61 protein-coding genes (2 of these 61 only partly in view) are annotated in these 54,322 nt (G+C 69.5%); 26 read left to right on the top strand and 35 right to left on the bottom strand.

The window, feature by feature from the left end; translation table 11 throughout:
• Positions 1–172, top strand: partial view of a photosystem reaction center subunit H gene (locus AAHG09_RS00565; protein WP_342104450.1) — the 3' end only. 185 nt of this gene lie to the left of the window's left edge; only the last 172 of its 357 coding nucleotides appear in the window; its start codon lies off the left edge, out of view; its stop codon occupies positions 170–172.
• Between the two features lie 216 nt (positions 173–388).
• Here the strand turns inward: AAHG09_RS00565 and AAHG09_RS00560 are convergent, their stop codons facing one another.
• The 18 genes from AAHG09_RS00560 to AAHG09_RS00475 all read right to left on the bottom strand — a co-directional run bounded on the left by AAHG09_RS00560 (position 389) and on the right by AAHG09_RS00475 (position 15,188).
• Entirely contained in the window at positions 389–1,018 is a 630-nt protein-coding gene (locus AAHG09_RS00560; RefSeq protein ID WP_342104448.1) for a DUF2939 domain-containing protein, read from the bottom strand.
• Between the two features lie 26 nt (positions 1,019–1,044).
• Entirely contained in the window at positions 1,045–1,596 is a 552-nt protein-coding gene (locus tag AAHG09_RS00555; protein WP_412759969.1) for an RNA pyrophosphohydrolase, read from the bottom strand.
• A 95-nt stretch (positions 1,597–1,691) separates the two neighbouring features.
• Positions 1,692–2,936, bottom strand: a complete 1,245-nt coding sequence (locus tag AAHG09_RS00550) for a divergent polysaccharide deacetylase family protein (protein ID WP_342104444.1) — start codon at positions 2,934–2,936, stop codon at positions 1,692–1,694.
• 170 nt (positions 2,937–3,106) lie between these two features.
• Complete coding sequence (locus AAHG09_RS00545) at positions 3,107–4,444, bottom strand: S41 family peptidase (RefSeq protein WP_342104442.1); 1,338 nt, start codon at positions 4,442–4,444, stop codon at positions 3,107–3,109.
• Entirely contained in the window at positions 4,444–5,715 is a 1,272-nt protein-coding gene (locus tag AAHG09_RS00540; protein WP_412759977.1) for a murein hydrolase activator EnvC family protein, read from the bottom strand. Before AAHG09_RS00540 ends, AAHG09_RS00545 begins: the two co-directional genes overlap by 1 nt.
• A 276-nt stretch (positions 5,716–5,991) precedes the next feature.
• Positions 5,992–6,486, bottom strand: coding sequence for a 23S rRNA (pseudouridine(1915)-N(3))-methyltransferase RlmH (rlmH, locus tag AAHG09_RS00535; RefSeq protein WP_342104438.1), 495 nt, complete (start codon positions 6,484–6,486; stop codon positions 5,992–5,994).
• Positions 6,487–6,494: 8 nt separating this feature from the next.
• A complete protein-coding gene (rsfS, locus tag AAHG09_RS00530) occupies positions 6,495–6,881 on the bottom strand; it encodes a ribosome silencing factor (RefSeq protein WP_342105437.1) in 387 nt (128 codons plus the stop codon).
• Positions 6,882–6,939: 58 nt separating this feature from the next.
• Positions 6,940–7,614: a nicotinate-nucleotide adenylyltransferase gene (locus tag AAHG09_RS00525; protein WP_342104436.1), complete on the bottom strand. Its 675-nt coding sequence runs from the start codon at positions 7,612–7,614 to the stop codon at positions 6,940–6,942.
• 19 nt (positions 7,615–7,633) lie between these two features.
• On the bottom strand, positions 7,634–8,932 hold the full coding sequence (locus tag AAHG09_RS00520; protein WP_342104434.1) for a glutamate-5-semialdehyde dehydrogenase: 1,299 nt from the start codon (positions 8,930–8,932) through the stop codon (positions 7,634–7,636).
• Between the two features lie 159 nt (positions 8,933–9,091).
• Positions 9,092–10,207, bottom strand: a complete 1,116-nt coding sequence (gene proB / locus AAHG09_RS00515; RefSeq protein ID WP_342104432.1) for a glutamate 5-kinase — start codon at positions 10,205–10,207, stop codon at positions 9,092–9,094.
• Positions 10,208–10,532: 325 nt separating this feature from the next.
• Entirely contained in the window at positions 10,533–10,937 is a 405-nt protein-coding gene (locus tag AAHG09_RS00510) for a type II toxin-antitoxin system VapC family toxin (protein ID WP_342104430.1), read from the bottom strand.
• Between the two features lie 9 nt (positions 10,938–10,946).
• Positions 10,947–11,240 carry a type II toxin-antitoxin system VapB family antitoxin gene (locus AAHG09_RS00505; protein ID WP_342104428.1) on the bottom strand — a complete coding sequence of 98 codons (294 nt, stop codon included), beginning with the start codon at positions 11,238–11,240 and terminating at the stop codon, positions 10,947–10,949.
• Between the two features lie 60 nt (positions 11,241–11,300).
• Positions 11,301–12,329, bottom strand: a complete 1,029-nt coding sequence (gene obgE / locus AAHG09_RS00500) for a GTPase ObgE (protein ID WP_342104426.1) — start codon at positions 12,327–12,329, stop codon at positions 11,301–11,303.
• Between the two features lie 135 nt (positions 12,330–12,464).
• Positions 12,465–13,022 carry a GNAT family N-acetyltransferase gene (locus tag AAHG09_RS00495; RefSeq protein ID WP_342104423.1) on the bottom strand — a complete coding sequence of 186 codons (558 nt, stop codon included), beginning with the start codon at positions 13,020–13,022 and terminating at the stop codon, positions 12,465–12,467.
• Positions 13,023–13,208: 186 nt separating this feature from the next.
• A complete protein-coding gene (rpmA, locus tag AAHG09_RS00490; protein ID WP_012317134.1) occupies positions 13,209–13,475 on the bottom strand; it encodes a 50S ribosomal protein L27 in 267 nt (88 codons plus the stop codon).
• An 86-nt stretch (positions 13,476–13,561) separates the two neighbouring features.
• On the bottom strand, positions 13,562–13,876 hold the full coding sequence (gene rplU / locus AAHG09_RS00485) for a 50S ribosomal protein L21 (protein WP_010683509.1): 315 nt from the start codon (positions 13,874–13,876) through the stop codon (positions 13,562–13,564).
• A gap of 179 nt (positions 13,877–14,055) precedes the next feature.
• A complete protein-coding gene (locus AAHG09_RS00480) occupies positions 14,056–14,451 on the bottom strand; it encodes a hypothetical protein (RefSeq protein ID WP_342104419.1) in 396 nt (131 codons plus the stop codon).
• A 107-nt stretch (positions 14,452–14,558) separates the two neighbouring features.
• A complete protein-coding gene (locus AAHG09_RS00475; protein ID WP_342104415.1) occupies positions 14,559–15,188 on the bottom strand; it encodes a YceI family protein in 630 nt (209 codons plus the stop codon).
• A 148-nt stretch (positions 15,189–15,336) separates the two neighbouring features.
• On the opposite strand from AAHG09_RS00475, the gene ruvA reads away from it, so the two are divergent.
• The 7 genes from ruvA to AAHG09_RS00440 all read left to right on the top strand — a co-directional run bounded on the left by ruvA (position 15,337) and on the right by AAHG09_RS00440 (position 20,445).
• A complete protein-coding gene (gene ruvA, locus AAHG09_RS00470; protein WP_342104413.1) occupies positions 15,337–15,954 on the top strand; it encodes a Holliday junction branch migration protein RuvA in 618 nt (205 codons plus the stop codon).
• A 208-nt stretch (positions 15,955–16,162) separates the two neighbouring features.
• Entirely contained in the window at positions 16,163–16,435 is a 273-nt protein-coding gene (locus AAHG09_RS00465) for a (2Fe-2S)-binding protein (protein ID WP_342104411.1), read from the top strand.
• Between the two features lie 44 nt (positions 16,436–16,479).
• Positions 16,480–16,977 carry a bacterioferritin gene (gene bfr, locus AAHG09_RS00460; RefSeq protein ID WP_342104409.1) on the top strand — a complete coding sequence of 166 codons (498 nt, stop codon included), beginning with the start codon at positions 16,480–16,482 and terminating at the stop codon, positions 16,975–16,977.
• Between the two features lie 295 nt (positions 16,978–17,272).
• Positions 17,273–18,070 (top strand): 4-hydroxy-tetrahydrodipicolinate reductase, encoded by a 798-nt coding sequence (dapB, locus tag AAHG09_RS00455; protein WP_342104407.1) that lies wholly within the window; start codon positions 17,273–17,275, stop codon positions 18,068–18,070.
• Positions 18,071–18,081: 11 nt separating this feature from the next.
• Positions 18,082–18,717: a 2,3-bisphosphoglycerate-dependent phosphoglycerate mutase gene (locus AAHG09_RS00450; RefSeq protein WP_342104405.1), complete on the top strand. Its 636-nt coding sequence runs from the start codon at positions 18,082–18,084 to the stop codon at positions 18,715–18,717.
• Entirely contained in the window at positions 18,718–19,353 is a 636-nt protein-coding gene (locus AAHG09_RS00445) for an alpha-ketoglutarate-dependent dioxygenase AlkB (RefSeq protein ID WP_342104402.1), read from the top strand.
• Between the two features lie 129 nt (positions 19,354–19,482).
• Positions 19,483–20,445 carry a hypothetical protein gene (locus AAHG09_RS00440; protein ID WP_342104400.1) on the top strand — a complete coding sequence of 321 codons (963 nt, stop codon included), beginning with the start codon at positions 19,483–19,485 and terminating at the stop codon, positions 20,443–20,445.
• Between the two features lie 4 nt (positions 20,446–20,449).
• Here AAHG09_RS00440 and AAHG09_RS00435 read toward each other — a convergent pair whose 3' ends face one another.
• From AAHG09_RS00435 to AAHG09_RS00425, 3 genes are all read right to left on the bottom strand, one after another.
• On the bottom strand, positions 20,450–22,069 hold the full coding sequence (locus AAHG09_RS00435; RefSeq protein WP_342104398.1) for a gamma-glutamyltransferase family protein: 1,620 nt from the start codon (positions 22,067–22,069) through the stop codon (positions 20,450–20,452).
• Between the two features lie 150 nt (positions 22,070–22,219).
• Positions 22,220–22,636, bottom strand: coding sequence for a hypothetical protein (locus tag AAHG09_RS00430; protein ID WP_342104395.1), 417 nt, complete (start codon positions 22,634–22,636; stop codon positions 22,220–22,222).
• A 136-nt stretch (positions 22,637–22,772) separates the two neighbouring features.
• Complete coding sequence (locus AAHG09_RS00425; RefSeq protein ID WP_342104393.1) at positions 22,773–23,624, bottom strand: hypothetical protein; 852 nt, start codon at positions 23,622–23,624, stop codon at positions 22,773–22,775.
• Between the two features lie 316 nt (positions 23,625–23,940).
• Between AAHG09_RS00425 and AAHG09_RS00420 the strand changes: the two genes are divergently transcribed.
• Together AAHG09_RS00420 and AAHG09_RS00415 are read left to right on the top strand one after the other, a co-directional pair.
• Positions 23,941–24,978, top strand: a complete 1,038-nt coding sequence (locus AAHG09_RS00420) for an aspartate-semialdehyde dehydrogenase (RefSeq protein ID WP_342104391.1) — start codon at positions 23,941–23,943, stop codon at positions 24,976–24,978.
• Between the two features lie 185 nt (positions 24,979–25,163).
• Positions 25,164–26,999 carry an alkaline phosphatase family protein gene (locus tag AAHG09_RS00415; RefSeq protein ID WP_342104389.1) on the top strand — a complete coding sequence of 612 codons (1,836 nt, stop codon included), beginning with the start codon at positions 25,164–25,166 and terminating at the stop codon, positions 26,997–26,999.
• Positions 27,000–27,057: 58 nt separating this feature from the next.
• Here AAHG09_RS00415 and AAHG09_RS00410 read toward each other — a convergent pair whose 3' ends face one another.
• The 3 genes from AAHG09_RS00410 to AAHG09_RS00400 form a co-directional block, all read right to left on the bottom strand.
• Complete coding sequence (locus tag AAHG09_RS00410) at positions 27,058–27,336, bottom strand: DUF2312 domain-containing protein (RefSeq protein WP_191991933.1); 279 nt, start codon at positions 27,334–27,336, stop codon at positions 27,058–27,060.
• A 104-nt stretch (positions 27,337–27,440) separates the two neighbouring features.
• Positions 27,441–27,749, bottom strand: coding sequence for a DUF1244 domain-containing protein (locus AAHG09_RS00405; RefSeq protein WP_342104387.1), 309 nt, complete (start codon positions 27,747–27,749; stop codon positions 27,441–27,443).
• A 59-nt stretch (positions 27,750–27,808) separates the two neighbouring features.
• Positions 27,809–28,570, bottom strand: a complete 762-nt coding sequence (locus AAHG09_RS00400) for an N-formylglutamate amidohydrolase (protein ID WP_342104385.1) — start codon at positions 28,568–28,570, stop codon at positions 27,809–27,811.
• Positions 28,571–28,748: 178 nt separating this feature from the next.
• Between AAHG09_RS00400 and AAHG09_RS00395 the strand changes: the two genes are divergently transcribed.
• The 3 genes from AAHG09_RS00395 (at position 28,749) to pyk (ending at position 32,018) form a co-directional block, all read left to right on the top strand.
• Positions 28,749–30,068 (top strand): glycerate kinase type-2 family protein, encoded by a 1,320-nt coding sequence (locus AAHG09_RS00395; RefSeq protein ID WP_342104383.1) that lies wholly within the window; start codon positions 28,749–28,751, stop codon positions 30,066–30,068.
• Complete coding sequence (locus tag AAHG09_RS00390; RefSeq protein ID WP_342104381.1) at positions 30,034–30,516, top strand: DUF1036 domain-containing protein; 483 nt, start codon at positions 30,034–30,036, stop codon at positions 30,514–30,516. The genes AAHG09_RS00395 and AAHG09_RS00390 overlap by 35 nt, the downstream gene beginning before the upstream one ends.
• Positions 30,517–30,581: 65 nt before the next feature.
• Positions 30,582–32,018, top strand: a complete 1,437-nt coding sequence (pyk, locus tag AAHG09_RS00385) for a pyruvate kinase (RefSeq protein WP_342104379.1) — start codon at positions 30,582–30,584, stop codon at positions 32,016–32,018.
• Positions 32,019–32,330: 312 nt separating this feature from the next.
• Here the strand turns inward: pyk and AAHG09_RS00380 are convergent, their stop codons facing one another.
• From AAHG09_RS00380 to ubiG, 6 genes are all read right to left on the bottom strand, one after another.
• Positions 32,331–33,347 (bottom strand): alpha/beta hydrolase, encoded by a 1,017-nt coding sequence (locus tag AAHG09_RS00380; protein ID WP_342104377.1) that lies wholly within the window; start codon positions 33,345–33,347, stop codon positions 32,331–32,333.
• Positions 33,344–33,955, bottom strand: coding sequence for a tetratricopeptide repeat protein (locus AAHG09_RS00375; RefSeq protein ID WP_342104375.1), 612 nt, complete (start codon positions 33,953–33,955; stop codon positions 33,344–33,346). The genes AAHG09_RS00380 and AAHG09_RS00375 overlap by 4 nt, the downstream gene beginning before the upstream one ends.
• 124 nt (positions 33,956–34,079) lie before the next feature.
• Positions 34,080–34,205, bottom strand: a complete 126-nt coding sequence (gene ykgO, locus AAHG09_RS00370) for a type B 50S ribosomal protein L36 (RefSeq protein ID WP_003601867.1) — start codon at positions 34,203–34,205, stop codon at positions 34,080–34,082.
• 163 nt (positions 34,206–34,368) lie between these two features.
• A complete protein-coding gene (locus tag AAHG09_RS00365) occupies positions 34,369–34,947 on the bottom strand; it encodes a PAS domain-containing protein (RefSeq protein ID WP_342104372.1) in 579 nt (192 codons plus the stop codon).
• Between the two features lie 176 nt (positions 34,948–35,123).
• Complete coding sequence (locus AAHG09_RS00360; RefSeq protein ID WP_342104370.1) at positions 35,124–35,687, bottom strand: YbhB/YbcL family Raf kinase inhibitor-like protein; 564 nt, start codon at positions 35,685–35,687, stop codon at positions 35,124–35,126.
• Positions 35,688–35,733: 46 nt separating this feature from the next.
• Positions 35,734–36,495, bottom strand: coding sequence for a bifunctional 2-polyprenyl-6-hydroxyphenol methylase/3-demethylubiquinol 3-O-methyltransferase UbiG (gene ubiG / locus AAHG09_RS00355; protein ID WP_342105435.1), 762 nt, complete (start codon positions 36,493–36,495; stop codon positions 35,734–35,736).
• 201 nt (positions 36,496–36,696) lie between these two features.
• Between ubiG and AAHG09_RS00350 the strand changes: the two genes are divergently transcribed.
• The 5 genes from AAHG09_RS00350 (at position 36,697) to AAHG09_RS00330 (ending at position 44,234) form a co-directional block, all read left to right on the top strand.
• Complete coding sequence (locus AAHG09_RS00350) at positions 36,697–37,932, top strand: aspartate kinase (protein ID WP_342104368.1); 1,236 nt, start codon at positions 36,697–36,699, stop codon at positions 37,930–37,932.
• A gap of 189 nt (positions 37,933–38,121) precedes the next feature.
• Complete coding sequence (gene ptsP / locus AAHG09_RS00345; RefSeq protein ID WP_342104366.1) at positions 38,122–40,383, top strand: phosphoenolpyruvate--protein phosphotransferase; 2,262 nt, start codon at positions 38,122–38,124, stop codon at positions 40,381–40,383.
• Positions 40,384–40,596: 213 nt separating this feature from the next.
• The gene (gene prfA / locus AAHG09_RS00340; protein ID WP_342104364.1) at positions 40,597–41,682 is read left to right on the top strand and encodes a peptide chain release factor 1; all 1,086 of its coding nucleotides are present in this window, start codon (positions 40,597–40,599) and stop codon (positions 41,680–41,682) included.
• 11 nt (positions 41,683–41,693) lie between these two features.
• Positions 41,694–42,617 (top strand): peptide chain release factor N(5)-glutamine methyltransferase, encoded by a 924-nt coding sequence (prmC, locus tag AAHG09_RS00335; protein ID WP_342104362.1) that lies wholly within the window; start codon positions 41,694–41,696, stop codon positions 42,615–42,617.
• Between the two features lie 507 nt (positions 42,618–43,124).
• On the top strand, positions 43,125–44,234 hold the full coding sequence (locus AAHG09_RS00330) for a DUF4167 domain-containing protein (RefSeq protein WP_342104360.1): 1,110 nt from the start codon (positions 43,125–43,127) through the stop codon (positions 44,232–44,234).
• 221 nt (positions 44,235–44,455) lie between these two features.
• Here the strand turns inward: AAHG09_RS00330 and AAHG09_RS00325 are convergent, their stop codons facing one another.
• The 3 genes from AAHG09_RS00325 to AAHG09_RS00315 form a co-directional block, all read right to left on the bottom strand.
• Positions 44,456–45,181: an RlmE family RNA methyltransferase gene (locus tag AAHG09_RS00325; RefSeq protein WP_342104358.1), complete on the bottom strand. Its 726-nt coding sequence runs from the start codon at positions 45,179–45,181 to the stop codon at positions 44,456–44,458.
• 25 nt (positions 45,182–45,206) lie between these two features.
• Positions 45,207–46,289: a Ppx/GppA phosphatase family protein gene (locus tag AAHG09_RS00320; protein WP_342104356.1), complete on the bottom strand. Its 1,083-nt coding sequence runs from the start codon at positions 46,287–46,289 to the stop codon at positions 45,207–45,209.
• Between the two features lie 110 nt (positions 46,290–46,399).
• Positions 46,400–46,873 (bottom strand): response regulator, encoded by a 474-nt coding sequence (locus tag AAHG09_RS00315; protein WP_160535872.1) that lies wholly within the window; start codon positions 46,871–46,873, stop codon positions 46,400–46,402.
• A gap of 313 nt (positions 46,874–47,186) precedes the next feature.
• On the opposite strand from AAHG09_RS00315, the gene AAHG09_RS00310 reads away from it, so the two are divergent.
• The 6 genes from AAHG09_RS00310 to adh all read left to right on the top strand — a co-directional run bounded on the left by AAHG09_RS00310 (position 47,187) and on the right by adh (position 52,776).
• Entirely contained in the window at positions 47,187–47,987 is an 801-nt protein-coding gene (locus tag AAHG09_RS00310) for a cold-shock protein (protein WP_342104352.1), read from the top strand.
• Positions 47,988–48,095: 108 nt separating this feature from the next.
• A complete protein-coding gene (locus tag AAHG09_RS00305) occupies positions 48,096–48,344 on the top strand; it encodes a hypothetical protein (RefSeq protein WP_342104350.1) in 249 nt (82 codons plus the stop codon).
• 383 nt (positions 48,345–48,727) lie between these two features.
• On the top strand, positions 48,728–49,054 hold the full coding sequence (locus AAHG09_RS00300) for an iron transporter (RefSeq protein ID WP_342104348.1): 327 nt from the start codon (positions 48,728–48,730) through the stop codon (positions 49,052–49,054).
• Positions 49,051–50,571: a PepSY-associated TM helix domain-containing protein gene (locus tag AAHG09_RS00295; RefSeq protein ID WP_342104346.1), complete on the top strand. Its 1,521-nt coding sequence runs from the start codon at positions 49,051–49,053 to the stop codon at positions 50,569–50,571. Before AAHG09_RS00300 ends, AAHG09_RS00295 begins: the two co-directional genes overlap by 4 nt.
• Complete coding sequence (locus tag AAHG09_RS00290; protein ID WP_342104344.1) at positions 50,568–50,915, top strand: DUF3325 domain-containing protein; 348 nt, start codon at positions 50,568–50,570, stop codon at positions 50,913–50,915. Before AAHG09_RS00295 ends, AAHG09_RS00290 begins: the two co-directional genes overlap by 4 nt.
• A 337-nt stretch (positions 50,916–51,252) precedes the next feature.
• On the top strand, positions 51,253–52,776 hold the full coding sequence (gene adh, locus AAHG09_RS00285) for an aldehyde dehydrogenase (protein WP_342104342.1): 1,524 nt from the start codon (positions 51,253–51,255) through the stop codon (positions 52,774–52,776).
• A 74-nt stretch (positions 52,777–52,850) separates the two neighbouring features.
• Here the strand turns inward: adh and AAHG09_RS00280 are convergent, their stop codons facing one another.
• Both AAHG09_RS00280 and AAHG09_RS00275 read right to left on the bottom strand, forming a co-directional pair.
• Complete coding sequence (locus tag AAHG09_RS00280; RefSeq protein WP_342104340.1) at positions 52,851–53,180, bottom strand: hypothetical protein; 330 nt, start codon at positions 53,178–53,180, stop codon at positions 52,851–52,853.
• Positions 53,177–53,473, bottom strand: a complete 297-nt coding sequence (locus tag AAHG09_RS00275) for a hypothetical protein (RefSeq protein WP_342104339.1) — start codon at positions 53,471–53,473, stop codon at positions 53,177–53,179. The genes AAHG09_RS00280 and AAHG09_RS00275 overlap by 4 nt, the downstream gene beginning before the upstream one ends.
• Positions 53,474–53,636: 163 nt before the next feature.
• Here AAHG09_RS00275 and AAHG09_RS00270 point away from each other — a divergent pair, with 163 nt between their 5' ends.
• The gene (locus tag AAHG09_RS00270) at positions 53,637–54,062 is read left to right on the top strand and encodes a DUF779 domain-containing protein (RefSeq protein WP_342104337.1); all 426 of its coding nucleotides are present in this window, start codon (positions 53,637–53,639) and stop codon (positions 54,060–54,062) included.
• Between the two features lie 13 nt (positions 54,063–54,075).
• Positions 54,076–54,322, top strand: partial view of a carboxymuconolactone decarboxylase family protein gene (locus AAHG09_RS00265; RefSeq protein ID WP_342104336.1) — the 5' portion only. Its footprint extends 167 nt past the window's final position; 247 of the gene's 414 nt are visible here — the first part of the coding sequence; the start codon lies at positions 54,076–54,078; its stop codon lies off the right edge, out of view.

Here is a 54,322-nt window from a genome sequence, read left to right as displayed (position 1 = left end):
GGAGACCTACAAGTTTCCCGGCGAGTGCGAGGTGCTGCTCGGGGTCGCCAAGTCGCTGATCGCAGACCCGGCGAAGACGATCGAGCAGGGTGGCGACACCGACGAGGACAAGGCCGAGAGCCTGAGCGAGGCGCGCGAGCCCAAGGAATCCGCCGCTCCGAAGGTGAAGTGATCGGCGCTCGGATTGCGCGGCGCTTCGGGGCGCGACGTCGCGAAGCGTCCGTCTAAATCGACCCGTGCCGCTGTCGCGGCGCTTGTCTTCTGAGTCCCGGATCAGGTTCCGCTGCCGCTCCACCCGTCCGGGAGAGGGCGCGCGTGATGGCATGGAGGCGCCGATTCCGCGTCGCGCGCCTATCCAGCCCCTTTGAAAGGCTGGTCTTCAGACCCCTCAGCGCTCCTCGCCGGCGCTCGCCCCGATCTTCGCCCGCGCGAGGGCCTTTCCGAGCTTGGCGGCGATCTGGTCGCGCAGCATGTCGGCCATCTCGATGTCGACCAGACGCCACGTGAGTCCGCGCAGCCGCAACCGGATGCGGGTCCGCGCACCGCGGGGGGCTTCGGGCGGGATCGGGATCACCACGGCGCGAAAGCCACGCATCTCCATCGCCATGTAGTAGGGCAGGAGCCGCCCGAAACCGCGGATCGCGAGCCCCTCCGGGCGCGTCCCGACCGGCCGCTCAAGATCGAGCTTGTCGGGCCAGCCGTTGGCGAGCAGGTCGATCACCGTGTCGGGGGTGATCATGGTCTCCGACAGGGCCAGCGCGAGCCCGTAAGCGGCGTCGCCGAGGCGCTGGCGGTCGCGCGGCTCGATATCCGGATCGCCCTCCGATGCGGTGCGCATCGCCGCCGTGATCTGTCGGACCAGGGACAGGCGGAGCGTCCGGAAGTTGACGTGGTTGTCGATGTAGGCGGTATCGTGCCGGCGCACCGCCTGCGCGAATTCGTAGAGCGACCAGAGCGGACTCATCGTGTAGGCGAGCCACGCGAGGGCGAGCGCGAGCGGGATCGCCAGCCAGCGCATGACTCAGGATTCCGGCCGACGACGCGTCAACGCGCGTCCGCCCAGCGTTCGAGGCCCGAGAACGCCGCCACCACCCGCTCGTAGACCGGGCGCTTGAACGGGATGATCAGCTCCGGCAGCTCGGCGAAGCGCGCCCAGCGCCACGCATCGAACTCCGCCTTATGGGCGCCCCCGCCCGGATGGAGCACGTCGATCTGATCCTCCCGGCCCTCGAAGCCGAAGGCGAACCATTTCTGGGTCTGGCCGCGATAGCGCCCCTTCCAGGCCTGCTTCATCACGTCGGGCGGCAGGTCATAGGGGAGCCAATCCGGGATCTCCGCGAGCTTGCGGATCGCCTCCGCCGGGACGTTGGTCTCCTCGTAGAGTTCCCGGAGGGCCGCGGCCTCGGGATCCTCGCCTGGATCGACCCCACCCTGCGGCATCTGCCACATGTGCGGTCCGGCGACGTGTTCGGGGCCCGCGTCCTTGGTCCGGCGGCCGACGAAGACGCCGCCCGATCGCGCGATCAGCGCGATACCCACGCAGGGGCGGTAGGGCAGGCTGCCCGGATCCGGATGTGTCGTCATTGGCCCGACCATAGGTCAGCCCCGCGGGCCGCGGCAACGCCGCCATGGTCCTGAAGACGCCATACCGGTGCGAAATCGAGTGCGGCCCGCGTGCGATACGTCCGCACTCAATCGGCCGTTGAAACGCGCTTGTCGCGCGCCCCGCGCAGCGCGACGCTCGCCGGGACGAGGCGCAAGCCGCGGGCATCGAGGTCCCGCGCCCAGCGCGCGATTCGATCGACCGTCAGCGCGGTGCCGCTGGCCGAGACGAGGGCGAAGCCGTTGGCGCGCGCCCGCGCCTCGGCCTGCGCCAGGGCCGCGTCGATCGCGTCGGCCCGGGGCGTCGCGTCGAGGACGATCTCGGCCCGGGCGATGGGCGTCCGGGTCTTGTTGGCGGGCGCGTTCGCCGGCTTCGGGCCCGTGCCGTCGTCGAGGAAGCCGAGGCCGCGGGCGCCGATCTCACGCAGGATCGGCTCGAAGGCTGCGTCCGCCATCAGCTTCGAGCCCATGAAGTTCACCACGCCGACATAGCCGGGAAAGCGGGCTAGCGCCCAGGCGAGGCGGTCGGCATTCTCGGGGCCCTTCAGGGCGGTGAGCAGGCTCTGCGGTCCGGGGTCGCTGTCCGGGTAGTCGAACGGCTCCATCGGCAATTGGAGGAAGACCTCGTGCCCGGCATCGCGGGCCCGGGCCGCGGCGCGCTCGGCCTCGCTGCCGTAGGGAAGGAAGGCGAGGCTGACGGAGGCCGGCAGGCGGACCGTGGCGCCGGCTGTGGCGGCTTGGCCGACCCCCAGGCCGGTCACCACGATGGCGATGCGCGGGCCCGTGCCGGGTTCCTCCGTGCGGGCGTAGACGTCCAGGGCGCGCACTCGGCCCTCACCGAGCTTCGGCATGATCCCGTGCCGGCTTGTCTCGCTGATGCGTGGATCCGGGGCGGCGGCCAGACGGGGTGCGCTCGGAGGCGGGACACGAATGACGACGGCGTCGGTCGGGCCGGAGCCCAGCGGACGCACCACCGTGACGCCCGATGCGGTTTCAAGCTCCTCGGCGCTGCGCTGGAGCTGTCCCTGCCCGGGTGCCGTATTGGAGACCGCCGGCTCCGCGGCGGCGACCGTCGGAACGGTCGCGGCGGGCCGCGCCGGGGCGTCGCGGATCACGATCATGGCTTCGGCGTGCGGCTCGCCGCCCTGGGGATCGCCCAGCGCGACGATGAGGCCGAGCGCCGCCACGAGGGCGGCCGCGATCGCGCTCGCCGCAACCTTGGGACGGCGCATAGCCGCGACGATCCGGCCGAACCGCCCGCCGGGCTGGTCCGGCGCTCCGGCCTCCGGCACCCCGAGGGGGCGCGTGAGGATATCGTCGGTGGGTTCGGTCAAGCGGCGCTCGATGCGGGTCGCGATACCTGCCGCGCCGGGACGACGCGGATCCTGGCCGCCATTGCGGACCGGTATGGTTAACGATCCGCTAAGGTTTGCGTCCGGACACGAAAAACCCGCCCGGATACGATCCAGGCGGGTCCGTAGAGGGCTGTTTCAGCCTCTCGTTCTCAGTTCGGCATCGGCTTCGGCTGCTGCGTGGTCGGCGTGCCGTTGTTGGCGCCCTTCTGGATGCCATGCAGGAAGTCGACGGCCGAGATCAGCTGCTTATCCTTGGCCGGATCCGGCGGGACGTAGGCGGAGGAACCGCCCCGCTCGTCGGTATCCTTCTGCTTCAGGTGGCCCTTGAGGCCGGCCTCGCCCTTCGTCTCGTCCTTGCCCTTCAGCTCGTCCGGCACGTCCTGCAGCACCTCGACGTCGGGCTCGATGCCCTTCGCCTGGATCGAGCGGCCCGACGGCGTGTAGTAGCGCGCCGTGGTCAGCCGCAGGGCGCCGGAGCCGCCGAGCGGGATGATCGACTGCACCGAGCCCTTGCCGAAGGAGCGCGTGCCCATGATGGTCGCGCGCTTGTGATCCTGCAGGGCGCCGGCCACGATCTCGGAGGCCGAGGCCGAGCCGCCGTTCACCAGCACCACGACGGGCTTGCCCTTGGTCAGGTCGCCGGCCTTGGCCGAGAAGCGCTGCGTCTCGTCCGGGTTGCGCCCGCGGGTCGAGACGATCTCGCCGCGATCGAGGAACGCGTCCGACACCATCACGGCCTGATCGAGCAGGCCGCCCGGGTTGTTGCGCAGGTCGATGACGTAGCCCTTGATCTTGTCGGCCCCGATCTCGCTCGTGAGCTTGTCGATCGCGGCGCGCATGCCGTCGAAGGTCTGCTCGTTGAACTGCGTCAGGCGGATATAGGCGACGTCGCCGCCCTCGACCTTGGAGCGCACCGGCTTGATCTTGATCACGTCGCGGGTGAGCGTGACGTCGATCGGGTCCTTCGACTCCTTGCGGCTGATCTTGAGCTTGACGCTCGAGTTCACCGGGCCGCGCATCTTGTCGACCGCCTGGTTCAGGGTAAGGCCCTGGACCTGATCGTCGTCGATCTGGGTGATGACGTCGTTGGCGAGCAGGCCGGCCTTGGCGGCCGGGGTATCGTCGATCGGCGTGACGACCTTGATCAGGCCGTCCTCCATGGTGACCTCGATGCCGAGCCCGCCGAACTCGCCGCGGGTCGTGGTCTGCATGTCGCGGAACGCCTTGGCGTCCATGTAGCTCGAATGCGGATCGAGCGAGGACAGCATGCCGTTAACGGCCGCCTCGATCATCTTCGACTCGTCGGGCTTCTCGACGTAGTCGGTGCGGACCTTCTCGAACACGTCGCCGAACAGGCTCAGCTGGCGATAGGTCTCGGCCGAGGCAGCGATGGCGCGCGGCCCCGACAGGAAGTCGGTCTGGGTCGCCACCATGGAGGTGCCGGCGCCCAGGAAGGCGCCCAGCATGATCAGGGAAGTCTTGCGCATCAGCCGCGAACCTTCTCGCCAAGTACCGTATTATTCGGGCTCTTCGCCCACCACGGCTCCGGGTCGATGGAGCCGCCGTCCTTCTTGAACTCGACGTACAGGGAGGGATCGCTCTCGGACCCGCTGGAGCCCGCGCCCTTCTCGCCCATGCTGCCGACCGGCTCGCCCGCGAGCACGAACTGGCCGACCTCGACGCTGATCTGTTCCATCCCCGCGAGCAGGAGATAGTAGCCGTCGCCCGCGTTGATGATCAAGAGTTGGCCGTAGGACCGGAACGGACCCGCAAACTGCACCCAACCGTCGGCTGGTGAGGAGACCGTCGCCTTCGGACGGGTCGCAAACGACACGCCGCGGGTGGTCCCGCCATTGCCATCGGGCTGGTTGAAGCCCCGCGCCAACTTTCCGCTCACCGGCCGCGGCACTTCGCCCCGCGCCTCCGCGAAATGCACCTTTGGTGCCAGCCGCGCGGGGTCGCGGAAGCCGGCCGCGGCAAATCGCTCCTGCGTCGCCTTCACCTCGCGCTCGGCCGCCGCCTTGGCTTCCTCGGCGGAGCGCTTGGCTGCGGCGTCGGCAGCTTCCGTCCGGTCCATCAAATCTTTGAGACTCTTGGCTTGGGCACCGAGTTCGGCTGCGCGGCGCCGCTCGGCGTTGAGGCCGCTCTCGACCTCGGCTTGGCGGGCGCGCCGTGCCGCTACCAGGGCTTCGAGTCGCTGCTTCTCCCGCGCCCAGCCGGCGAGGTCGTTGCTCAGGCCTTCCTTGTCCTGGGCGATCAGGCCGCGCAGACGGATCATTTCCGCGAGATCGGCCGCCAGCGTATCGACCTCGCCGCGCAGCTCTGGCACCACGGCGCCGAGCAGCATCGAGGTGCGGATCGCCGCCAGCATGTCCTCGGGGCTCACCAGAACGGCGGGCGGCGGCCGCCGGCCCATGCGCTGGAGCGCGGCCAGGATCTCGGCGACGACGCTGCGCCGGGCCTGGAGCGAGCGCCGGATCGCGGACTCGCTCTCGCTCATGGCCTTCAGGCGCTCTTCGAGGCGGCTCAGCCGCTCCTCGGTCGCTTGCGCCTGCCGGCCGGCATCGAGGAGGGCCGAATCCAGCTTGGACCGGTCGGAACCGATCGCGGCGATCTCGGCCTCGAACTGCGTGCGCTGATTGGTGCTGGCCGCCAGGGCATCCTGGACGCGCTTGAGATTCTCGGCGCGGCGGTCGCGTTCCGCGTCGGCCTTCTGAGTCGCCTCGGCATCCGCGGGGGAGGGGGGCTCGGCGTGCAGTGGCGTGGTGAGGCAGGCGCCAGCCAGCAGGACGAGCGCGGCCAGCGCACACGGACTCCCGCCCAACCCCTTTATCCTGAGGTGCCGGAGCGCAGCGAAGGCCTCGAAGGAGCCCTCCGGAACACGCAGCGATCCCTGGAACCCTCCTTCGAGGCCCGCTGACGTGGTCACCTCAGGATGAGGCGGTGGGGTGGGATTGCCTGTCCTCAGCCGCCGGACGGCCTTCGTCCGCCGTGCCACAGAGCTCCGGAAGAGATCGATCCGCGCCACGACCCGTCAGCCCGCCTCGCCCCGGTGATAGGGGTGGCCGGCCAGGATGGTCAGGCTGCGGTAGATCTGTTCGAGGGCGAGCACGCGCACGAGTCCATGGGGCAAGGTCGCCGCCCCGAACGACAGGATCAGCTCCGCCTTCGTCCGAATTGAGGCGTCGAGACCGTCCGGGCCGCCGATCGCCACCATGAGTGCCGGCCGCGACGCATCGCGCCAGCCGGCGATCCGTTCAGCCAGAGCCTCGCTCGGAAGATCGGCGCGTCCGCGCTCGTCATAGGCGATGAGAACGCCGCCGGGCGGGAGGAGGGTGCCCAGCGCGGCCGCCTCCTCAGCGCAGCGATCGACGGCGCGCCGGGCGCGCGATTCCGGAATCTCGAGGCTGTCGCAGGCGGGGAAGCCAAGCCCGCGGCCCACTTGCGCGGCGCGGTCGCGATATCGTGACGCCAACTCGCGCTCGGGTCCGGCCTTCAACCGCCCGACCGCCGCCAGCAGGAGGCGCAAAAGCCGGCCTAACCGACCGCGACGCCGACCGGCCGGTCCGCGCCCCACATCTTCTCAAGATTATAAAAGCCGCGCACCTCGGGCCGGAAGATATGCACCAGCACGTCGCCCGCGTCGATCAGCACCCAGTCGCAGGCTGGCATGCCCTCGACCCGGGCATTGCCGAAGCCCCGGTTCTTCATCTCCTGGATGAACTTGTCGGCGATCGAGCCAACGTGCCGCTGCGACCGGCCCGACGTGATGATCATCGTGTCGGCGAGCGACGTCTTGCCGGCCAGATCGATGGCGATCGTCTCCTCGGCCTTCATCTCGTCGAGGCATTCGAGGGCCAGAGCCTTGAGGTCGTCGGAGCGCGCCTGGCCGGGCTCAGCCGGGACCGGGGCGGGGGTGCGGATCGTCTCCGTGTGCGTGGTTTCGGGCAGCGTCCTGATTCCTCGTGGTGCCGCAAAGCCATTACGCCTCACGGGATCCTCTGAAATTGGCGGCTTCGGGCTGCGATTGCAACCGCGCCGGCGCCACGTCCTGTCCACGTCCCCGCATACCGTTACGGATCTCTGTCGACGACAGGCCTGAGCGGGGTCCGTGCAGGAAGGTCCAGGCGGGCGGGTGGCGCAGTGCGAGCGTCCGGGCGGACTCTTCGGGGATGCGCGCGGGCGCGAGGCGCCGCGCGGCCCGGGCGCTGAGCGGTGTCATGGTCGAGCCGGGCCGGTCGATCACCGCGATCGGCACGAGCCGCGCGATCTCCGGGAAGCCCTTCCAGCGATGGAAGGTGCCGAGCGAATCGGCGCCCATGATCCAGACGAAGTGGATTCCGGGGCAGCGCCGGGTGAGAAAGCGGAGCGTCTGCACGGTGAAGCGCACGCCGAGCGCGGCCTCGACGCCGGTCACCGCGATCCGGGGATGCCGGGCGATCCGGCGCGCCTGGGCGCAACGCTCCGCGACGGTCGGGAGCGCGTTGCGGCTCTTCAACGGGTTGCCCGGGCTCACGAGCCACCAGACCCGGTCCAACCCCAGCCGGCGCATCGCCATCAGGGTCACGTGGCGGTGACCGAGATGGGCGGGGTTGAAGGATCCGCCGTAGAGGCCGATCCGCATGCCGGGGGCGCTCGGCGGCAGATTCAGCCGCACGCCGGGCCTTGCGCCGCCGTCACGGACGGATCTGGCCGCTGCCGTGGACCCGGTACTTGAAGGTCGTGAGTTGCTCGACGCCCACCGGACCGCGGGCATGCATCCGCCCGGTGGCAATGCCGATCTCGGCGCCGAAGCCGAATTCGCCGCCATCGGCGAATTGGGTCGAGGCGTTGTGGGTCACGATCGCCGAATCGACTTCGGCCAGGAACCGGGCCGCTTCGGCGTCGTCCTGGGTGATGATCGCGTCGGTGTGGTGCGAGCCGTAGGTCTCGATATGCTCGATCGCCGCGCCGATCCCATCGACCACCCGGACCGCAATCACCGCGTCGAGGTACTCGGTGTGCCAATCCTCCTCCGAGGCTTCCGTCACTCGGGGATCGACAGCCTGGACGGCCGCGTCGCCGCGCACGGCACAGCCCGCATCGAGCAGGGCGGTCACGAGGGGCGCGAGATGCGTGTCCGCGCAGGCGCGATCGACCAGCAGGGTCTCGGCGGCGCCGCAGACGCTGGTGCGGCGCATCTTGCTGTTAAGCAATACGGTCCGCGCCATGCCGAGGTCGGCCCCGGCCGCGACGTAGACGTGGTTGATCCCGTCGAGATGGGCGAAGACCGGCACCCGCGCTTCCTGCTGGACGCGGGCCACGAGGCCGCGCCCGCCCCGGGGCACGATCACGTCGACGCAGCCGTCGAGACCGGCGAGCATCAGGCCCACCGCCGTCCGGTCGCGGGTCGGCACGAGCTGGATCGCGTCGGCGGGCAGGCCGGCATCGGCCAAGCCCAGGCTCATCGCCCGGGCGATGGCCATGGCGCTCCAGTGCGAATCGGAGCCGGCACGCAGGATCGCGGCGTTTCCGGCCTTCAGGCAGAGCGCCCCCGCATCCGCCGTGACGTTGGGTCGGCTCTCGAAGATCACGCCGATCACCCCGAGCGGCACCGCGATCCGCTCGATCAACAGGCCGTTCGGCCGCTCGATGGCGGCGAGCTGGCGCCCGACCGGATCGGCCAGCGATCCGATCTTCTCCACCGCGTCCGCCATGGCGGCGAGGCGGCCGGGATCCAGCGTCAGCCGGTCGATCAGGGCGGCGCTCTGGCCGGCACTGCGCGCGGAGGCCACGTCGCGGGCATTCTCGGCCAGGATCTCGGCCCGGTTCGCCCGCAGGCGTTCGGCGATCGCCTTGAGGGCGTTGTCCTTGGTCTGCGCCGAGGCCAGCGCCATCAGCCGGGCGGAGGCGCGGGCACGCCGGCCGATCGCCGCCATCTGCTCCGGCAGGCCATCGGCCTCGGCGAAGTCCGATCTCAGGTTCAGGACGGGCACGCTGGCGTCCTCAGTTCGCGACGGCCGCTCATCGGCTCGGCAGGATAGGGCGGCCGTCTTCGCACACCGTGCAGCGCGCCGACAAGTGTGCCGCAGCACGCAAGACAATACTATTTGTCGGCACCCGCACGGGCTGAATGCAGGTCGATCCAAACAGTCTTAGAACAAGGCCAAGTCGTCGCGATGCACCATCCAGGCGCGCCCGGGATAATTGAGCAAGTCCGGGATCCGCGCACTCGGATGACCGATGATCAGCGCAGCCTCGGCGCTGTCATAGGCGACGAGGCCGCGCCCGAGCGCTTGGCCCTCCGGGTCGCGGATCTCCACGGCGTCGCCGCGGGAGAAGTTGCCCTCGATCGCCCGGACTCCGACCGGCAGGAGGCTGGCGCCGCCCCGCAGGGCCTTCAGCGCGCCGGAATCGATCGTGAGCGTTCCGCGCGGTTCGAGGGAGCCGGCGATCCAGGTCTTGCGTGCTGCCGTCGGCGTGGAGCCGGACAGGAACCACGTGCAGCGCGCCCCCTCCCGCACCGCCTTCAACGGGTTCTTCCCGCGGCCGTCCGCGATCACCAGATGGGTACCGCCGGATGCGGCGATCTTGGCCGCCTCGACCTTGGTGCGCATGCCGCCCCGTGACAGCTCGGAGGCCGGCCCACCCGCCATCGCCTCGATCTCGGGGGTGATGCGCTCGATTACGGGCAGATGGCGCGCATCGGGATCGCTGTTCGGCGGCGCGGTGTAGAGGCCGTCGATGTCGGAGAACAGGACCAGCACGTCGGCGTCGATCATCGTGGCGACGCGGGCAGCCAGACGGTCGTTGTCGCCGTAACGGATCTCCGAGGTCGCGACCGTATCGTTCTCGTTGACCACCGGCACGGCACGCATCTCGAGGAGCTTCAGCACGGTCGCCCGGGCGTTGAGGTAGCGGCGGCGCTCCTCCGTATCCTGCGGCGTCACGAGGATCTGACCCGCCACGATGCCGTGATGGCCGAGCGCTTCGGCCCAATGCCGCGCCAGGGTGATCTGCCCCACCGAGGCGGCCCCCTGGCTCTCCTCCAGCCGCAGCGGACCGGGGGCTAAGCCCAGCACCGTCCGCCCCAGCGCGATGCTGCCGGAGGACACGACGAGCACGTCGACTCCGCGGGCGTGCAGTTCCGCGATATCCTCGGCCAGGGCGGCGAGCCAGGCATGCCGCAGCCGGCCGGCCTTGCGATCGACGAGGAGCGCCGAGCCGACCTTGATGACGATGCGGCGAAAATCTTCGAGGGCGGGGATCATGAGTCTGGCGAAACCGGATAGGTCTGCGCGGTTTGAACGAAGCGCGGTGGTTTGAACAGCCGCGGCGGGATTTGCGCTCCGATGAATCGGCTTACGTCCCAACAAGTCTTGGCCCCGGGATCAACCATGACGGAAAAATCGATCTGGACGCGTGAACGAAGGCCAGTCTGAACGATCGCGTGGTAGATAACTGTTCCTGCGTGCTGCCGGAGTCGCGCCCCAGCTCGCACCAGGGCTGATCGGCGCTACAGGATTGTCGCTACGGCAGGGTTTGCGTTGACGCGCATCAGTGCGTCTCGCGACGTATGGATCCGCGGGCGCATCGTCAGACGAGTGGATCGCAAGCGGCTTCGATGTCCGTGTGGATGAAGTCGTTGCCATTGTAGAGCAGCGATAGAGACCGGCATTTCGCCACCGCGTAGGCAAGACAGTCGCCGAAATTCAGTTGCGCCGCATTGCGGCGCCCCTTCCCATAGCGTGAAAAAGCAACCCCTGCGGCCTCGAACACGACATGATCGAAGGGTACGACCGAGACTGTCCCGATGGTCAGGAAACGATGGATGGCTCCGATCGCGCGCTCACCGAAGCGCCGTTCGAGAACGATCTGGGCTTCGACCAGCGTGGGCGCTCCGACGCATACGGGTCCGCGGGCCACAATCCGGCGAAATGCGGGAGCCTCTGCTTCCATCAGAAAGATCGCGACGATTGCCGATGTGTCGAGCGCGATCATGGCCATCGTTCAGATGGGAAGGCCATTCTCATCGTACATGTCGCGGTGATCGGCCGTCATGCCCGACGTCCGGAATGGTGCCAGCTCATGGGCAAGCGCCAGCAACTCGTCGTAGCGCTTCTGCTGCTCCTGCGTGAGCGGTGCAGACGGCTCGGTTGCAGCAAACTGTTCCGCGGCCAACGCATCCCGCGCGAAGCGAAGCGAATCGACCACCGCGGCATCGACCGTGACGCCGCGCCGCCGCGCGATCTGACGAGCGAGGTGCATCGCTTCGTCGCTTTCGACGACCAGCACATCCGTCATACCCACACCCTCGTGCAGATCGGCTGCTCGGAGCCTAAACGAATCGCCCTAGCCCGTCACTCACGGCTGCCAAGCCGCCACAGGCGCCTTGTCCGCCTCGGCGCTGGCGTCGATTTCGGCCTGGAGCGCCCGGAGCGCCTCCGGCACCCCCTTGCGGCTCGCCGAGGACAGGACCAGCGGCGCCCGTCCGGCGGCGCGCTTCAGCTTCGCCACTTGGCTCTTCAGCGTCTCGGCGTCGAGCGCGTCGGCCTTGGACAGCGCCACGATCTCGGGCTTCTCGGCCAAGCCGTTGCCGTAGGCCTCGATCTCGCCGCGGACGAGCTTGTAGGTCTTACCGGCATGCTCGGTGGTGCCATCCACGAGGTGCAGCAGCACCCGGCAGCGCTCGACATGGGCCAGGAACTTGTCGCCCAAACCCACTCCCTCGTGCGCCCCCTCGATCAGGCCGGGAATGTCGGCGAGCACGAATTCGCGCCCGTCCGAGCGGACGACGCCGAGGCCGGGATGCAGGGTCGTGAACGGGTAGTCGGCGATCTTCGGCTTGGCGGCCGTGACGCTCGCCAGGAAGGTCGATTTGCCGGCATTCGGCAGGCCCACCAGCCCGGCATCGGCGATGAGCTTGAGGCGCAGCCAGATCCACATCTCCTGGCCTTCCTGGCCGGGATTGGCGTGCTTCGGGGCCCTGTTGGTGGAGGTGGTGAAGTAGGCGTTGCCGAAGCCGCCGTTGCCGCCCTTGGCCAGCCGGATGCGCTGGCCCACCTCGGTCAGGTCGGCCAGAAGGGTCTCACCGTCTTCGGAGAAAATCTGCGTGCCGGCCGGTACCTTCAGGACCGTATCGGACCCGTTGGCGCCGTGGCAGTTCGAGCCCATGCCGTGCTCGCCCTTCTTGGCCTTGAAGTGCTGCTGGTAGCGGTAGTCGATCAGGGTGTTGAGCCCCTCGACGCATTCCACCCAGACGTCGCCGCCGCGGCCGCCATCACCGCCGTTCGGGCCGCCGAACTCGATGAATTTCTCCCGGCGGAACGAGACGCAGCCGGGGCCGCCGTCGCCGGAGCGGACATAAACCTTGGCTTCGTCGAGGAATTTCACGGTGCGTCTCTCATGGCATAGGGGCCGCCCGGAAGCGGCCCCGCGCAATATATGGGATGCGGGGCCGCCCTGCGTCGATCCGGACGATCAGGAGGCCAGCGCGAGATCCGGCACCGGTTCGGCCGCCGACTGGCGTCAGGCCCAGTCGGCACGCTCCAGCGCGAACCAGTCCAGCTGCCGGTCGCAGCCCCGGGCCGGGCTCGGCGTCGGCCGTCGTTCGGTCCAGCGGAAGCCGGACTTCGCGATCACCCGCTGCGAAGCACGATTCTCCGGCAGGGCACCGACCGTCAGCCGTTCCCCGCCCGTATAGGCGAAGAAGGCATGGACCAGGGCCTCGGCCGCCTCGCTCATCAGCCCGTTACCCCACCAGGGCCGGCCGAGCCAGTAGCCGAGATGCGGCCCCGTCTCGTCCCACGCGATGCCGATCAGGCCGATCAGGCTGCCGGGGCTCTCGCGCCGCGCCAGGGCGAGGGTCAGGCCCGTTCCGGCGCTGTTGGCGCCCCGGGCCTTGATGAGGAACGCATCCACTTCGCGCCGATCCAGCGGGTGCGGGATGTGGGCCGTCATCTCGGCCACGGACCGCTCGCCCGCCAGCGCCACGATGGCCGGCACATCCTTCGCGGTCGGCCAGCGCAGCCACAGCCGCCGCGTCTCGATCCGGAAGACATCGTCACGGGTCAGATCGGGGAACATCGTGTCCTCGCAGGGCGATGCGCCCGGCTCCGGGACACCGCCTCAAGACGACGAAGGGGAGGATGGTGTCCCATCCTCCCCGGGGTTCCGTCCGATCCGGCCCGTCAGGGGCTCGGCAACGACGTCTCCGGTCCGGTGTGGGACACCGGGCGGGACGCCAGCTTCGCCACTCCGGGCGCCCGCCTCTTATTCCGCAGCCTCGGCCAGCGGGGTTACACCTACGAAAGCGCGCCCGCGGCGCGTCTCGAAGCGGACATGGCCCGGGACCAGCGCGAAGATCGTGTGGTCCTTGCCCATGCCGACATTGGCGCCGGGATGCCATTTGGTGCCGCGCTGACGCACGATGATGTTGCCCGGAATGACGGCCTCCGAGCCGAACTTCTTGACGCCGAGGCGCCGGCCTTCCGAGTCGCGACCGTTGCGGGACGAGCCGCCAGCCTTTTTGTGTGCCATGGGATGAGCTCCGAATTCTGATCTGCTGCGATGCGGTCGCGGATCGGATCCTCAGGGACCCTGACGCGCCCAGCGATGAGCCGGCTTCAGGCCGAGATGCCGGTGATGCGCACCACCGTGTGGTCCTGCCGGTGGCCGCGCTTGCGGCGCGAGTTCTGCCGGCGGCGCTTCTTGAAGGCGATCACCTTCTTGTCGCGGCCATGGCGGACGATCTCGCCGGTGACGCTGATGCCCGACAGGGTCGGGGCGCCGACCTGGGTGGCGCCGGCGCCGTCGGCGAACAGGAGGACCTCGCCGAAGGTCACGGCCTCGCCGGCCTCGCCCGCGAGCGACGCGATGGTGATGGTGTCGTTGGCGGCGACGCGGTACTGCTTACCGCCCGTCTTGATGACTGCGAACATCGTTCTCTCGTGTTCTCGAACGGCCTCCGGGGCGGCTGCCCCTGGACCGGCTTCTTGTTTGAAGTCATTGAACGGGCTTGGCCCGGACAACGCGAAACGCGCGGACCCCTTTAGAGGCCGCGCGCCATGCCGGGTCAGTAGGGGCGGGCGGGCCGCGTGTCAATCCTGGGCCGTCCGCCTCAGCGGTAGGACGCGCCCGGCACCAGGACGCCCTTGGCGACGCTGCCCTGCGGCCCGAAGGCCGCCAGCGCGTTCGCGCACCACGCATCCCGGCCGACGGCGGCGAGCTGCTGGCGGACCTGCGTGGCGCGCGTGCGCAGTTTCTCCTGGAGCATCGGCTCCTGTCCGGTATTCACCCGGGCCGCCAGCCGCAGATTCGTGAGCTGGCCGGCCTTCATCTGCACGCCGGGGCAGGATTGCTCCGCGATGATCGTCGTGGTCGCGGCATCGGCGTAGTTGTCGAGGGGTGAAGCGGGTGCCGCCGGCGCCGGCGCCGCTGGGGCAGGCGCAGCGGGCACCTGCGCGACGGCCGGGCCGGCGAGGAGAAGAGCCAGAAGAATCGAGGCTGTCCGCATCGTGCGAGTCTCCGCTGTCGGGTTTGCGTTCCGCGTCCGGTCGCGAGGTCCGACGGCCCGAACCGGCCGCGCGTGGTCGCTCCGGAGAGAAGCCGACGATCGTGGCGCTACGGAGCCGCCTTGAACTCGCCCTCGATGCGCAGCGTCACCTCGTCGCCCAGTTGTGGCAGATAGGCGTTGATGCCGAATTCCGAGCGCTTGATCACCGCGCGCCCGTCGAACCCGACGGTGTAGCGCTGATCCACCGGGTGGATACCGGCTTGGTTGAACGTGGCGTCGATCGCGAACGGCCGGACGGTGCCGCGCAGATTCAGATCGCCGGTGATGCGCGCCGTGGTCGGGCTGGTCGGCTCCACCTTGGTGGCGGTGAAGCTGGCGGCCGGGAACTTGGCCGTGTCGAAGAAGTCCGGGGTCGCGAGCCGCTCATTCAAATGGGTGCTGCCGGTGATCACGCCGCCGAGCGGCACGCTGACTGTGAGCTGGCTCTTCTCCGGAGCCTTCGGATCGAGGGTGAGGGTGCCCGTCACGCCGGCGAACTGGCCGTAATAGGTCGAATAGCCGAGATGCGAGACCGACCACGTGATCTTCCCGTGATCGGGATCGAGCACGTAGGCCCCCGGTCGCACCTGGGTCGGATCGGCGCTGGGCGCCACCGGAACGACCGGGGCGGGATCGTCCGCCGCCTGCGCCGGGGCGAGGGACAGAAGGCCCAGCAGGGCGAGAAAAGGCGCGCGCATGGTCGTCCCCCGGACTGAGGCCCTCGCGGCCGGACAAGCTCGGCCGACGCGGCGCCCCTGATTTCACGAAGTCCAGGCGGGCTCAAGCGTGTCTGGCGGAGCCACGCGCGCTTCTGTAGGCAATCCGCACCAGCGGGCAGGCGTGAAAATGATCGGAAAACTCAAGGGCATCGTGGATTCGTTCGGCGAGGATTTCGTGATCCTCGACGTCTCGGGGGTCGGCTACGTCGTGCATTGCTCCGCACGGACCCTCCAGCGCATGCCGAAGGTCGGCGAGGCGGCAGATCTCTCGATCGAAACCCATGTCCGCGAAGACATGATCCGCCTGTACGGCTTCCGCTCCGACGCGGAGCGCGAGTGGTTCCGCCTGCTGCAGACCGTGCAGGGCGTCGGCGCCCGCGTGGCCCTCGGGGTCCTCTCGGTGCTGGAGCCCGAGGCGCTGGCCGGCGCCATCGCGACCGGCGACAAGGGCGCGATCAGCCGCGCGCCCGGCGTCGGCCCCCGGCTCGCCGCACGTCTGGCGGCAGAGCTGAAAGACAAGGCGCCCGCCTTTGCCCCGATCGATCCGGCCCTGGTCGCCCTGACCGACGCCGTCGAGACTGGCACGACCGCCCGCCCGGTGGCCGACGCGGTGTCGGCGCTCGTCAATCTCGGCTACCCGCAGGCCCAGGCCGCGACCGCGATCGCCGCCGCCCTGAAAGAGGCCGGCCCCGACGCGGAAGCGAAGGTGCTGATCCGCCTGGGCTTACGCGAACTCGCCCGCTGACGCGACCCGCCGCGCCCGCCCGCGGGCCCGGACCGCTCCACACGGCAAGTCCTGTCCCTTGACCCGGCGCGAGCCGGGTGCCATCTCGGATGGAGACCGGTAAGATATTGAAAAGTCGCCACTTTTTAATTTTTCTAAACTGGCCGAACCTGAGTGGCGAGGCCCGCACGACGGGTTGCGCCGGGAAACGACGGGATCTGCGCGACGCATGATCGTCTGTTCTTGTAACGTCCTCTCCGACGGCGCCGTTCGGGCCTGTCTGGCACCCGGGCCCAGCTGTCCGCGGACGCCCGCACAGGTCTATGCCTGCCTCGGGTGCAGCCCGAAATGCGGGCGCTGCGCGCGGACCATCCGCGATATCATGCGCAGCGCGCTGGGCCAGGACGACGCACCGGAAAGCGGCCATTCCTGCTCAACGGCTTGCGCTCAAGCTTGCAGTTTGGTTTTATTCCAAACTGCGGATGAGGGAGTCGCTGCCTGACGTGACTACCCCCGCTCAAGAAAACGTCAAGGAGTTCGGGGGTCATGAAGGGCGACACTAAGGTCATCGAGTATCTCAACCGTGGCCTCCGCAGCGAGCTGACGGCGGTTAGCCAGTACTGGCTGCATTTCCGCATGCTGAATAACTGGGGTTACATCGATCTCGCCAAGTTCTGGCGCAAGGAATCGATCGAGGAGATGAATCACGCCGATCGGTTCATTGATCGGATCCTGTTCCTCGAAGGCTTTCCGAACCTGCAGGAGCTCGAGCCCCTGCGGATCGGCCAGAACGTCCAGGAGGTGATCGAATGCGATCTCGCGGCCGAGCACGGCGCGCGCAGCCTGTACCTCGAAGCCGCCCAGTACTGCGATTCGATCAACGATCGCGTGTCCATGCGCCTGTTCGAGGAGCTGGCCGAGGACGAGGAGGGTCATATCGACTTCCTCGAGACGCAGCTCGACCTGATCAAGCAGATCGGCCTGCCGCTCTACGCCCAGCGCCACATCGGCGGGCTTGAGCCGATCGCGCCCGAGAAGGATTGATCCCAGGCGGGCTCCGGCTCTGCCAGCGCTCGGCTCTAATCGTTCTCTTTTGTGAGCCGAGGCACTCTCTCATCCCCCTTGTGGGGAGGAGTCGGAGGCGGGGGTGGAGCAGGACGGGGCGTTGAGGTGCTGTCTGCACCACCCGCACCCCTGGCCCTTCCCCACAAGAGTGAAGGGAAAAGCGCTCTTTTCTCAGGACGTTGGTATTAGACCGGCACGTCTGGATCCGCTAGGCGTGAGGGAAGGGGGCCCGAAGCCGGCTCCCCGTCTGTCGGGATATGAGGCGATAACCGGGATGCGGCTCGTTGTGGTGGGCGCCGATGGGCGCATGGGGCGGATGCTGGTGCGGGCGGTTGCCGAAGCCGAAGGCTGCACCCTCTCCGCGGCGATTGAGCGACCGGGCTCACCCGCCCTCGGCCAGGATGCGGGAAGCCTCGCCGGCCTGTCGCCGCTGAACGTGCCCGTGACCGACAACCCCCTCGAAGCCTTTGCCGCCGCCGATGGCGTGCTCGATTTCACCTCGCCCGCGGCCACCATCCAGTTTGCCGAGCTGGCCGCGCAGGCCCGCATCGTCCACGTGGTCGGCACGACGGGCCTGTCGGACGAGGATCACGAGAAGCTGAAGGCAGCCTCGTATCACGCCCGCATCGTCCAGTCGGGCAACATGTCGCTCGGCATCAACCTGATGGCCGAGCTCGTCCGGCGCGTCGCGCAATCGCTCGGCGACGAGTTCGACATCGAGATCTGCGAGATGCACCACCGCATGAAGGTGGATGCCCCCTCGGGCACCGCGCTGATGCTGGGCGAGGCCGCCGCCGAGGGCCGCGGGGTGGATCTGAAGGCGGTCCGCGTCTCGACGCGGGACGGTCATACCGGCGCGCGCAAGCCCGGCGATATCGGCTTCGCGACCCTGCGGGGCGGCACGGTGGTCGGGGATCACAGCGTGATCTTCGCGGGGGCGGGCGAGAGCCTGACGATCAGCCACCACGCCGCCGATCGCGGTCTCTTCGCCACGGGGGCCGTCAAGGCCGCGCTCTGGGCCCATCCGAAGCCGCCCGGTCTCTACACCATGACGGATGTCCTCGGCCTTTAGACGGAGATCCCATGGAACGCCTCCTGGTCCTCACCCGGCATGGCCAGAGCGAGTTCAACCGCAGGAACCTGTTCACCGGCTGGCGCGATCCGGACCTGACCGAGCGCGGCATCGCGGAGGCCGAGGCGGCCGGCCGCAGGCTGAAACGGGAGGGCTTCTCGTTCGACGTCGCATTCACCTCCGGTCTGGTGCGGGCCCAGCGCACCTGCGCGCTCATGCTCGACGCGATGGGGCTCGCCGGTATCCCGGTGATGCGGGACAGGGCGCTGAACGAGCGCGACTACGGCGACCTCGCCGGCCTCGACAAGGATGAGGCCCGCACGCGGTGGGGTGACGAGCAGGTCCATCGATGGCGCCGGTCCTATGATGTGCGTCCGCCCGGCGGCGAGAGCCTGAAGGACACGGCCGCGCGGGTGTTGCCCTACTATATCGCGGCGATCCTGCCGCGGGTGATGCGCGGGGAGCGGGTGCTCATGGCGGCTCACGGCAATTCGCTGCGTGCCCTCGTGATGGTGCTCGACCGGCTCGACAGCGACGCCGTCGCCACCCTGGAGATCAGGACCGGCGAACCGCTGGTCTACCGGCTCGCCGCGGACACGACCGTCGCGGAGAAGCGCGTTCTCCCCCGGGACGACGCGGGCGGCTGAGTGGCGACGGAACTTGCGCCGGGCCTGATCCACCATCCAGGATTCCTCGATGCGGCGGCGCGCATCCGCCTCGCCGACGAGGTCGCGACGGTGCTCGCTGCGGCGCCGCCCTTCGTCCCGCGGATGCCACGCACCGACAAACCCTTCTCGGTGCGGATGTCGAATGCCGGGCCGCTCGGCTGGGTCTCGGACCGCGACGGTTACCGCTATCAGGCGGCGCATCCCGAATCTGGCCGGCCCTGGCCCGCGATCCCACCGACCGCCCTGGCCGCCTGGGACGCTGTGGCGCAATACCCCGCGCCGCCGGAGGCCTGCCTGATCAACCTCTACGATCCGGCCGCCCGCATGGGCCTGCACCAGGACCGGGACGAGGCGGATCTGTCCGCACCGGTCGTCTCGCTGTCGCTCGGAGCGCCCGCCCTGTTCCGCTACGGCGGCCTTCGGCGCACCGATCCGACCCGCTCGATCCGCCTGCTCGCCGGGGACGCCCTGGTGATCGGAGGTGCCTCGCGGCTGATCTTCCACGGGGTCGACCGCCTCTATCCGGCTGCCGATCTGCTGGCGGAGGATCCGCTTCCCGGGTTTTTGCCGGCCGGTGGCCGCTGCAATCTGACGCTGCGACGGGTGAGCGCCTAAGCCACCGCACATTGCGAGCCCGGTCTCCCAACTTCCTGATCCGTCAGGCGCTTGACAGCGGCGGCGCGGCATCGGACGCATCGCGCGCGGTGTCGCCCGACGGGCGCTGCCTGGGAGACACGAAGGCCGATGCTGGTGCGTACCCTGTCGCTGCGTCTCGGGTGGACCCTTGTCCTCGCGTGTCTGGTCTTCGGCACTGCGGCGCAGGCCGGGGAGGCGGTCTTCCCGCCGGGCTCCCGCTTCGGCTTCGAGCCGCCCGCCGACATGACGCTCTCCCGGCGCTTCACCGGCTTCGAGCGCAAGGAGGGTGGCGCCACCGTCTCGGTCGTCGAATTGCCGCCGAACGCCTTCGCCGAGATGGTCAGCGGATTCACCGACGCCAACCTGTTGAGCCAGGGTTTTGCGGTCGAGAAGCGCGAGGAGGTCAAGATCGGCGACAACGAGGGCATGCTCTACACCGGCGAGCAGCCCGCCGATCCCAGCGCCTCCGCGCCGGCGATCCGGAAGTGGATCCTCGTGATCGGCGCGCCGAGCGTGACGGGGTTGGTCATCGCCCAGGCGCTGCCTGATGCCGAGACCGAGGAGACCATGCGCAAGATGGTGACCGGCGTCACCCTGCGCCCCGCGCTGTCGCTGACCGAGCAGGTCGAGGCGCTACCATTCCGGATCGGCGACATGGCGGGTTTCCGCCCGGTCCGGGTGCTGGCCGGCAACTCCGTCCTGCTGACGCAGGGGCCGAAGGACCAGATGCAGAATCTGGAGCAGCCGATCCTCGTGCTCGCCCAGGCGGTGCAGCAGCCGCCCACGGCCGAGCAGCGCGACAGCTTCGCCCGCGCGGCGCTGGCGTCGAACCAGACGCTGAAGGATTTCGTGATCGAGCGGGCGCAGAGCTACCGCTCGAACGGGGTGGACTGGCACGAGATCGTGGCCCGCGCCGTCGATCAGCCGACGAAACTCCCCGTGGTGGTGTCGCAGACGATCCGCTTCAGTCCGGATGGCTACCTGCGGGCGCTGGGCGTCGTCCGCGAGGATCAGCGGGCCGGGGTGCTGGCGAAGTTCCGCCAACTGGTCGACAGCGTGCAGGTGAAGTAGCGCCTCACCAGACCGCGGCCTGCCCGTCCCGGCGCGGGTCGCTCGCCGCCACGTAGCCCTCGACCGCCGGATCGCCCATTCGCCAGATGAACTGGCCGGCGCCGAAATCCTGGTAGCTGTCCTCGATCACCTCCAGCCGGTGGCCCAGGGCCTTCAGCCGATCCACGGTCGCGGCCGGCATCGCCGATTCGACATTAATGTCGAGGCCCTCGCTCACGCGCCAGCGCGGCGCGTCGCAGGCGGCCTGCGGGTTCTGGCCGTGGTCGATCATCCGCACCAGGGTCTGAACGTGGCCCTGCGGCTGCATGTTGCCGCCCATCACGCCGAAACTCATCACCGGTGCGCCGTCCTGCGTGAGGAAGCCCGGGATGATGGTGTGGAACGGCCGCTTGCCGGGCGCGACGACGTTGGGGCTCGCCGGATCGAGCACGAAACCGTAGCCGCGGTTCTGCAGCGAGATGCCCCAGCCCGGCACCACCACGCCGGAGCCGAACCCCATGTAGTTCGACTGGATGAAGCTCACCATCATGCCGGATTCGTCGGCGGCGGTGAGGTAGATCGTGCCGCCGGAGGGCGGCTTGCCGGGGCCGAACACCTCGGCGCGGTTGCGGTCGATCAGCTTGGCGCGGCCTGCCAGATAGGCGGGATCGAGCATCGCCTCGGGCGTCAGCTCCATCCCGCGCGGATCGGCGACGTAGCGGTAGGTGTCGCTGAAGGCGAGCTTCATCGCCTCGATCTGGAGATGCTGCGCCTCCGGCCCGTCGACGGCCAAGACGGCGAGGTCGAAATGCTGCAGGATGCCGAGGGCGATCTGCGCCGCGATGCCCTGGCCGTTGGGCGGGATCTCGTGGAGCGTGTAGCCGCGATAGTCCTGGGCCGTCGGCGTCACCCATTCGGGTCTGTAGGCGGCGAGGTCGGCTTCCGTCATGGCGCCGCCATGGGCCTTGGCATGCGCGGCGATCGCCGCGGCGATCTCGCCCCGGTAGAAGGCTTCGCCCTTGGTCTCGCCGATCAGCCGCAGGGTCCTCTCGGCGCCCGGGAACGTGACCAGCTCGCCGACATCCGGCGCCCGGCCGCGCGGCAGGAAGAACTCCGCGAACCCAGGCTGGCGGGTGATGGCCTCGACCCCGGCGGCGGCCGCCCATTTCTGCTGCACGACCACGGGGGCGAGGTAGCCCCGCTCGGCGATGCGGATCGCAGGCTGCATCAGGTCTGCGAAGGGCAGGCGGCCGAAGCGCTCGCTGAGCGCGGCCCAGGCGCCGACCGCCCCCGGGACGGTGACGGAATCCCAGCCGCGCATCGGCGGCCGGTCGGCCGGCCCATACGTGTTCCGGAAGTAGTCCGGGGTCCAGGCGGCCGGCGCCCCGCCCGAGGCGTTGAGGCCGTGCAGTTGCTTCCCGTCCCACAGGATGCAGAAGGCGTCTGAGCCGAGCCCGTTGCTGCACGGCTCGGTCACGGTCTTGGCGGCGGCCGTGGCGATGGCGGCGTCCACGGCGTTACCGCCCGCCTGGAGCATTTGAATGCCGGCCTGTGCGGCGAGCGCGTGCGAGGTCGCCACGCAGTTGCGCCCGAACATCGGCATGCGCAGCGACGGATACCCGGTCGCCCAATCGAACGGCTTCATGGCTCGGCCTCCGCTTCGGCAGCCTCTCGGCCCCGGCGCCGCTTGGCATACAGCATAACCAACGCCGGTGAAGGCCCGAAGCAATCGGAGCGCAAACGAAAAGCGCGGACCCGAGGGCCCGCGCTGGTCGATCAAATCGAATGGACGTGCTTAGTAGGGCCGGCCGTAGAGCGGCGAGGTCGGATCCAGGCGGTCGACGAAGGAGAGGTCGACATTGCGGATCGCCGACGAACGGGCGCCGATGAACGGGCCGTTGGTGATCGGATCCGGCAGCACGCCGCGGCCGTAGCGGTCGGACGGGCCGTAGGGCGGGAGCAGCGAATTACCGGCCGCGATCAGGTAGGGATTCAGGGCCGGGTTGCGCGAACCGCCCGCACCCGGAACGTTGGAGGTCAGCGGCACGTTGCCGGCGTCGAGCCAGCTGCGGGGACGCACCCGGATCGGAAGCGGGCGGCTGACCCGGTAAATCGGGCCGGGCACGTAACCATCCTGCGCCTGGGCCGGCGCAGCGGCGCCGAAACCGGCAGCGGCGATGACGCCGAGAAGTGCGATCCTGAGCGAGCGCATGGCTAACCTTGCGTTTGAGTGCCACCAGTATGGCGACCGAAGCTTAACAGTTCGACGCCTTTCACGATAAGACGCTTGGGCGAAGCTGTTGTTCCGCTCTTATGGCTGAGCTTGTGCGATTTGCCACACTCATGCCTCATTTTTTATTGCGCGATCGTTTCGGTGGCGGTCCGGCCGGGCTCGAAATCTCCGCGACCTTCATCAAGGGGCAGGCGCGCGATGCCGGCGACGCGGCCGAGAAGGCGGCCGTCGCCTCTGAGTCACCGAGGTCGAGCAGGCTGAGCGCGTCGAGCGTGCAGGCCAGTCCGTGCGGCTCGGGCGGTTGCCCGAGGGGGGCGCAGGACCATCCGTCGAGCCGAAACCCGCCTTCCCGTGTGACGAAGCCCAGGCAGGTCCGCGGCGCGGGACTGCCGAAGGTGACCTCCAGGGTATCGACCGCACCGAACTTGGTCTGAATCTGCCCGCGCGCACCCGTTCGAACCACCGGAAGTGCCGGCCGGTCGAAGGCCGGGCCGGATGCCGCCCGGCGCGCCATCAGGACGAACAGCGTCGGGGCAGCGCCCAGATCCTTCCCGCGGGTGAGCGTCACGCGCAGCGCCGGGGCCTCGATCGCCGCCACATCCCCGCGGCTCAGCACATCCTCCCGCAAGCCCGTGCGCGGATCGATCCCGGCGGTCACGCGCACGGGCTCGATCCCGGGCTCCGCGAGCTCGAACAGCACGGCGGGAACCGGGGGCGGGGGCATGGTCGCCGGCATCGCAGGCCTGAAGGCCGACTCGGGCGGCAGCGTCGCCGCCCGGGCAGCATTGGATGCGGCCGGCGCGCCACCCGGTCGCCACGCGCAGATGCACAGCAAGGCGATCAGCGCCGACGCCACGACGAGGCGCAGCCCGAGGGCGCCGGGCGACAGCGCCCCCCGACCCGTGAGACGCGCCGTCCGACCGGCAGACCCGCGCCGCTCCCGTGCCTCCCCCGATCCAGCCAGCATGATATCCCGCGAACAGCGAACCCTGTGATCGGCCGCGATCGTCGGGGGGAAGGATTGATTTCCCCTGGCGGTCTCAAGACCGTCACCGGTTTCCCCGCCTCAGGGTGAATCGATCGTTGCCCGGCTCCGAGTCTTGACAGCGTTCGCCCATGGGCGCCTTGCTCCGACAGACCGTCGATCCCACCTCGGGCGAGGACGGGGTCTGCGGTCGCGCCCGTTTGGCGGGCGCCATCCGGCCCGAACGATCCTTCGGCCGATATGTCTGGCAGGGGCGCGGCACCCGGATCGGTCGGGGTTTTCCGCGCGGAGACGAGAGATGGGTTACAAGGTCGCCATCGTCGGCGCCACGGGCAACGTGGGCCGCGAGATGCTCGATATCCTGGCCGAGCGGGCTTTCCCCGCCGACGAGGTCGTGGCGCTGGCCTCGCGCCGCAGCCAGGGCCAGGAGGTCTCCTTCGGCGACAAGACGCTCAAGGTCAAAACGCTCGATTCTTACGATTTCTCCGACACGGACATCTGCCTGATGTCGGCCGGCGGCGAGACTTCGAAGGAGTGGTCGCCCCGGATCGGCCAGCAGGGCTGCGTGGTGATCGATAACTCCTCGGCGTTCCGCTACGACGCCGACGTGCCGCTGATCGTCCCTGAGGTGAACGCCGATGCGATCGTAGGCTTCACCAAGCGCAACATCATCGCCAACCCGAACTGCTCGACCGCGCAGCTGGTCGTCGCGCTGAAGCCCCTGCACGAGGCGGCGACGATCAAGCGCGTCGTGGTCTCGACCTACCAGTCGGTGTCCGGCGCCGGCAAGGAGGCGATGGACGAGCTGTTCAACCAGACCCGCGCCGTCTTCACCGCCGGCGAGATCAAGGAGGGCGGCAAGTTCACCAAGCGCATCGCCTTCAACGTCATCCCCCACATCGATGTGTTCATGGAGGATGGCTACACGAAGGAAGAGTGGAAGATGGTCGCCGAGACCAAGAAGATGCTCGATCCGAAGATCAAGCTGACGGCGACCGCCGTCCGCGTCCCGGTCTTCATCGGGCATGCCGAGGCGGTGAACGTCGAGTTCGAGCGTCCGCTCTCCCCCGAGAAGGCCACCGAGATCCTGCGCGCCGCCCCCGGCGTGCTGGTGATCGATAAGCGCGAGAACGGCGGCTACATGACGCCCCACGAGGCGGCCGGCGAGGACGCGACCTACATCTCGCGCATCCGCGAGGACGCGACCATCGAGAACGGCCTGAACTTCTGGTGCGTCTCGGACAACCTGCGCAAGGGCGCGGCGCTGAACACCGTTCAGATCGCCGAGGTGCTGGTAAACCGGAAGCTGTTGAACCGCGCCAAGCGCGCCGCCTGAGGGCAGGCGCGACAGGGATGCGGGCTTCGGCCCGCATCTCCGACCGAATGATCGGAACCCGCGACGCTCCCTCCCTCCCCCCTCTGCGGGGGAGGGGGGAGAAGCGGTACCACTCCACACCCCCCTGTCACGCGCCTGTCACGGTCTCCGCTCACGCCGCTCTCTGAAACCATCGGAGATTCGTCGTGCGGCGCGCACTCTCATCCTGCCTGATCGGATTGGGGCTCCTGGCGGCGTCCGGAGCCCGGGCCGAGCCCCCCAACGTCGTGCTCTTCATCGCCGACGGGTTGCGCTACGGCATGGTGAATGCCGCGAACGCGCCGACCATGGACCGGCTCATGAAGTCCGGTGTACGCTTCACCAACACCCATTCCCTGTTCCCGACCTTCACGATGCCCAACGCCACCGCGATGGCGACCGGGCACATGCTCGGCGATACCGGCCAATACGGGAATACGATCTACACCGCCTTCCCGGTGCCCGGGGCGGGCGAGAGCCTCACGCCCTTCCTCGAGAACGACCCGGTGCTGGGTGATGTCGACGAGCATTTCGCCGGCAACTACCTGAATGAGGAGACGATCCTGCGGGCGGCCCACGCCAAGGGGATGTCGACCGCCAGCATCGGCAAGCTCGGGCCGTCCCTGGTCTTCGATCACACCGCCCGCTCGGGCCAGGACACGATCCTGATCGACGACAGCACCGGCCGCGCCGGCGGCATTCCGCTGAACGACGATCTCAAGACGCGCCTCGGCGCCCTGGGCCTGCCGGTCCAGGCGCCAACCCGCGGCGCCAACGGTCCGGCGGGCAATGCCGAGACGCCCGGCACGCTGTCCGCCAATGTCGAGCAGCAGGCCTATTTCGCCGATGTCGCCACCAAGGCGGTGCTGCCGCTGTTCAATGCGCGCAGGCATCCGTTCGTGCTGGTCTTCTGGTCACGCGATCCAGACGGGTCCCAGCACAACCAAGGTGACAGTCTCGGCCGGCTGGTCCCCGGCATCAACGGCCCGACCAGCCTGGCTGCGATCCGCAACGCCGACACCAACCTCGCCACGCTGCTGGCCGCCCTCAAGGATCAGGGGCTTGCCGAGACGACCGACGTGATCCTGACCTCGGATCACGGCTTCTCGACCATCTCCAAGGAGAGCGCCACGAGTTTCGCCGCGACCCAGAGCTACAAGGGCGTGCCGAGCCGTCAGCTCCCGCCGGGCTTCGTGGCCATCGACATCGCGCACGCGCTGGGGCTGACCCTGTTCGATCCGGACGCCAAGGGCGCCAAGCTTGAGGCAAATCAATTCCCGAGCCGGGCGAACGGCCTGATCGGCGCGGATGCAGGCAAGCCGGACGTGGTGGTGGCGGCCAATGGCGGCTCGGACCTCGTCAACATCCCGACCGGCGACCGGGCCCTGGCGCAGCGCGTGGTCGAGGCCCTGTCGCAGCAGGATTACGTCAGCGGCCTGTTCGTGAGCGCCGCGCTCGGACCGATCCCGGGGGCGTTGCCGCTCTCGGCCATCGCGCTGGACGGCTCGGCGCTGACGCCGATGCCCGCCATCGTGGTCAACTTCCGCAGTTTCTCGACCGGCTGCGCGGATCCGACGACCTGCGGCGTCGAGGTGTCCGACACGGCGCTGCAGCAGGGCCAAGGCATGCACGGCAGCTTCTCGCGGGCCGACACGCGCAACGTGATGGGCGCCGCAGGCCCGAGTTTCCGCACCGGCTTCGAAAGCCCCGTGCCGGCGAGCAACGCCGATCTCGGCAAGACCATCGCGCGGATCCTCGACCTGACGATTCCCGCCAAGGGCACGCTGGTCGGCCGCGTGCTCACGGAGGCGCTGGCGAACGGCGCGACCTCGAAGGCCGAGCCGCATGTCCTGCGCTCGCAGCCGGACGCGGCCGGGCTGACGACGATCCTGCGGTATCAGACGGTGGGCGAGACCCGCTATTTCGATGCCGCCGGGTATCCGGGGCGGACGCTGGGTCTGATCGACGACGCTCCGCCGGCATCGTCCGCGGCCCATCACTGACGACCCTCACGAAGCCCGGTTCCGTGCCGGATGCGATATCCGGCACGGGTCAGGCCGCCTACGCCATACCGAGCGCCTGCAGGTAGAGCTCGAGGATGGCCTCCTGCTCCTGGCGCTCGCTGTGGTCCTGCTTGCGGATCCGCAGGATGGTCCGCACCGCCTTGGCGTCGAAGCCCCGGCCCTTCAGCTCGGCGAAGACCTCCTTGATGTCGCCCATGATGCCGGCCTTCTCTTCCTCAAGCCGCTCCAGGCGCTCGATGAACTGCTTGAGTTCGTCGGCGGCCACGCCTTCGGCCGACGAGACGTCGCCGCCGGGCCGCTGCGCGGCGGTGGGCATCGAATGGGCGTTCATGGGGCTCTCCGGATGACACGGCGCAGTTGCGCCCTGGACCCGTGGTTAACGGGGCGAACTTACCGGAAGCTGAACCGATTCGCGGCGCCTCAATGCCCCTTGGCCTGATTCGCCGCGAAACCGGCCTGCTGCGCGGCGCTGGCTTCGGTCTGATGCTTCGCCTTCCATTCCTCATACGGCATGCCGTAGACCGCCTCGCGGCTCTCGTCCTTGGAGAGCGCAACGCCCGTCTCGTCGGCGGCGTCCTTCAGCCAGTTGGACAGGCAGTTCCGGCAGAAGCCCGCCAGGTTCATCAGGTCGATGTTCTGCACGTCGGTGCGGGTGCGCAGATGCGCCACCAGTCGCCGAAACACGGCTGCTTCGAGTTCGGTCTGCGTGCGGGGGTCGATTTCGCTCATCGGGTCGTGACCTTCCGGTTCGGGCAACGACCCAGATCTCGGAACCGGACGCGTCCGGATCAAGCTGCCATCAGCGGCCGGAGGATCCGGGCGAAGCGATCCGCCCATTCCGCCTGACCTGCTTCGCCGGTGATCAGATCCTGGCGGATCTCCACAAGGGCGTTTGGCAGGCCCCGCACCGTGGCGTGGCGGTCGATCGTATCGCCCGGCAGGCCACCGCCGTAGGGCTGGTTGTCGCCGACGTTCAGCCCGGCCGGATCGGCCGCCAGGGCCTCGATCAGCGGGCGGGCGAATCGCGCGTCCCGATCGTACAGGATGCCGACCTGCCAGGGCCGCGGAATACCGCGCCAGTACGGCGTGAAACTGTGCATGGTGAGGATCGCGGGCGGCCGGCCCGCCGCCTCGGCGGCGTTGACCGCCGCGTCGAGGGCGGCATCGAACGGCGCGTAGAAGCGGGCGATCCGCGCCTGCTTGCCGGCCTCGTCGATCCGGGCGTTGCCCGGCACCACGGCCCCGTCGGAGAGCCGCATCACCAGGGTTGGATCGGCGCGGCCCCGATTCGGATCGATGATCAGGCGGGAAAAGTTCGTCAGGATCGCGGGCGCCCCGAGCGCCGCCGCCAGGCTGCGGGTCACCGCCGCCGCGCCGATGTCGTACGCGATATGCCGGCCGAATTCGGAGGCCGGCAGGCCGAGCTCGATATCCGGCGGGACATAGTTCGAGGCGTGGTCGCAGGCGATGACGAGGCCGCAGGCAGGGTCGCCCGGGATGATCTCACAGGGATGCGGAGCGGCCGCAGCTTCAACGTCCGGACAGGTCACGGGGCTCCGAAGTCTTCCAATCTGTGCGGGCACGCCGAAGGCGCTTGCCGTGGCGCGAAGGCTCGGGCAGATCACCTACCAAGGATCGTGCGCTCACGGCAAGAAACGGGCCCGCCGCCCAGGCAAGAAACGGGCGGGGATCGTGCGATCGGGTCGAGAGAGGAGCCCGTCCGACGCCATGACCGAGACCGTCCCGCCCGCCGCCGATCCGGCCATCCAGGCGCAGCGCGCGCTGCTCGACAGCCTGCTCACGGCGGCGATCCGGGCCGCCCATCCCGATCTCGCCCTGCCGCCGCACCTGCCCGAGCCGAGCCCGGGCCGGCTGATCATCCTGGCCGCCGGCAAGGCCGCGGGCAGCATGAGCGCGGTGGCCAGCCGGTTCTACCGGCAGCAGCACGGGCTCGGCGACGACCGGATCGTGGGCCTCGCGGTGGCGCGGCACGGCTACGGGCAGGACGCGCCGGGGATCCACATGGTCGAGGCGGGCCATCCCGTCCCCGACGAGGCCGGGATCGCGGCGACCAAGGAAGCCCTGCGGCTCGCCACCGAGGCCGGGCCGGACGACGAGGTCCTGGTTCTGCTCTCCGGTGGCGGCTCGGCCAACTGGATCGCCCCGGCCGGCGAGCTGACGCTCATCGAGAAGCAGGCGATCACCCGCGCGATGCTGCGCTCCGGCGCGCCGATCGGCGAGATCAACACGGTGCGCAAGCACATTTCCCGGATCAAGGGCGGGCGCCTCGCGCTCGCCGCCCGCAACGCGCGGCGGATCCTCACGCTGGCGATCTCGGACGTGCCGTTCGATGACCCCGCGGTGATCGCTTCGGGGCCGACCGTGCCCGATCCGTCGACCCTGGCCGACGCCCGCGCGATCTGCGAGCGCCGCGGGATTCCGCTGCCGGAAGAGGCGGTGCGCCTGCTCAACGACGCCAACAACGAGACGCCGAAGGCGGGCGATCCGGCCTTCGCCCGGGCGGAATATCGCATCATCGCCCGCCCGATCGACGCCCTCAACGCGGCGGCCGAGGCGGCCCGGGCGGCCGGCTACGAGCCGGTGATGCTGGGGGCTGATCTGGAGGGCGAGGCCCGCGAGGTTGCCGCCGAGCACGCCGTCGCGGCCAAGCGCCACAAGGATTCCGGCCGGCGCGTCGCGCTGATCTCGGGCGGCGAGCTCACCGTGACCATCCGGGGCGAGGGCAATGGCGGCCCGAACCAGGAATACGCGATGGCCCTCGCGGTGGCGTTGGCGGGGGAGCCGGGCATCTCGGGCATCAGCGCCGACACGGACGGCACCGATGGCGGCCGCGGGCACGCCACGGACCCTGCGGGCGGCATCGTCGATCCCACCACGCTGGAGCGCGCCCGCGCCGCCGGCCTCGACCCGGCCGCGATGCTGGACCAGAACGACTCCACCGCGTTCTTCGCGGCCCTCGGCGACCTCGTGAACCCCGGTCCGACCTGTACCAATGTCAACGACTGCCGCATCATCCTCGTCAATTAAGGTTCGCGTTCCGGCGGCTCGGCTCCGTCCCGTCCTCGTAGCCCTCGGGTTCGCGCTCCTCGGCGCGGGCCCCGCGAAGGCCGATCTGCGCCTCTGCAATCAGACCGGGAGCAAGGTCGGGATTTCGCTGGGCTACCGCGACCCGCAGGGCTGGGTCACGGAGGGCTGGTGGGATCTCGCGCCGAAGGCCTGCGAGACGCTGCTCAAGGGCGCGCTGGCGGCACGGTTCTACTACGTCTTCGCCGTGGACTACACGCGCGGCGGCGAGTGGAACGGGCGCTCGCTGATGTGCACCCGCGACTCGGAATTCACGATCCGCGGGATCGAGGATTGCCTGGCGCGGGGTTACGACCGGAACGGCTTCTTCGAGGTCGATACCGGCGAGCAGAAGAGCTGGACCATCCAGCTCACCGATCCGAATCGCGCGGACGCCCCCGCGAAACCGTAAGCGCCGCCCAGCCCGACATCCGACGACGCCGCGAGGCGCGCGGTCCCGACACCGGAGGAATACGCTTGAAACGCTCGCGTCGCACGAAGATCGTCGCCACCCTCGGGCCCGCCTCCGATTCGCCCGAGATGATCGAGCGGCTGTTCCGCGCGGGGGTGGACGTGTTCCGGCTCAACATGAGCCATCTCCCCCGGGAGAAGCTGCCCGAGAAGGTCGAGGCGATCCGCACCATCGAGCGGGAGGCCAAGCGCCCGATCGGGATCCTGGTCGATCTGCAGGGGCCGAAGCTGAGGCTCGGCACCTTCGCGGACGGCGCCGTGATGATCGAGGGCGGCGCCAGCTTCGTGCTCGACGGCGATCCGACACCCGGCGACGCCGCGCGCTGCCACCTGCCGCACCCGGAGATTCTGCAGGCCCTGGAGCCCGGCCACGCGATCCTGCTCGACGACGGCAAGCTGCGGCTGTCGGTGGTCGAGACGTCGGAGAACCGGGCGGTGACCCGGGTCGAGGTCGGCGGGCGCATCTCCAACCGCAAGGGCGTGTCGCTGCCGCATACGGTGATCCCGGTGCCGGCCATGACCGACAAGGACCGCGCCGATCTCGATGCCGGCCTCAATGCCGGCGCCGACTGGATCGCGGTGTCCTTCGTCCAGCGGCCCGAGGACGTCGCCGAGGTCAAGAAGGTCTGCGCCGGCCGCGCCCTGGTGATGGCCAAGATCGAGAAGCCGCAGGCGCTGACCCGGCTCGACGAGATCATCGAGATCTCGGATGGCCTGATGGTCGCTCGCGGCGACCTCGGCGTGGAGATGCCGCTGGAGCAGGTCCCGGGCGTTCAGAAGCGCATCACCCGGGGAGCCCGGCGCCACGGCAAGCCGGTCGTGGTCGCGACCCAGATGCTCGAATCGATGATCACGGCGCCGGTCCCGACCCGCGCCGAGGTCTCGGACGTGGCGACCGCCGTCTACGAGGGTGCGGACGCCGTGATGCTCTCGGCCGAAAGCGCCTCGGGGGCGCACCCGATCGCCGCGGTGGAAACCATGAGCCGCATCGCCGAGCAGGTGGAGCGGGACGCGCTCTACTGGTCGATCATCCGCGCCCAGAGCGCGACGCCGGATCATACCGCCAACGACGCGATCGCGGCGGCCGCGCACCAGATGGTGGACGCCCTCGACCTCGACGCCATCATGGCCTGGACGAGTTCCGGCTCGACGGCCCTGCGCCTGTCGCGCGAGCGCCCGAACGCCACGGTGATCGCCCTGACGCCCCGGCGCGAGACCGCGCGCCGCCTCGCGCTCGCCTGGGGAACCCATCCGATCGTCACCAAGGACGCCAGCGACGTGGACGACATGTCGTTCCGCGCCGCCAAGTTCGCGGTCCGCGAGCGCTTTGCGGCGGTGGGGGATCGGGTGATCGTGGTGGCTGGCCTGCCCTTCGGCACGCCCGGGGCGACGAACCTCGTGCGCCTCACCTTCATCACCCGCGAGCACGCCGAGAAGGCGTGAGGTTGCAGCGAACGCGCCGAACACTTTGCAGGGTCGGAGATTCCCCTCTGCCCGCGGGCGGGGAGAGCGCTTCCTGCCCCCTTGTCGGGGCGTGAAGCGAGGCGGCAGCCGAAGGTGAGGGGGAGGTGCCGGAGGAGACTCGCCCGGAATCGACCTTTCACCGCCGCTCCGGCTTCGACTCCGCTTCCCGCACGGTTGGCGAGGTCCGTGCGGCCCTCTCCCAGCGCGCGGGGAGAGGGTGGCCGGCGCGCTCCGTCATAAACGTCCTGCCCGACTTTGCTTCCCCGAGGAGTTGACTCGAATCAGAGCGCCTCAGTGGGCCGCGGGGGTCGCTGTCGCCGCGCTGGCCGCGCCGGCCGACAGCTTGGCGATCTCCTCCGTCACGCGCTCAGATGCCACGTACTGGAGCATGTGGCCGATCCCCGGCAGCAGGATGAGCCGAGCCCCCGGGATCGCCCGCGCGAGCGGCACCGCCTGCTCGGCGCTGCGCACGATCGGATCGGCCTCGCCGGCGATGACCAGGGTGGGCATCCGGATCTCGCCGTAGCGCGGGGCCTGGGCGGCCAACGCCTTCGTCAGGCCGAGCAGGTCCTGCACGTTGGCGAGCAACGTTCCGGGCCGCAGGACCAGCGCCGCCCGGGAGAGTTCCGGGTAATCCGGGCTCTCCGCTTGAGGGGTGAACACCCGGCGGGCCGCCTCCGGCAGGAAGCGCTGCGCCAGGGGCGGCCCGACCGTGCGGCTGAGCAGCCACGCCACCGGCGGCTGCACGGCAAGCCGCCAGTACCAGGGCAGATCGGGCAGCCGGTCCGCCATCGGCATGGCGACGGGGGCCGCCAGGACGAGGGCCGAGACCCGCTCCGGGTGATCGAGGGCGAGCGCCAGAGCGAGTGAACCCGCCCAGGAATGTCCGAACACGATCGCCGGACCGACGCCCATCGTGGCGAGTGCCTCCGCGATCAGGCGGGCCTGCACGGCGGGCGCGGCGGCGTCGGCGCCGGCGATCCGGTCGCTCCAGCCGAAGCCCGGACGATCGAAGGCGATGACGCGGAAGCCCCGGGCGGCGAGACGGCGACCGACGCCCTCCATCGGGTCCGAGGCGTTGGCCGAGGCGCCGTGCAGGAGGACGATCGGAGGGCCATCCGCCGGACCGTCCTGAATCGTGGCCAGGCGGCCGCCGGTCACCGCGACGAACGGGCCGGCCGGCGGGTAGGCGGCGCTCACCCGCGCGGTGATCGCGAGGGTCGCCAGCGCGCCGACGATCAGGACGAGACCCAGAACCGCGAAGGGCAGGGCCGCGAGCGTGAGGAGGACGCCGAGCACCCGGGTCACAGGTCGCGGCCGTCGACCTCCGGCGCGAGGCGGTCGATCGCCTCGCCGATCTTGTCCATCTGCGGGTAGAGCGCCTTGGCCCGGCGGAAGGCCGCCAGCGCCCGTGCCTTGTCGTCCTGTGATTCGTAGATCCGCCCCAGGGCCGCCCAGGCCTCGAAGTGGCGCGGCTCCAGGACCAGCGCACGCTTCAGGTCGCCGATCGCGTCGTCCTTGTCGGTCAGGAGCCAGAACACCGTGGCGCGTCGGTTCCAGCCCTCCGACCAGTTGGGTTCGAGGGCGGTCACCCGGTCCATCAGCTCGGCGGCGAGGGGAAAGTCGTGGGCCGTGACGGCCTGCCGGGCGCGATCGGTCAGAAGATCGACGGTCGGACTCCCGGAACCGGCCAGACGCCGTTCGATGAGCCGCGCGATGCCCTTGGCCTCTGCCGGATCCTCGCTGGCGCGCAGGCGGGCGAACAGATCGTCGAGGCTCGGCGGCTTCGGCGCGGGCTTCGCCTCCGATGCCATCCGGCCGGGGCGATTCGGCTCCGGAGCCGCCTTGGCCGCGGGCGGCGCGGCTGTCAGCGCCGAGAGGCAGACCAGGGCGATGAGGAGGCGGGCCGGCATCATGGAGCCAGAGTGTGCGTCGTCAGCCGACCCGTCAACGTGCCGCGGTGCCGCGCATGCGAAAGCAGCCGCACCCGGGCGGGTACGGCTGCTGTATCCCGGTCGAAGCCGGTCTATCCGATTGGCGTCAGCCCTGGCGGGCCTTGAAGCGCTTCTGGGTCTTGTTGATCACATAGACCCGGCCCTTGCGGCGCACGAGCTGGTTGTCGCGGTGACGGCCGCGCAGGGACTTGAGGGAGTTGCGGATCTTCATCGGTCTCTCGAGCCCGGAGGGCCGTCCATGGATTGGGTGTCGGGAACGTCGTCGCGGGGCAGGACGCGCGCTGGCGCCCAGCGATCACGGCACACGCATCGCGGAATGGCGTCGCCTTATCAGGATTCCCACCGGGAAGGCAAGGCGCAGCCCGGCGCGCCGCTCAGTGAATGAGATCGATCTGTGCCGTTGACGGTGTCCCTACGAGCTGCCGTCCGATCTCGTGCAGCAGGACATCCAGCACGGGCTTGAGTCGATCGAACTCCTGCTGGCGCAGGTTCGCGGCCGCTGATTCGAACAGCATCAGCGCGAGTTCGGCGACCCGATCGATGCCGTCGTTCGCGGTGTCGGTGGCCAAGAAGGCGGCCTCATCGAACATGCCATCTTCGTGGCTCGCCGTGACGTCGATGACGATCCCGCGCGCCTCGCCGACACGATCCCCGGCGCCCCGATTGAAGCGCCCGCGGGCCAGCACCCACCGCACATCGTCCGTCTCGAGGACAGTCCGAAATTGCGCCGCGAAGAGGCCGCCCTGCCGACGAAGGTCCTCGATCAGCGAGCCGATCCTCAGCCGATCCCCCGGATGGATCCGATCGAGCAGTGCCGCGAAGGTACCGCCCCTGTCCCCCCGGGCCCGGGGCACCCCGAGCATCGCCGCCGCGACCGCGTCGCAACGCAGAACCTCGTCGTCGAGATGCCATTCCCAAGTGCCGACATCCGACGCAGCGAGCGCGCGCGCCAAGCTGTCACTGCCCCGTCGCTTCGGCCGTGCGTCGACCCCCACAGGCTCGCTCTCCCATCACGCTTCGAAGGTACTGCCCGAACCCAGGGTTTCCGGCGGAAATACTAGAGGTTTCAAAACGTGACACAACGCAGCGTACGCGAACTTCGCATGCATCGGGCCACGATCATCGCCCTTCAGGCACGGGCGTAGGTTCCGGTCAGCATGCCCTTGGCTGCGACGAGGCCCTTCATCGCGCTCAGGAGTGCGCCGCGGCCGGGATCTTTCGCCAGATCGAGCGTCCGACGCAGGGCGTAGATCTGAAACAGGTACGCGTGCTGGCCGTGACCGCTCGGCGGATCCGGCGGAAGCCAAGCCGTACGCAGGAAGCTGTTCCGGCCGAGCGACACGTCCGCGTCGGGCCGCGAAACGTCGCCTTCGCCGAGCCCGGTCCGGTCGGCGGGGATGTTCCAGGCGATCAGATGGACCAGCGGATGCGGCGTCGGGCTGCCGGCATCCTCGACCAGCAGAACCACGCAGGCGGTGTCCGGTGGCAGGCCGGTCCAGGCGAGCGGCGGCGACATGCCCGCACCATCCGCGGTGAAGCGGGCCGGCATCGCGGCGCCGTCGGCGAAGGCGGGACTGCTCAACGCGAGCGTGACCGGGACATCGGCAAACACCTCGTGGAAGGCCGTTTTCTCGGTGCCGGCCTTCAGACCCGACAGGGCCTCGCCCACAACGCTGGGAATCTTCTCGAGCATCGCCGTCGTCTCCGCCGCGTTGCCAACGGCGAAGGGCGCGCGGGGTTCAGTTCCGTCGTTCGGCTGCGACCATGTAGTTCACCGCCGTATCCCGTCCGGTGCGCCAGCCGTCGGTGAGTGGGTTGTACACGACGCCGACCGTGTCGGTCACCGATAGGCCGCCCGCCCGGATCGCGCCGCCGAACGCGTCCGGCGTCACGAACTTGTCCCAGTCGTGGGTGCCACGCGGCAGCCAGCCGAGCACGTACTCGGCGCCCACGATCGCGAGCGCGAAGGAGCGCATCGTCCGGTTGAGGGTCGCGCCAAACAGCATCCCGCCGGGCTTCACCGCCGCGCAGGCCGTGCGCACAAAGGCCGGCATGTCGGAAACGTGCTCCACCACCTCCATGATCAGCACCGCGTCGAAGCGCTCGCCCGCGGCCACGACCGCCTCGATGGTCTCGCCGCGATAGGTGACCGGCACGCCCGCGGACGCGGCGTGGGCGCGCGCCACGGCGATGTTCTGCTCGGCCGGGTCAAGCCCCGTCACGGTCGCGCCGAGGCGCGCGAGCGGCTCCGACAGCACGCCGCCGCCGCAGCCGACATCGCAGATCGTGAGGCCGTCGAGCGGGAAGGGCGTACGCGGATCGCGCCCGTAATGGCGGCAGAGGGCGTCGCGGATATAGGCGAGCCGCACCGGATTGAATCGGTGCAGCACCCGCATCGGCCCGGCCTCGTCCCACCACGTCGCGGCGAGCGCGTCGAACCGGGCGACCTCGCCGCGGTCGACGAAGCCCCCGCTGCCGCTCTCCGTGGCTGCCCTGTCCATGCGCGTCCCGTCCTCGAAGTACGGGTCGCGCCTTAGCACGACGGGGTCGTCGAAGTCGCCGCGGCGTGCAGGCGCCATCGGGACGCCATGCTTGGCCGGTTGTTGACACCTTACCGAGCCGCTTGTACCCGCCCCACACCCTTCGGACCGGCCGCTCCGGTCCCATCCCCGTCGCCATCGGGAACCCGCGACCGAGAGACCATGCCCCGTCTGGTGATGAAATTCGGCGGCACCTCCGTCGCCAACGTCGATCGCATCCGCAACGTCGCGCGCCACGTCGCCCGCGAGGTGGCGGCCGGCTACGACGTCGCCGTGATCGTCTCGGCCATGTCGGGCAAGACCAACGAGCTGGTCGACTGGGTCAAGGACGCCAACCCGCTCTACGACCCGAAGGAATACGACGCAGTCGTCGCCTCGGGTGAGCTCGTCACCGCCGGCCTCCTGGCGATCGCGCTCCAGAAGGACGGGCTGAAGGCCCGCTCCTGGCAGGGCTGGCAGATCCCGGTCGTGACCTCGGACGCGCATGGCTCGGCCCGCATCGCCGAGATCGACCCGAAGAATCTCGAAGCCGGCTTCGCCAAGGGCGAGGTCGCGGTGATCGCGGGCTTCCAGGGCGTTCACGCCGAGACCGGCCGGGTGACGACGCTGGGCCGCGGCGGCTCCGACACCTCGGCGGTGGCTGTGGCGGCCGCGATCGGCGCCGAGCGCTGCGACATCTATACGGACGTGGACGGGGTCTACACCACGGATCCGCGCATCGTGCCGAAGGCCCGCCGCATGGAGCGGGTCACCTTCGAGGAGATGCTGGAGATGGCCTCGCTCGGGGCCAAGGTGCTGCAGGTGCGCTCGGTGGAGCTCGCCATGGTTCACCGGGTGCCGACGACGGTGCGCTCCTCCTTCGATCCGCCGGACGCCGCGCGACCGGGCACCCTCATCTGCGACGAGGACGACATCGTGGAACAGCAGATCATCACCGGGATCGCCTTCTCCCGGGACGAGGCGCAGATCACCCTGCGTCAGGTCAAGGACAGCCCCGGCGTCGCCGCCGCGATCTTCGGGCCGCTGGCGGATGCCAACATCAACGTCGATATGATCATCCAGACCGTATCGGGCGACCAGTCGACCACCGACATGACCTTCACGGTGCCGTCCGCCGAGTACGAGCGCGCCCGAAAGATCCTCGACGAGGCCCGCACGCAGATCGGCTACGCGCAGATCGAGGGTGCCACCGACGTGGTGAAGGTTTCGGCGATCGGCGTCGGCATGCGCAGCCACGCGGGCGTCGCCGCCAAGGCGTTCCGGGCGCTCGCCGAGAAGGGAATCAACATCCGCGCGATCACCACGTCGGAGATCAAGTTCTCCGTGCTGATCGAGGCCGCCTACACGGAGCTTGCCGTGCGCACGCTCCACTCGCTATACGGCCTGGATCAGGCCTGAGCCTGGGACGACGCCGTTTCGATCAGGGCGCGTGGTGTGACCTGAACAGACGCGGACCGTTTCGCCGATCCCAGCGCGTGTCTGGAGCGTGCGGCACGGTCCATCCGGCGCAGACCGTCCCGATCTTGGCGCCAAGGTTGCAGGGTGGTCGACGCCAAGGCCGCTCACCGACACTGGAACGACGAACCGATGCCCGCTGCGCCCGGAGGCCCGCGCCTGCTGCTGCGCCGCCTCCGCGAAGCGATGGCGGAGCCGGTCAGCCCCCAGGCACGCCTCGACCGCATCGTCGTCCTGATCGCCGCCAACGTGGTGGCGGAGGTCTGCTCGGTCTACGTGCTGCGCGATGACAACACGTTGGAGTTGTTCGCCACCGAGGGCCTGAACCGCGAGGCGGTCCACCAGACCCGCATGCGCGCCGACGAGGGCCTCGTCGGCCTTATCGCCCGCACGGCCGAACCGCTCTCCCTCTCCGACGCCCAGAACCACCCGGCCTTCTCGTACCGCCCGGAGACGGGCGAAGAGGCCTATCACGCCTTCCTGGGCGTGCCGCTGCTGCGCGCCGGCAACACGCTCGGCGTGCTGACCGTTCAGAACAAGACCTACCGGGTCTATTCCGAGGAGGAGATCGAGGCGCTCCAGACCACCGCCATGGTGCTCTCGGAGATGATCGCGTCGGGCGAGCTGGAGGGCTTGGCCCCGGATGCCGGCACGGCCGCCCGTCGCCCGGTCCTGTCGCGGGGCATCGCCCTCGCGGACGGCATCGGCCTCGGCTACGTCGTGCTGCACGAGCCCCGCGTCGTCGTGAAGACGCTGATCGCCGAGAACGTCGAGCGCGAGGTCGCCCGCCTCGACGAGGCGATCGAGGAGGTGCGCTCGGCGATCGACGCCCTGGTGGAGCGCGGCGACCGGATCGGGACGGCGGAATCCCGCGAGGTGCTGGAGACCGTCCGGATGTTCGCCCACGACAAGGGCTGGCTCCGGCGCATGCGCGAGGCCGTGGCCTCCGGCCTCACCGCCGAGGCGGCCGTCGAGCGGGTCCAGTCGGACAACCGCGCCAAGATGATGCGCCAGTCCGATCCGTATCTGCGCGAGCGGCTGCACGATCTCGACGACCTCGCCAACCGGCTGCTGCGCGCGCTGATCGGCCCCGAGGCGGCCGGCGTGCTGGTGCTGCCCGAGAACGCCATCCTGGTGGCCCGGACCATGGGGCCGGCGGCGCTGCTCGACTACGAGGCTTCGACCCTGCGCGGCATCGTGCTGGAGGAGGGCGGCCCGACCAGCCACGTGGCGATCGTGGCCCGGGCGCTGGGGATCCCGGCGGTGGGCGAAGTCGAGAACGCCACCGCGCTGTGCGATGCGGGCGATGCCATCATCGTCGACGGCGTGGCCGGCGAGATCCATGTCCGCCCCGGCCCCGAGGTCGAGGCCGCCTATGCCGAGATGGTGCGGCTGCGCGCCCGCCGTCAGGAGCAGTACCGGGCTCTGCGCGACGTGCCCGCCCGGACCCGCGACGGGGTGCGGGTCGGCCTGCATCTGAATGCCGGGCTGCTGGTCGATTTCAGCCACCTGCAGGAGACCGGTGCCGAGGGCGTCGGGCTGTTCCGCACCGAGCTGCAGTTCATGGTGGCGCAGCGCATGCCGTCGGCGGACGAGCAGCAGGAACTCTACCGGAAGGTATTCGCCGCCTCGAAGGGCAAGCCCGTGACGGTGCGCACCCTCGATATCGGCGGGGACAAGATCCTGCCCTACATGGCCAAGCTCGAGGAGGAGAACCCGGCTCTGGGCTGGCGGGCGATCCGGATCGGCCTCGACCGGCCGGCGCTGCTGCGCATGCAGCTCCGTGCGCTCCTCAAGGCCGCCAACGGCGACCCGTTGAAGATCATGTTCCCGATGGTCGCCACCGTGGACGAGTTCGTCCGCGCCCGCGGCATCGTCGAGCGCGAGAAGACCTATCTCAAGCGTCACGGCTACGCGCTTCCGACTGAGTGCCGGCTCGGCGCGATGATCGAGGTACCCTCGCTCCTGTTCCAGATCGACGAGATCGCCCGGGAGGCGGACTTCCTGTCGGTCGGCTCGAACGACCTGATGCAGTTCCTGTTCGCGGTCGACCGCGAGAATCGCCGGGTGGCCAACCGGTTCGATCCGCTCAGCGTTGCGGCGCTCCGGGCTTTCCGGCTGATCGCCGAGCGATCGAACGCCGCCGGCTGCCCGGTGACAGTCTGCGGCGAGATCGGCGGGCGGCCCCTCGACGCGATGGCGCTGATCGGCTTGGGCTACCGGGACCTGTCGATGTCGCCGGCCGCGATCGGCCCGGTCAAGGCGATGGTGCTGAGCCTCAACGCTCGCGCGGTCGCCGACCTCATCGACACCGAGATGGCGCGGATGCACGATGGCGATTCGCTGCGCCCGGCGCTCACCGCCTTCGCGCAGGCCCACGGTGTTCCTATCTAGAGTCTCAACCCTTGCCGGATATCCGGCCGGGGTTGTACGGCAACGCTACGACGCTCTCGGGCGGCGCGCCGCGATGTCCGTTCTCGAACGGGAGACGCGCGGGGGAGGACCGGACGCCGGGTCTCGAACCTGCGGACCACACCCCTTCCGCGTCCGAGACGGGATTCGCGCCCCCGCCGGGACGCCGCGCACAGAGCTCCAGAAACACGGGCGATGATTCCCTTTCCCACCGAGCGCCTCGACGCCATCCTGGCGCGGCACGATATCGTCACCGCGCAGCTCGCCTCGGGCGAGGGCGATCCGGACACCGTGGTCCAGCTCTCGCGGGAGCTGTCGGACCTCGATCCGGTCGTGGCGTCGATCCGCCACTATCGGGCGTCCCTGGAGAACCTCGCGGGCGTCGAGGCCCTGATCGACGAGCCGGGCACGGACTCCGAGATGCGGGCACTCGCCGCCGAGGAGAAGCCGGAGGCGCAGGCGGCGTTGGAGGCGGCGCATCGCGACCTGCAGCTCCTGCTGTTGCCCAAGGATGCGGCCGACGAGAAGAGCGCCATCCTGGAAGTCCGCGCCGGCACCGGCGGCGACGAGGCGGCGCTCTTCGCCGGCGACCTGTTCCGGATGTACGCCAAGTACGCCGAGTCGAAGGGCTGGCGGGTCGAAGTGATCTCGGAGAGCGAGGGCACGGTCGGCGGCTTCCGCGAAGTCGTGGCCGAGGTGAAGGGCCGGGGCGTGTTCGCGCGTCTGAAATTCGAGAGCGGCGCCCACCGGGTGCAGCGCGTACCCGACACCGAGACACAGGGGCGGATCCACACGTCGGCCGCCACCGTGGCGGTGCTGCCCGAGGCCGAGGAGGTCGACATCCACGTCAACGACGCGGATCTGAAGATCGACACGATGCGCGCCCAGGGCGCGGGCGGCCAGCACGTGAACAAGACGGAATCGGCGATCCGCATCACGCACCTGCCGACCGGCATCGTGGTGTTCGTCCAGGAAGAGCGCTCGCAGCACAAGAATCGGGCCCGCGCCATGGCGCTGCTGCGCGCCCGGCTCTACGAGGCGGAGCGGAATGCCAAGGATTCCGCCCGGGCGGCCGACCGCAAGGCGCAGGTCGGGTCGGGCGATCGCAGCGAGCGGATCCGGACCTACAACTTCCCACAGGGCCGCGTGACCGACCACCGGATCAACCTGACCCTCTACAAGCTGGAGGAGGTGATGGCCGGCACCGCCCTCGACGAGGTGGTGGACGCCCTCATCACCGAGCATCAGGCCGAACTCCTGGCCGCCGAGGGCATGGCCTGAGCGGCACCGCGATGACCGGATCGAGCCGGGGCCTGACCCGCCGCGCGGCCCTGCGGCACTGCAGGACCGCGTTGGAGACCGCCGATCCCGGCGACGCGGCGGGCGATGCCCGTTTCCTGCTGCTGGGGGTCTTGGGGCTCGAGAATCGCGATCTGCTCGTCGAGGGCGATCGCCCCTTGGATGACGGCGAAGCGGTCGCCCTGGATGCCGCCCTGGCGCGGCGTCTTGCCGGCGAGCCGGTGGCCCGCATCCTGGGCGCCTGGGAGTTCTGGGGCCTGCCGATCCGGCTCGCGCCCGAGACTCTGGTCCCGCGGCCGGATACCGAGATCCTGGTCGAGGCTGCGCTCGCCAGCGTCTCCGACCGCAGTGCACCGCTGCGGTGCTTGGATCTGGGCACGGGTTCGGGCTGTATCCTGGCGGCCCTCCTCAGCGAGTTGCCCCGGGCCTATGGGATCGGGCTCGACCGTTCAGCCGCCGCCCTCGCGATGGCCCGTCACAATCTCGCGGCGAACGGTTTCGGCGGGCGATCGGCCTTCGCGGTGGGAGACTGGTGCGACGCGATGCGCGGGACCGCTGACCAGACCTTCGATCTCGTGGTGTCGAACCCGCCCTACATCGTGCGCGACGTCATCCCGACGTTGCACCGGGAGGTGCGAATGCACGATCCGCTGGCGGCCCTCGACGGCGGGGCCGACGGCCTCGACGCCTACAGGCGCATCCTCGACGGGGTCCGAACGGGGAACCTGCTGGCGCACGCCGGCGTGCTCGCAGTCGAGATCGGTTACGATCAGGCGGCGTCGGTGCGCAGCCTGGCCGCCGCAGCGGGCTTCGTGGATCGTGGCCTGACCCGCGATCTGGCGGGCCATGACCGCGTGCTGTCCTTCGGTCTTCCCAAAGGCCATGGTGATCCCCACCTGAGGATCGATCGCCACTAGACGCCGGGTCGAGCGCGTCGCATTCGGGCGCGGCCCGGCGCTCCTATTGGCTGGCTCTCCTGGACGGACTCTTTGGCCGCAACGCAGCCCATCTCGGCAGAGGGTGATCGCATCGAAAAAATGCTTGTTGCGCGAGCCGGGGAACGCTAGTGTTGGCTTGAAGATCGCGAACGGTTCGTTAAGACGGACATCGCTATGGTCGGTGACGACCACAGGTCGCCGATGGGTTCGCCGATCCCCAAACCGTTGGACCAGAGCGCGCGTGACGGCGCGGCGGTTTGACAGCACTCGAACCTGACAATCAGCCGGTTTCCGGCGCCCGGCTTGGGCGCGCGAGGCGAGGGATGGTCAGACAGACGCGAAGGTCGCTGAGCGGCCGCACGCGCGGCGCCACCGGGTGCGCTTGACCGGTTCGCGTCTTGAAATGCCGATCGGGCGCTTCCGAAGACAGTCGTTTGCGTGAACGAGGGTCATTACAGACCGATGAGACCAAACCAGAATCGACGGATGCGCGGCCGGAATCGGCCGAAAGGTCCGAACCCGCTGACGCGTTCGTACGAATCCAACGGTCCCGACGTCAAAATCCGCGGCACCGCTCAGCACATCGCCGACAAGTACGCCCAGCTCGCGCGCGACGCGTTGGCGGCGGGTGATCCGGTCGCGGCCGAGAACTATTTCCAGCACGGCGAGCACTACTTCCGGATCGTTTCGGGCGCCCAGGAACAGACGCGTCCGGCCAATACCGGCGGTTACGCGAGCCGTCCCTACGACGACGAGATGGACGAGGGCGACGAGGACGGTCAGGGCAACGGCGCGTCGCCGAACGGCCATGGCTACAACGGTTACGACGACGGCGATCCGGCCCAGCAGCCGCAGCCCTACGATAACCGCGGCGACCTGAATCAGGACGGGCGCCAGAACCGGGACCGGTTCCAGAACCGCGACCAGCGCCGCTTCGACAACAACGGCCGCCAGGATTACCGCCGGCAGGATCAGCCGCGCCAGGACTACCAGCGGCAGGATTACCAGCGCCCGGACTACCGGCAGGAGCGACAGGCCAACCGTCAGGACCGGCAGGATTACGGCCGGCAGGACGCGCGCCAGGAAAACCGGCAGGAGACCCGGCCAGAGAACCGCCCGGATAGCCGGCAGGACTATCGACAGGAGCGCACGGACAACCGGAACGAGGGGTTCCAGGAAAACCGTCCGGAGAGCCGCCAGGACACGCGCGTCGATCAGGGCCGCTACGACAACGGCCGCGGTGAGCCGATGCGCGCCGAGCCGCGTCCCGAGACCCGGCAGGAGCCGCGTTCGGAGGCCCGTCCGGAGCGCGCGCCCCGCAGCGAGTCGACCCGGTCGGAAGCCGCGCCCCGCCGCGAACGCCGCCGCGAAGCCACGCCGGTTGCCGCCGAGGATCCGACCGGCCTGCCGGCCTTCCTGATGGCCCCCGCCCGTCCCGTTCCGGCGGCCGAGCCGCCGGCGGCCCCGGAGCCGGAAGCGACCGCTGCCGAGGAGGCCCCGGCCGCCAAGCCGCGCCGCCGGCGCCGCCCGCGCTTCGAGAGCGTGGCCGAAGAGGGTGAGGCGCGCACGTCTTCGGACGACGCATCCACCGAGTGATCTGACGAGACGCGCAATCAGCGCTTCAAGGACCGTCCCGGGCAACCGGGGCGGTCTTTTCGGTTTTGATCGTCAATCTCAAGCGGCGCGCCAATCTGGCCAGGAATGGCCCCGCTGAATCAACCGACGGCGCCGGTCGATCTCACCGGAGAATGCGATCTCGTCGCGCCGTACGAGGTCGATCAGCAACGGCGCCCAGGCGACCGGCATCGCGGTCGCGCTCAGTCCTCGTCCGGGCTGGTCGTGCCGGCGGATAACCCGCGATACCCGGTCGCCAGCACGTAGAGTTCGCTGGAATCGGCGCGGCTCGCCGCGGGTTTCACGTGGCGGACGGTGGCGAAGTCGCGCTTCAGATCGGTCAGCAGCGCCCCTTCGGTGCCGCCCTGCAGCACCTTGGCGAGGTAGGCGCCGCCCGGCCCCAGTACCTCGCGCGCGAATTCCGCAGCCGTCTCGGCGAGGCCGATGATGCGCAGATGATCGGTCTTCTTGTGGCCGGTGGCGTTGGCCGCCATGTCGGACATCACGAGATCGGCCGGGCCGCCGAGCAGCGCGACGAGCTTGGCGGGTGCTTCCGGATCCAGGAAGTCCAGCGTGATGAACTCGACGCCGACCATCGGCTCGATCTCCAGCAGGTCGATGCCGACGACCTTGCCGGAGGGCCCTACGATGCGCGCCGCGACCTGCGACCAGCCGCCCGGTGCGGCGCCGAGGTCGACGATCCGCTGGCCGGGCCGCAGCAGCTTGTAGCGCTCGTCGATCTCGATGAGCTTGTAGGCCGCGCGGGACCGGTAGCCCTCGCGCTTGGCCCGGGCCACGTAGGGATCATTGAGCTGGCGCTCCAGCCAGCGCTTCTGCGACAGGGTTCGTCCGCGGCCGGTCTTGACCCGCTGCTTCAGCTCCCCACGCACGCCACCGCCGGAACTCGCGCCGCCGCGCCGGTCGCTCATCGCGTCGCCTCCAACGGCGATACCCTCATCGGACCGCCTTCCGGTTCCAGACCCCGTCCTCCCGCATCATGTTCATCAGCAGACCCTCGCGCAGGCCCCGGTCGGCGATCCGCAAGCGATCGGACGGGAAGGCCCGGCGGATCGCCTCAAGGATCGCGCAGCCGGCGAGCACGAGGTCGGCCCGGTCGCGGCCGATGCAGGGGTTGTCGGCCCGCTGCTCAAGGCGCGTATCGAGCAGGTCGTCGATGGCGGTCGTGACGGACTCATCGCTCATCCACAGGCCGTCGACGCGCCGCCGCTCGTAGCGCGCAAGGCGCAGATGCATCGCCGCGATGGTCGTGACGGTGCCGGAGGTGCCGAGCAGATGGAAATGCGGTGCCGTCGCGGCCGAAGCCGCACGGATCGCGAAGGGCGACAGCTTCTCGGCCACTTCCTCGACCATCCCCTCGAACATGCGCCGCGTGACCTCAGCGCCGCCATGGCGCTCGGCGAGGGTCACCACGCCCACGGGAAGCGAATCCCAGGCCCGGATCCGCAGCGTCGGGTCGGTCGATGGGTTGGCGGCCTCGCCGTCGAGCCACGCGATCTCCGTCGACCCGCCTCCGATATCGAAGATCACGACCGATTCGGCGAGCGGGTCGGCGAGCGCGGCGCAGCCGGTGACCGCGAGATAGGCTTCGGTCTGGCGATCGACGATCTCGAGATCGAGGCCTACCCCCCGCCGGACCCGCTCGACGAAGGCCGCCCCGTTCACGGCGAGCCGGCATGCCTCGGTGGCGATCACCTTGGCCCGCTGAACGCCGCGGGCCTGCATCTTCGACCGGCAGATGCGCAGGGCCTCGACGGTTCGCTCGATCGCCGCATCGTTCAGCCGGTCGGAGGTGCCGAGGCCCTCGCCGAGCCGGACGATCCGCGAGAACGCGTCGATCACCCGAAAGCCACTGAAGGTCGGCTCGGCGATCAGCAGGCGGCAATTGTTGGTGCCGAGGTCCAGTGCCCCGTAGGCGGGGCGACGGCGCTCGCGGCCCGTCAGGGAACCCGGCGTTTGGTGCGGCCCTGCGCCGATCTGGATTCGGGACGGCGCGGCCGCGGCGGTCTCGTCCCTCATCGGCGCGGCCGTCGATCCTTCGGGTCGGCCGGGAGCGCTGCGCTCGGCCTGAATGGAAATGTGACCCTACAGGCTCGGCAGGGAACTGCAACGTCCGATCGCAGCCATGCTCAGGCGACCGCTTTCATCATTCCGGCCCGGCGCGGAATAGGGCGCAAGAGACTTTTCACCTGCGAGTAAGGGCGGGGACGGTTGATGACTTCATCCAGGCGCGACCACAGGGTCTTGGGCGAGAACGGCTTGGCGATGATCTCGTTGACGCCGAGCGCCACCGCGCGATCCACCACGTTCCGGCGGGGCTGGGCCAGCATCAGGATGATCGGGATGGTCGGGCAGGGCGAGGTCGTCGGTGTGCGCGCCAGCCGGATGAACTCTTCACCCGAAAGGATCGAGAGATCCCAGTCGATGATACTGATATCCGGCTTGCTCTCCGCGAGGACGCCGAGCGCCTCCGCGCCATCCGGCGCCTCCAGCACGCGCTTGATGCCGACGCGCATCAGCATGTCGCGCACGATTCGGCGGATGTAGAGGCTCTCGTCGACGACGAGGGCCGAGAGGTCGGGGAAGGTCGGGGTCGCGATCATGGCCGGTCGCAGTGCGGGACGCGACACCCCTCCTAGCCGGGTACCGTTTGCGCTTCGCTAACGCGTTCTCGCGCATGTGAAAGATTATGCAGGGCCGCTACCGTCGCCTGCGTTGTTTACCGCAAGAAAGTAACGAAACGGGCGCCTTTGAGCCAACAAGGTCCTTGCGGTCAAGGCCCGATTGCGTCAGGACTGGGGCGTTATTCTTGGTTACCGCGACCTGGGGTAATGATAGTGCGGGGCGTGGGCTGTCTGGGATGGCGCGCACGCGGTATTCGAGACAAGGGCGGCGGACGGTTTTTGCGAGCTTTCTATGGGACGTGGTCGTGATTTCAGAGGGCCGCAGAAGCGCGGCTTCGACGAGAGTGGCGAGCCGAGATGGCCTGACCAGGCTCCCCCCAGCGGCGGATACGGCGGCGGGTACGGCGGTGGCGGTGGCGGCGGCGGGTTCGGTGGCGGCGGTGGCGGCTACGGTGGCGGCGGCGGCGGTTTCGACCGCGGCCCGTCCCGCGGTGCGGCACCGGTTGCAACCGGGCCCGAGCGGGATGCCACGGTCAAGTGGTTCAACAAGGAGAAGGGCTTCGGCTTCGTCGAGCTGGGTGATGGTGGGGGCGACGCCTTCCTTCACATCCGGGCCGTCGAAGCGGCGGGCCACGCTGATCTCATGCCGGGAACCCGCCTGACGGTGACCACGGCACAGGGTCAGAAGGGCCCGCAGGTCACCAGCGTCACGAGCGTCGATACGTCCACGGCTGAAGCACCGGCACCGCGCCGCGAGTTCCGTCCGCGCACCGGCGGCTACGGCGGGGCCAGCGGCGGCGGCGGCTTTGGTGGCGGCGGTGGCGGTGGTTACGGTGGTGCCGGCGGCGGCGGCGGCGGTGGCCGCTTCGCCAGCGGTCCCTCCGTGGAGATGACCGGCACCGTGAAGTGGTACGACCCGGCCAAGGGTTTCGGCTTCGTCTCGGTGAATGACGGTGGAAAGGACGTGTTCGTCCACCGCTCGGCCCTGTCCCGCGCCGGCCTCGACTCGCTGGCCGAAGGTCAGCAGGTCACCCTCGGCGTCGTCGAGGGCCAGAAGGGCCGCGAGGCTTCGAGCATCAACGTCGAAGACTGAGAGTGTCGCGGCGGCTCTGCCGCCGCGATCTACTTCGTGAGAGGAGAGCGGTGGTTCCGATCGGAGCCGCCGCTCGCTTCGTTTCCGGGTTCGCCCTTCGAGTCCGCCATGCGCCGCAAACTGCTCCTGATGCTTCTGCTCGCCTTCGCCAGCGAGGCACAGGCCGGGGACTTCACCGGCTTCTACGCCGGGATCAACGCCGGCTACGCCCGGGGACACGAGCGCGACCGGATCACGCACGAGTCGCGGCCCCTCGGGATTGAGGCCGGATCCGATCTGCCGCCCAGCGCGCGGGACGCGGCCCTGGCCCTGCGCCGATCCGAGGCGGCCCGCCCTGCCTCGCCATCCGGGCGCTGACGAGTGTTGCCGCCTGCGGAAAACGACGCTTCAGCGCTCTTAAGCGGCCCCGAACCCCTCACGCACGAATCGCCTGCCCAACCCCGCTCATGTTGAGGCGGCCTCGTCAGCGGGCCTCGGAGGAGGGCTCCAGGGATCGCGGTGACTTCCGAAGGGCTCCTTCGAGGCCTCCGCTGCGCTCCGGCACCTCAAGATGAGGGGGAGGTTTGGGGTCAGCCGATGACACCGCCCCGGCAGGCCCACACGACTTGCGATCCGGCCAGTTCAAAACCGTTCTAAGTCGTTCTCGCCTCACTGGAATCGTTCTCGAACATAGCCGTTGCGTCACCCCGCAGGCCGCGGTTAGGTCGCGCCATGGGTTCACGGATACGCGAGGGGGCGCCATGAGCGCCGGTCCGGTTGGCGCGCGGACGGGCTCGATGCGCGCGTACCGTCTAGCAGTGGCCGGACGTGTGCTCATGGCCGGCATCGGCGGCTATGCCGTGGCCGCGCTGGCGAGTGCTTTGCTGGCCCTGATCCTGCCCGGCGCCAGGGCCGAGGCCGTTTCGGCCGCCCTGGTGGCGAGCTTCGCCATCATGGCCGCGGCGGTGGTCTGGGTCTTTGCCGCACCGACGCTCGGGCGCGCCGCCCTGGGACTCGGGTTCGCTACCGCCGTGCTGATTGCCGCCCTGTGGTTGGCGGGAGCCTTCCAGCCCGGGGGGGCGGCATGAGCCGACCCAGGAGCTTCCGCCAGTCGATGGCGTGGCTGCACACGTGGTCCGGCCTCGTGGTCGGCTGGGTGCTGTTCGCGATCTTCGTGACCGGCACGGCTAGCTACTACCGAACCGAGGTCTCACACTGGATGCGGCCGGAACTGACGGACGCGCAGGCTGATCCGGTCGCCGCAGCGACCCGCGCGGGTGCCTTCCTCCAACGAACGATGCCCGACGCCGCAGGATGGTCCGTCATGCTGCCGAGTGCCGGCAGCCCGGCCGTTACCGTCTACTGGTGGCGAAGCTTTGCCGGTCCCTTCCATCACGCGTTGCTCGATCCTGTGACGGGTGAGCGCGCGGCGGTCCGCGATACGCAGGGCGGCGACTTCCTCTATCGCTTCCATTACGAATTGAACCTGCCGCCGATGTGGGGACGCTGGATCGTTTCCGCCTGTGCGATGATCCTGTTGATCGCGCTCATCTCCGGCATCGTGACCCATCGGCGGATCTTCGTCGATTTCTTCACCTTCCGCCGGGACCGGTCGGCGCAGCGCGGCTGGCTCGACGCCCACAACGTCATGGGGGTTCTGGCGCTGCCGTTTCACCTGATGATCGTCTATACGGGCCTCGTGACGCTCTCGGCGATGCTGATGCCCTGGGCGGTGAAGGCGGCCTATCACGGCGATCTCCTGCGGTATTACGCCGATGCCGGCATCATGGTCGCGGGTCGCCCGCCGGCCGGCCACCCGGGCCCGGCGATGCCCCTCGGCGAGATCGTGGCGCGGGCGATGGCCGCCACCGGCGAGACGCCCGAACTCGTCATGGTCTCGAATCCGGGCGACGCGGCCGCGAGCGTGACCGCCTATTTCGAGGAGCCCCCCGGCCTCGCCCATCTTCATCCCCAGATCGCCTACGACGCAGCGACGGGCGCGGAACTCGGACGTGTCGGCGAGGCCGGCGCGGCCACGCGAACCGGTGCCGTCATGGTGGGTCTCCACGAGGCGCATTTCGCGGCCGCCCCCTTGCGGTTCCTGTTCTTCCTTTGCGGGCTCATGGGGGCCGCCACGGTGGCGACGGGACTCGTGCTCTGGAGCGTCGCCCGGGCGCCGAAGAACGCCGCGCCGGAGGGGCTCGGCCTGCACCTCGTCCGCATCCTCAATCTCGGCACCATCGCCGGGCTCCCCGCGGGCCTTGCGGCCTATTTCCTCGCCAACCGGCTGCTTCCGGTCCCGCTGGACGCACGGGCGGAGTGGGAGATTGGCGCCTTCTTCGCGGTCTGGGTGCTGGCGGCCCTGGCCTCAGCGCTCTACCCGAGACCGCTCGCGTGGCCAATGGCCCTGGCGGTGCCGGGCCTCGCGTTCCTTGCGATCCCGGGGGTCGATGCCCTGACGGTGGGTGAGGTCCGTTTCGTCGGCTTCGATCTCGCGATGGCGGCTGTCGGCCTGCTGCTGCTCGGCGCGGCGCGGCTTGCGGGCCGGCGCGCCCTGGCGCGTTATCCGGTCCGGACCCGCCTGCACGGGACGGCTGAAGCGTGACCGTGCCGGCGCTCATCCTGAGCCTGTTGCTGGCCTTTTCGGGCTTCTCCGCCCTGGCCCTGAGCCTCGATCGGCATCACCGCGCGGTGTTCCGATCGCCGGTATCCCAGGCGCGGATCGGAAGCCTGCGCGCGGCCGGCTGGTCGGGCCTCGGCTTGTCCTTCGCGGCGGCAGTCACCTTCGCGGGGTGGAGTTTCGGACCGGTCCAGTGGATCGGCGCGCTGACCGGCGCGGCCCTCGCCGTCGTCGCCTTGATCGCCTATCGGCCGACATCGCTTCGGGCCGCCGCCCTGGCGGCGCTTCCGCTCGCCGCCCTGACGCTGCCGCTCGCCCTCATGCGGTGACCGGCAGGCCGCGCCCAGGGCAGGCCGTCGACGGTCCGCCAACGGACGGAAGGCGCAGCGCCTTCTGCAGAGACAACGTAGGTTCAGCGTTGAGACATCGCGGGTTTCGACCGTTCGAAACACGGGCACCAGTGTCCCCTCGCGGTCCTGTCCGGATCGGCGTAGGATCTCCGCACTCGCGCACTGGCCAAAAGTCCACCTTGATTCGACAGGCCAAAAGCCATTGGCTGTGACCATAGCGGAACCGGACCTGGCCGGACGAAACGGCCGCCCGAGCACGCGCTAAAGCCCAAGAGCCGCGGTTCGCGAGGCCGGGGCCAGTGGAGGGAACAAAGCGATGAACAAGCCGGAATTTCTCGGCGACTCCAAGGTGAAGTCGCCCTTCTCGGCCCGCTACGAGAACTTCATCGGTGGCCAGTGGGTCGCCCCCGCGGCCGGCCGCTACTTCGAGAACACCTCGCCGATCACCGGCAAGGTGATCTGCGAGGTCGCCCGCTCCGACGCGCAGGACGTCGAGAAGGCGCTGGACGCCGCCCACGCCGCCAAGGAGACCTGGGGCCGCACCGCACCGGCCGAGCGTGCCCGGATCCTTCTGAAGATGGCCGACCGGATGGAGGAGAACCTCGATCTCCTCGCGCTCGCCGAGACCTGGGACAACGGCAAGCCGATCCGCGAGACGACCCACGCCGACATCCCGCTGGCGATCGACCATTTCCGCTACTTCGCCGGCTGCGTGCGGGCGCAGGAGGGTTCGATCTCCGAGATCGACCACGACACGGTCGCCTACCACTTCCACGAGCCGCTGGGCGTCGTCGGCCAGATCATCCCGTGGAACTTCCCGATCCTGATGGCGGTGTGGAAGCTCGCCCCGGCGCTCGCCGCCGGCAACTGCGTGGTCCTGAAGCCCGCCGAGCAGACCCCGGCCTCCGTGCTGGTGCTGATGGAGATCATCGGCGACCTGCTGCCGCCGGGCGTCCTCAACGTGATCAACGGCTTCGGCCTCGAGGCCGGCAAGCCGCTGGCCTCCTCGCCGCGGATCGCCAAGATCGCCTTCACGGGTGAGACGACCACCGGCCGCCTCATCATGCAGTACGCTTCGCAGAACCTGATCCCGGTGACGCTGGAGCTGGGCGGCAAGTCGCCGAACATCTTCTTCTCGGACGTGGCGAACGAGGACGACGACTTCTTCGACAAGGCCCTCGAAGGCTTCACGATGTTCGCCCTGAACCAGGGCGAGGTCTGCACCTGCCCGAGCCGCGCGCTCGTCCACGAGTCGATCTACGATCGCTTCATGGAGCGGGCGGTGAAGCGCGTCGAGGCGATCACCCAGGGCTCGCCGCTGGATCCGGCCACGATGATCGGCGCCCAGGCCTCGGGCGAGCAGATGGAGAAGATTCTCTCCTACATCGACATCGGCAAGCAGGAGGGGGCGCAGCTGCTCACCGGCGGCGAGCGCAACGTGAAGGACGGCGAGTTCGCCGAGGGCTTCTACGTGAAGCCGACGGTGTTCCGCGGCCACAACAAGATGCGCATCTTCCAGGAGGAGATCTTCGGGCCGGTCCTGTCGGTCACGACCTTCAAGGACGATGCCGAGGCGCTCTCCATCGCCAACGACACGCTCTACGGCCTCGGCGCCGGCATCTGGACCCGCGACGGGACCCGCGCCTACCGCTTCGGCCGGGCGATCCAGGCCGGCCGCGTCTGGACGAACTGCTATCACGCCTATCCGGCCCATGCGGCCTTCGGTGGCTACAAGCAGTCCGGCATCGGCCGCGAGACGCACAAGATGATGCTCGATCACTACCAGCAGACCAAGAACATGCTGGTCAGCTACTCGGCCAAGAAGCTCGGTTTCTTCTGAGCTTCTGCCCGGGTTAACCCCCCGAGACAACTTCAGCCCCGGCCGCAAGGCCGGGGCTTTTTCAAAGGCGGCGGTCAGCGCTTCAGGCAGGATGCGGCGATCGCGGCGGAGGTGCGGTCATGCAGGCTGATGGTGCGGTCCGCCACCGGCTGACGGACCTCCTCGCCCTGATTGGCCTCGGCCTTCTCGAGTTCCCAGAGCCGCGCTGTCACCGCGCCATCGGCGTAGCAGGCGCAGAACGACGCCCGGTCGGCGATCACGGCATCGGGCGGCGCGACCCAATCCGGGTGATTGAGGCACGTGCGCAGTTCCGCCTCCCGCGCGGGGGCGTTGACATCCTCGCGCGCCAGGGCGGGCCCAATCGCCAGGGCAACGGAAAGCGGGATGACGAGCAGGCGGCTCAATAGACGCCGTACCCGAAGCCCTCGTAGGGCACATTGGCGATGGAGCCGGGCGGCATGGGCCCGGCATCGGCACTGACGCTCGGGACATCGTCGGGCGGACCATCCCAGCCGACGACGCCCATCGGGTTGTCGGAGGTGACGTTCGGGTTCCCGGCGACGTGCCAGGCATGCTGGAGGAACAGCGGCTGGGTCCGGGGCTGGACCCGCAGCGTCAGCGGATCGGCGCCGGCCGGGCCCGCCGACGCGATGGCCACGATCAGGGTGAGGCAGGAAACGGCTTTGCGTCGGGTCATGGTCTCGATCAGCCCGCAGGGCTCTCCGGAGCCCCCGGTGGGGGCGTTCTCGGCGGGCAACGCGGCAGCGATCGGTCTGGCACCAGCTTGACCGGTCCGTTGACGCAAATGTGGAACTTGAAAGCCGCGCACGCATATCAACACCGACACCGGGGAGGACAGCATGAGCCTGGACGCGACGATTGAAGCCACGACCGCGGAGCAGGTCGGCGCCGACGGCACGCCGCTGCGGGTCACCGCGACTCCGAAGGCCCTGCACCTGATCGACGAACTCCGCGCCGAGTACGGCCCCGTGATGTTCCACCAGTCGGGCGGCTGCTGCGACGGCTCCTCGCCGATGTGCTACCCGGTGGGCGACTTCCTCGTCGGCGACGGCGACGTGCATCTCGGCCAGGTCGGCGGCGCGGATTTCTTCATCAGCCGGTCGCAGTTCGATGTCTGGAAGCACACCCACCTGATCCTCGACGTGGTGCCCGGGCGCGGCGGCATGTTCTCGCTTGAGAATGGGCGCGAGAAGCGCTTCCATATCCGCTCCCGCCTGTTCTCGGACGCCGAGAATCGTGCCCTGGAAGGCGCCTGCAAGCTCTGAGGACCATGCCGCCATGGCGACCGTGACGCTCTGGACCGATGCCGAAGCCGAGGCGGATCCACGGGTGCGGGCGGTCTTCGCGGATATCCGGGCGACGCGCGGCTCCGCGTTCATCAACAATTTCTGGCGCGGGCTCGCCAACGATCCCGCGCTGCTCGAGCGGACCTGGACCGGTCTCAAGGCCGTCATGGGCCCCGGGACGCTCGATCCCCTGACCAAGGAGCTGGTCTATATCGCGGTCTCGATCGCCAATGGCTGTC

The sequence above is a fragment of the Methylobacterium guangdongense genome, assembly GCF_038442355.1.
Taxonomy (GTDB): Bacteria; Pseudomonadota; Alphaproteobacteria; order Rhizobiales; family Beijerinckiaceae; genus Methylobacterium; species Methylobacterium guangdongense.
This window is presented reverse-complemented; position numbering and strand designations above follow the sequence as displayed.

What these genes read in the sequence shown, in the direction of transcription:
- AAHG09_RS00560 (WP_342104448.1), bottom strand. Translation starts at nt 1,018, where the DNA reads ATGCGCTGGCTGGCGATCCCGCTCGCGCTCGCCCTCGCGTGGCTCGCC.
- AAHG09_RS00555 (WP_412759969.1), bottom strand. Translation starts at nt 1,596, where the DNA reads ATGGTCGGGCCAATGACGACACATCCGGATCCGGGCAGCCTGCCCTAC.
- AAHG09_RS00545 (WP_342104442.1), bottom strand. Translation starts at nt 4,444, where the DNA reads ATGCGCAAGACTTCCCTGATCATGCTGGGCGCCTTCCTGGGCGCCGGC.
- proB (WP_342104432.1), bottom strand. Translation starts at nt 10,207, where the DNA reads ATGATCCCCGCCCTCGAAGATTTTCGCCGCATCGTCATCAAGGTCGGC.
- AAHG09_RS00510 (WP_342104430.1), bottom strand. Translation starts at nt 10,937, where the DNA reads ATGATCGCGCTCGACACATCGGCAATCGTCGCGATCTTTCTGATGGAA.
- AAHG09_RS00505 (WP_342104428.1), bottom strand. Translation starts at nt 11,240, where the DNA reads ATGACGGATGTGCTGGTCGTCGAAAGCGACGAAGCGATGCACCTCGCT.
- AAHG09_RS00495 (WP_342104423.1), bottom strand. Translation starts at nt 13,022, where the DNA reads ATGTTCCCCGATCTGACCCGTGACGATGTCTTCCGGATCGAGACGCGG.
- rpmA (WP_012317134.1), bottom strand. Translation starts at nt 13,475, where the DNA reads ATGGCACACAAAAAGGCTGGCGGCTCGTCCCGCAACGGTCGCGACTCG.
- rplU (WP_010683509.1), bottom strand. Translation starts at nt 13,876, where the DNA reads ATGTTCGCAGTCATCAAGACGGGCGGTAAGCAGTACCGCGTCGCCGCC.
- AAHG09_RS00480 (WP_342104419.1), bottom strand. Translation starts at nt 14,451, where the DNA reads ATGCGGACAGCCTCGATTCTTCTGGCTCTTCTCCTCGCCGGCCCGGCC.
- AAHG09_RS00475 (WP_342104415.1), bottom strand. Translation starts at nt 15,188, where the DNA reads ATGCGCGCGCCTTTTCTCGCCCTGCTGGGCCTTCTGTCCCTCGCCCCG.
- ruvA (WP_342104413.1), top strand. Translation starts at nt 15,337, where the DNA reads ATGATCGGAAAACTCAAGGGCATCGTGGATTCGTTCGGCGAGGATTTC.
- AAHG09_RS00465 (WP_342104411.1), top strand. Translation starts at nt 16,163, where the DNA reads ATGATCGTCTGTTCTTGTAACGTCCTCTCCGACGGCGCCGTTCGGGCC.
- bfr (WP_342104409.1), top strand. Translation starts at nt 16,480, where the DNA reads ATGAAGGGCGACACTAAGGTCATCGAGTATCTCAACCGTGGCCTCCGC.
- dapB (WP_342104407.1), top strand. Translation starts at nt 17,273, where the DNA reads ATGCGGCTCGTTGTGGTGGGCGCCGATGGGCGCATGGGGCGGATGCTG.
- AAHG09_RS00450 (WP_342104405.1), top strand. Translation starts at nt 18,082, where the DNA reads ATGGAACGCCTCCTGGTCCTCACCCGGCATGGCCAGAGCGAGTTCAAC.
- AAHG09_RS00440 (WP_342104400.1), top strand. Translation starts at nt 19,483, where the DNA reads ATGCTGGTGCGTACCCTGTCGCTGCGTCTCGGGTGGACCCTTGTCCTC.
- AAHG09_RS00435 (WP_342104398.1), bottom strand. Translation starts at nt 22,069, where the DNA reads ATGAAGCCGTTCGATTGGGCGACCGGGTATCCGTCGCTGCGCATGCCG.
- AAHG09_RS00430 (WP_342104395.1), bottom strand. Translation starts at nt 22,636, where the DNA reads ATGCGCTCGCTCAGGATCGCACTTCTCGGCGTCATCGCCGCTGCCGGT.
- AAHG09_RS00425 (WP_342104393.1), bottom strand. Translation starts at nt 23,624, where the DNA reads ATGCTGGCTGGATCGGGGGAGGCACGGGAGCGGCGCGGGTCTGCCGGT.
- AAHG09_RS00420 (WP_342104391.1), top strand. Translation starts at nt 23,941, where the DNA reads ATGGGTTACAAGGTCGCCATCGTCGGCGCCACGGGCAACGTGGGCCGC.
- AAHG09_RS00410 (WP_191991933.1), bottom strand. Translation starts at nt 27,336, where the DNA reads ATGCCCACCGCCGCGCAGCGGCCCGGCGGCGACGTCTCGTCGGCCGAA.
- AAHG09_RS00405 (WP_342104387.1), bottom strand. Translation starts at nt 27,749, where the DNA reads ATGAGCGAAATCGACCCCCGCACGCAGACCGAACTCGAAGCAGCCGTG.
- AAHG09_RS00395 (WP_342104383.1), top strand. Translation starts at nt 28,749, where the DNA reads ATGACCGAGACCGTCCCGCCCGCCGCCGATCCGGCCATCCAGGCGCAG.
- AAHG09_RS00390 (WP_342104381.1), top strand. Translation starts at nt 30,034, where the DNA reads ATGTCAACGACTGCCGCATCATCCTCGTCAATTAAGGTTCGCGTTCCG.
- AAHG09_RS00375 (WP_342104375.1), bottom strand. Translation starts at nt 33,955, where the DNA reads ATGATGCCGGCCCGCCTCCTCATCGCCCTGGTCTGCCTCTCGGCGCTG.
- ykgO (WP_003601867.1), bottom strand. Translation starts at nt 34,205, where the DNA reads ATGAAGATCCGCAACTCCCTCAAGTCCCTGCGCGGCCGTCACCGCGAC.
- AAHG09_RS00360 (WP_342104370.1), bottom strand. Translation starts at nt 35,687, where the DNA reads ATGCTCGAGAAGATTCCCAGCGTTGTGGGCGAGGCCCTGTCGGGTCTG.
- ubiG (WP_342105435.1), bottom strand. Translation starts at nt 36,495, where the DNA reads ATGGACAGGGCAGCCACGGAGAGCGGCAGCGGGGGCTTCGTCGACCGC.
- AAHG09_RS00350 (WP_342104368.1), top strand. Translation starts at nt 36,697, where the DNA reads ATGCCCCGTCTGGTGATGAAATTCGGCGGCACCTCCGTCGCCAACGTC.
- ptsP (WP_342104366.1), top strand. Translation starts at nt 38,122, where the DNA reads ATGCCCGCTGCGCCCGGAGGCCCGCGCCTGCTGCTGCGCCGCCTCCGC.
- prfA (WP_342104364.1), top strand. Translation starts at nt 40,597, where the DNA reads ATGATTCCCTTTCCCACCGAGCGCCTCGACGCCATCCTGGCGCGGCAC.
- prmC (WP_342104362.1), top strand. Translation starts at nt 41,694, where the DNA reads ATGACCGGATCGAGCCGGGGCCTGACCCGCCGCGCGGCCCTGCGGCAC.
- AAHG09_RS00330 (WP_342104360.1), top strand. Translation starts at nt 43,125, where the DNA reads ATGCGCGGCCGGAATCGGCCGAAAGGTCCGAACCCGCTGACGCGTTCG.
- AAHG09_RS00325 (WP_342104358.1), bottom strand. Translation starts at nt 45,181, where the DNA reads ATGAGCGACCGGCGCGGCGGCGCGAGTTCCGGCGGTGGCGTGCGTGGG.
- AAHG09_RS00320 (WP_342104356.1), bottom strand. Translation starts at nt 46,289, where the DNA reads ATGAGGGACGAGACCGCCGCGGCCGCGCCGTCCCGAATCCAGATCGGC.
- AAHG09_RS00315 (WP_160535872.1), bottom strand. Translation starts at nt 46,873, where the DNA reads ATGATCGCGACCCCGACCTTCCCCGACCTCTCGGCCCTCGTCGTCGAC.
- AAHG09_RS00310 (WP_342104352.1), top strand. Translation starts at nt 47,187, where the DNA reads ATGGGACGTGGTCGTGATTTCAGAGGGCCGCAGAAGCGCGGCTTCGAC.
- AAHG09_RS00305 (WP_342104350.1), top strand. Translation starts at nt 48,096, where the DNA reads ATGCGCCGCAAACTGCTCCTGATGCTTCTGCTCGCCTTCGCCAGCGAG.
- AAHG09_RS00300 (WP_342104348.1), top strand. Translation starts at nt 48,728, where the DNA reads ATGAGCGCCGGTCCGGTTGGCGCGCGGACGGGCTCGATGCGCGCGTAC.
- AAHG09_RS00295 (WP_342104346.1), top strand. Translation starts at nt 49,051, where the DNA reads ATGAGCCGACCCAGGAGCTTCCGCCAGTCGATGGCGTGGCTGCACACG.
- adh (WP_342104342.1), top strand. Translation starts at nt 51,253, where the DNA reads ATGAACAAGCCGGAATTTCTCGGCGACTCCAAGGTGAAGTCGCCCTTC.
- AAHG09_RS00275 (WP_342104339.1), bottom strand. Translation starts at nt 53,473, where the DNA reads ATGACCCGACGCAAAGCCGTTTCCTGCCTCACCCTGATCGTGGCCATC.
- AAHG09_RS00270 (WP_342104337.1), top strand. Translation starts at nt 53,637, where the DNA reads ATGAGCCTGGACGCGACGATTGAAGCCACGACCGCGGAGCAGGTCGGC.